The sequence below is a fragment of the Streptomyces sp. ISL-36 genome (assembly GCF_018614205.1).
In the GTDB taxonomy this organism is placed as follows: Bacteria; Actinomycetota; Actinomycetes; order Streptomycetales; family Streptomycetaceae; genus Streptomyces.
This window is the reverse complement of sequence record NZ_JAGGOS010000011.1, coordinates 1-57,671: the sequence shown is the minus strand read 5'-3', so window position 1 is coordinate 57,671 and position 57,671 is coordinate 1. Positions and strand designations below refer to the sequence as shown.

The 57,671-nt window shown below is 70.1% G+C and carries 49 protein-coding genes and 2 tRNA genes (1 of these 51 running past the window's edge); 19 read left to right on the top strand and 32 right to left on the bottom strand.

Features of this window, described 5'->3' with window-relative positions; translation table 11 throughout:
• Nucleotides 1–82, bottom strand: the 5' portion of a protein-coding gene (gene rfbH, locus J7E93_RS02230) for a lipopolysaccharide biosynthesis protein RfbH (protein ID WP_215065505.1). The gene continues 1,220 nt to the left of window position 1, outside the view; 82 of the gene's 1,302 nt are visible here — the first part of the coding sequence; the start codon lies at nucleotides 80–82; its stop codon lies off the left edge, out of view.
• An 83-nt stretch (nucleotides 83–165) separates the two neighbouring features.
• Nucleotides 166–1,089 carry an NAD(P)-dependent oxidoreductase gene (locus J7E93_RS02225; RefSeq protein WP_215065504.1) on the bottom strand — a complete coding sequence of 308 codons (924 nt, stop codon included), beginning with the start codon at nucleotides 1,087–1,089 and terminating at the stop codon, nucleotides 166–168.
• Between the two features lie 142 nt (nucleotides 1,090–1,231).
• Here J7E93_RS02225 and J7E93_RS02220 point away from each other — a divergent pair, with 142 nt between their 5' ends.
• Nucleotides 1,232–2,449: a hydrolase gene (locus J7E93_RS02220; protein WP_285440863.1), complete on the top strand. Its 1,218-nt coding sequence runs from the start codon at nucleotides 1,232–1,234 to the stop codon at nucleotides 2,447–2,449.
• A 102-nt stretch (nucleotides 2,450–2,551) separates the two neighbouring features.
• On the opposite strand, the gene soxR is transcribed toward J7E93_RS02220, so the two are convergent.
• From soxR to J7E93_RS02190, 6 genes are all read right to left on the bottom strand, one after another.
• Nucleotides 2,552–3,139: a redox-sensitive transcriptional activator SoxR gene (gene soxR, locus J7E93_RS02215; protein WP_215065503.1), complete on the bottom strand. Its 588-nt coding sequence runs from the start codon at nucleotides 3,137–3,139 to the stop codon at nucleotides 2,552–2,554.
• A gap of 1 nt (nucleotide 3,140) precedes the next feature.
• Nucleotides 3,141–3,773: a DsbA family oxidoreductase gene (locus J7E93_RS02210; protein ID WP_215065502.1), complete on the bottom strand. Its 633-nt coding sequence runs from the start codon at nucleotides 3,771–3,773 to the stop codon at nucleotides 3,141–3,143.
• 228 nt (nucleotides 3,774–4,001) lie between these two features.
• Nucleotides 4,002–4,610: a hypothetical protein gene (locus J7E93_RS02205; protein WP_215065501.1), complete on the bottom strand. Its 609-nt coding sequence runs from the start codon at nucleotides 4,608–4,610 to the stop codon at nucleotides 4,002–4,004.
• A gap of 237 nt (nucleotides 4,611–4,847) precedes the next feature.
• Nucleotides 4,848–5,813 (bottom strand): dTDP-glucose 4,6-dehydratase, encoded by a 966-nt coding sequence (gene rfbB / locus J7E93_RS02200; RefSeq protein WP_215065500.1) that lies wholly within the window; start codon nucleotides 5,811–5,813, stop codon nucleotides 4,848–4,850.
• 53 nt (nucleotides 5,814–5,866) lie between these two features.
• On the bottom strand, nucleotides 5,867–6,928 hold the full coding sequence (locus J7E93_RS02195; protein WP_215065499.1) for a glucose-1-phosphate thymidylyltransferase: 1,062 nt from the start codon (nucleotides 6,926–6,928) through the stop codon (nucleotides 5,867–5,869).
• Nucleotides 6,929–7,349: 421 nt separating this feature from the next.
• The gene (locus tag J7E93_RS02190) at nucleotides 7,350–9,026 is read right to left on the bottom strand and encodes an MDR family MFS transporter (RefSeq protein WP_215065498.1); all 1,677 of its coding nucleotides are present in this window, start codon (nucleotides 9,024–9,026) and stop codon (nucleotides 7,350–7,352) included.
• A gap of 348 nt (nucleotides 9,027–9,374) precedes the next feature.
• On the opposite strand from J7E93_RS02190, the gene J7E93_RS02185 reads away from it, so the two are divergent.
• The 5 genes from J7E93_RS02185 (at nucleotide 9,375) to J7E93_RS02165 (ending at nucleotide 15,612) form a co-directional block, all read left to right on the top strand.
• Nucleotides 9,375–10,523, top strand: coding sequence for a glycosyltransferase (locus J7E93_RS02185; RefSeq protein WP_215065497.1), 1,149 nt, complete (start codon nucleotides 9,375–9,377; stop codon nucleotides 10,521–10,523).
• A gap of 134 nt (nucleotides 10,524–10,657) precedes the next feature.
• The gene (locus J7E93_RS02180; protein ID WP_215065494.1) at nucleotides 10,658–10,831 is read left to right on the top strand and encodes a hypothetical protein; all 174 of its coding nucleotides are present in this window, start codon (nucleotides 10,658–10,660) and stop codon (nucleotides 10,829–10,831) included.
• Nucleotides 10,832–10,859: 28 nt separating this feature from the next.
• Nucleotides 10,860–13,337 (top strand): TOMM precursor leader peptide-binding protein, encoded by a 2,478-nt coding sequence (locus J7E93_RS02175; protein ID WP_308367587.1) that lies wholly within the window; start codon nucleotides 10,860–10,862, stop codon nucleotides 13,335–13,337.
• Nucleotides 13,338–13,626: 289 nt separating this feature from the next.
• Entirely contained in the window at nucleotides 13,627–14,832 is a 1,206-nt protein-coding gene (locus tag J7E93_RS02170) for a sensor histidine kinase (RefSeq protein WP_215065492.1), read from the top strand.
• A gap of 171 nt (nucleotides 14,833–15,003) precedes the next feature.
• Entirely contained in the window at nucleotides 15,004–15,612 is a 609-nt protein-coding gene (locus tag J7E93_RS02165) for a LuxR C-terminal-related transcriptional regulator (RefSeq protein ID WP_215065491.1), read from the top strand.
• Between the two features lie 169 nt (nucleotides 15,613–15,781).
• On the opposite strand, the gene J7E93_RS02160 is transcribed toward J7E93_RS02165, so the two are convergent.
• Both J7E93_RS02160 and J7E93_RS02155 read right to left on the bottom strand, forming a co-directional pair.
• The gene (locus J7E93_RS02160; RefSeq protein ID WP_215065490.1) at nucleotides 15,782–16,615 is read right to left on the bottom strand and encodes an AfsR/SARP family transcriptional regulator; all 834 of its coding nucleotides are present in this window, start codon (nucleotides 16,613–16,615) and stop codon (nucleotides 15,782–15,784) included.
• Between the two features lie 268 nt (nucleotides 16,616–16,883).
• Nucleotides 16,884–16,956, bottom strand: a tRNA-Ala gene (locus J7E93_RS02155).
• Nucleotides 16,957–17,085: 129 nt separating this feature from the next.
• Here J7E93_RS02155 and J7E93_RS02150 point away from each other — a divergent pair.
• A complete protein-coding gene (locus J7E93_RS02150; protein WP_158988547.1) occupies nucleotides 17,086–17,634 on the top strand; it encodes a DNA-binding protein in 549 nt (182 codons plus the stop codon).
• Nucleotides 17,635–17,677: 43 nt separating this feature from the next.
• The gene (locus tag J7E93_RS02145; protein ID WP_215065489.1) at nucleotides 17,678–18,985 is read left to right on the top strand and encodes a serine/threonine-protein kinase; all 1,308 of its coding nucleotides are present in this window, start codon (nucleotides 17,678–17,680) and stop codon (nucleotides 18,983–18,985) included.
• Nucleotides 18,986–19,003: 18 nt separating this feature from the next.
• Here J7E93_RS02145 and J7E93_RS02140 read toward each other — a convergent pair whose 3' ends face one another.
• From J7E93_RS02140 to dnaA, 12 genes are all read right to left on the bottom strand, one after another.
• Nucleotides 19,004–20,338, bottom strand: a complete 1,335-nt coding sequence (locus J7E93_RS02140) for a hypothetical protein (protein WP_251065927.1) — start codon at nucleotides 20,336–20,338, stop codon at nucleotides 19,004–19,006.
• 107 nt (nucleotides 20,339–20,445) lie between these two features.
• The gene (locus J7E93_RS02135; protein ID WP_374105350.1) at nucleotides 20,446–22,338 is read right to left on the bottom strand and encodes a VWA domain-containing protein; all 1,893 of its coding nucleotides are present in this window, start codon (nucleotides 22,336–22,338) and stop codon (nucleotides 20,446–20,448) included.
• Between the two features lie 270 nt (nucleotides 22,339–22,608).
• Nucleotides 22,609–22,743 (bottom strand): DLW-39 family protein, encoded by a 135-nt coding sequence (locus tag J7E93_RS02130; protein WP_003958712.1) that lies wholly within the window; start codon nucleotides 22,741–22,743, stop codon nucleotides 22,609–22,611.
• A gap of 136 nt (nucleotides 22,744–22,879) precedes the next feature.
• Nucleotides 22,880–22,953: transfer RNA gene (locus tag J7E93_RS02125), tRNA-Ile, on the bottom strand.
• A gap of 97 nt (nucleotides 22,954–23,050) precedes the next feature.
• On the bottom strand, nucleotides 23,051–23,647 hold the full coding sequence (locus tag J7E93_RS02120; protein ID WP_215065488.1) for a DUF3566 domain-containing protein: 597 nt from the start codon (nucleotides 23,645–23,647) through the stop codon (nucleotides 23,051–23,053).
• 105 nt (nucleotides 23,648–23,752) lie between these two features.
• On the bottom strand, nucleotides 23,753–26,368 hold the full coding sequence (gene gyrA / locus J7E93_RS02115) for a DNA gyrase subunit A (RefSeq protein ID WP_215065487.1): 2,616 nt from the start codon (nucleotides 26,366–26,368) through the stop codon (nucleotides 23,753–23,755).
• Nucleotides 26,369–26,409: 41 nt separating this feature from the next.
• Nucleotides 26,410–28,476 (bottom strand): DNA topoisomerase (ATP-hydrolyzing) subunit B, encoded by a 2,067-nt coding sequence (gene gyrB, locus J7E93_RS02110; protein WP_251065915.1) that lies wholly within the window; start codon nucleotides 28,474–28,476, stop codon nucleotides 26,410–26,412.
• Nucleotides 28,477–28,935: 459 nt separating this feature from the next.
• The gene (locus J7E93_RS02105) at nucleotides 28,936–29,484 is read right to left on the bottom strand and encodes a DUF721 domain-containing protein (RefSeq protein ID WP_215065485.1); all 549 of its coding nucleotides are present in this window, start codon (nucleotides 29,482–29,484) and stop codon (nucleotides 28,936–28,938) included.
• A gap of 22 nt (nucleotides 29,485–29,506) precedes the next feature.
• A complete protein-coding gene (gene recF / locus J7E93_RS02100) occupies nucleotides 29,507–30,628 on the bottom strand; it encodes a DNA replication/repair protein RecF (RefSeq protein WP_215065484.1) in 1,122 nt (373 codons plus the stop codon).
• Between the two features lie 54 nt (nucleotides 30,629–30,682).
• Nucleotides 30,683–31,561: a phosphogluconate dehydrogenase (NAD(+)-dependent, decarboxylating) gene (gene gnd, locus J7E93_RS02095; RefSeq protein WP_215065483.1), complete on the bottom strand. Its 879-nt coding sequence runs from the start codon at nucleotides 31,559–31,561 to the stop codon at nucleotides 30,683–30,685.
• A gap of 111 nt (nucleotides 31,562–31,672) precedes the next feature.
• Complete coding sequence (dnaN, locus tag J7E93_RS02090) at nucleotides 31,673–32,803, bottom strand: DNA polymerase III subunit beta (protein ID WP_215065482.1); 1,131 nt, start codon at nucleotides 32,801–32,803, stop codon at nucleotides 31,673–31,675.
• Nucleotides 32,804–33,631: 828 nt separating this feature from the next.
• The gene (dnaA, locus tag J7E93_RS02085; RefSeq protein WP_215065481.1) at nucleotides 33,632–35,419 is read right to left on the bottom strand and encodes a chromosomal replication initiator protein DnaA; all 1,788 of its coding nucleotides are present in this window, start codon (nucleotides 35,417–35,419) and stop codon (nucleotides 33,632–33,634) included.
• A 383-nt stretch (nucleotides 35,420–35,802) separates the two neighbouring features.
• On the opposite strand from dnaA, the gene rpmH reads away from it, so the two are divergent.
• The 9 genes from rpmH (at nucleotide 35,803) to J7E93_RS02040 (ending at nucleotide 42,550) form a co-directional block, all read left to right on the top strand.
• Nucleotides 35,803–35,940 (top strand): 50S ribosomal protein L34, encoded by a 138-nt coding sequence (rpmH, locus tag J7E93_RS02080; protein WP_015659252.1) that lies wholly within the window; start codon nucleotides 35,803–35,805, stop codon nucleotides 35,938–35,940.
• 21 nt (nucleotides 35,941–35,961) lie between these two features.
• Complete coding sequence (gene rnpA, locus J7E93_RS02075; RefSeq protein WP_215065480.1) at nucleotides 35,962–36,333, top strand: ribonuclease P protein component; 372 nt, start codon at nucleotides 35,962–35,964, stop codon at nucleotides 36,331–36,333.
• Entirely contained in the window at nucleotides 36,330–36,656 is a 327-nt protein-coding gene (gene yidD, locus J7E93_RS02070) for a membrane protein insertion efficiency factor YidD (RefSeq protein WP_215065479.1), read from the top strand. Before rnpA ends, yidD begins: the two co-directional genes overlap by 4 nt.
• A 3-nt stretch (nucleotides 36,657–36,659) precedes the next feature.
• Complete coding sequence (gene yidC / locus J7E93_RS02065) at nucleotides 36,660–37,970, top strand: membrane protein insertase YidC (RefSeq protein ID WP_215065478.1); 1,311 nt, start codon at nucleotides 36,660–36,662, stop codon at nucleotides 37,968–37,970.
• Nucleotides 37,971–37,983: 13 nt separating this feature from the next.
• The gene (locus J7E93_RS02060; RefSeq protein ID WP_215065477.1) at nucleotides 37,984–38,496 is read left to right on the top strand and encodes a R3H domain-containing nucleic acid-binding protein; all 513 of its coding nucleotides are present in this window, start codon (nucleotides 37,984–37,986) and stop codon (nucleotides 38,494–38,496) included.
• A gap of 115 nt (nucleotides 38,497–38,611) precedes the next feature.
• On the top strand, nucleotides 38,612–39,328 hold the full coding sequence (gene rsmG / locus J7E93_RS02055) for a 16S rRNA (guanine(527)-N(7))-methyltransferase RsmG (RefSeq protein ID WP_215065476.1): 717 nt from the start codon (nucleotides 38,612–38,614) through the stop codon (nucleotides 39,326–39,328).
• Between the two features lie 267 nt (nucleotides 39,329–39,595).
• The gene (locus J7E93_RS02050; protein ID WP_215065475.1) at nucleotides 39,596–40,672 is read left to right on the top strand and encodes a ParA family protein; all 1,077 of its coding nucleotides are present in this window, start codon (nucleotides 39,596–39,598) and stop codon (nucleotides 40,670–40,672) included.
• Nucleotides 40,669–41,775 (top strand): ParB/RepB/Spo0J family partition protein, encoded by a 1,107-nt coding sequence (locus tag J7E93_RS02045; RefSeq protein ID WP_215065474.1) that lies wholly within the window; start codon nucleotides 40,669–40,671, stop codon nucleotides 41,773–41,775. Before J7E93_RS02050 ends, J7E93_RS02045 begins: the two co-directional genes overlap by 4 nt.
• A gap of 157 nt (nucleotides 41,776–41,932) precedes the next feature.
• Complete coding sequence (locus J7E93_RS02040) at nucleotides 41,933–42,550, top strand: GNAT family N-acetyltransferase (RefSeq protein WP_215065473.1); 618 nt, start codon at nucleotides 41,933–41,935, stop codon at nucleotides 42,548–42,550.
• 89 nt (nucleotides 42,551–42,639) lie between these two features.
• Here J7E93_RS02040 and trxA read toward each other — a convergent pair whose 3' ends face one another.
• The 7 genes from trxA to J7E93_RS02005 form a co-directional block, all read right to left on the bottom strand.
• Nucleotides 42,640–42,984 (bottom strand): thioredoxin, encoded by a 345-nt coding sequence (trxA, locus tag J7E93_RS02035; RefSeq protein ID WP_308367573.1) that lies wholly within the window; start codon nucleotides 42,982–42,984, stop codon nucleotides 42,640–42,642.
• A 48-nt stretch (nucleotides 42,985–43,032) separates the two neighbouring features.
• Nucleotides 43,033–44,007 (bottom strand): thioredoxin-disulfide reductase, encoded by a 975-nt coding sequence (gene trxB / locus J7E93_RS02030; RefSeq protein ID WP_215065472.1) that lies wholly within the window; start codon nucleotides 44,005–44,007, stop codon nucleotides 43,033–43,035.
• Between the two features lie 127 nt (nucleotides 44,008–44,134).
• Nucleotides 44,135–45,052, bottom strand: a complete 918-nt coding sequence (locus J7E93_RS02025) for a zf-HC2 domain-containing protein (protein ID WP_215065471.1) — start codon at nucleotides 45,050–45,052, stop codon at nucleotides 44,135–44,137.
• A complete protein-coding gene (gene sigM / locus J7E93_RS02020) occupies nucleotides 45,049–45,753 on the bottom strand; it encodes an RNA polymerase sigma factor SigM (protein ID WP_215065470.1) in 705 nt (234 codons plus the stop codon). Before sigM ends, J7E93_RS02025 begins: the two co-directional genes overlap by 4 nt.
• Before the next feature lie 25 nt (nucleotides 45,754–45,778).
• On the bottom strand, nucleotides 45,779–47,485 hold the full coding sequence (locus J7E93_RS02015) for a protein kinase family protein (RefSeq protein WP_215065469.1): 1,707 nt from the start codon (nucleotides 47,483–47,485) through the stop codon (nucleotides 45,779–45,781).
• A 118-nt stretch (nucleotides 47,486–47,603) separates the two neighbouring features.
• Nucleotides 47,604–49,838, bottom strand: a complete 2,235-nt coding sequence (murJ, locus tag J7E93_RS02010; protein WP_215065468.1) for a murein biosynthesis integral membrane protein MurJ — start codon at nucleotides 49,836–49,838, stop codon at nucleotides 47,604–47,606.
• A 46-nt stretch (nucleotides 49,839–49,884) separates the two neighbouring features.
• The gene (locus J7E93_RS02005) at nucleotides 49,885–52,221 is read right to left on the bottom strand and encodes a DUF6049 family protein (protein ID WP_215065467.1); all 2,337 of its coding nucleotides are present in this window, start codon (nucleotides 52,219–52,221) and stop codon (nucleotides 49,885–49,887) included.
• 181 nt (nucleotides 52,222–52,402) lie between these two features.
• Between J7E93_RS02005 and J7E93_RS02000 the strand changes: the two genes are divergently transcribed.
• Entirely contained in the window at nucleotides 52,403–53,845 is a 1,443-nt protein-coding gene (locus J7E93_RS02000) for a CCA tRNA nucleotidyltransferase (protein WP_215065466.1), read from the top strand.
• 72 nt (nucleotides 53,846–53,917) lie between these two features.
• On the opposite strand, the gene J7E93_RS01995 is transcribed toward J7E93_RS02000, so the two are convergent.
• The 3 genes from J7E93_RS01995 to J7E93_RS01985 form a co-directional block, all read right to left on the bottom strand.
• A complete protein-coding gene (locus J7E93_RS01995) occupies nucleotides 53,918–55,177 on the bottom strand; it encodes an MFS transporter (protein ID WP_215065465.1) in 1,260 nt (419 codons plus the stop codon).
• Between the two features lie 76 nt (nucleotides 55,178–55,253).
• The gene (locus J7E93_RS01990) at nucleotides 55,254–56,336 is read right to left on the bottom strand and encodes an inositol-3-phosphate synthase (protein ID WP_215065464.1); all 1,083 of its coding nucleotides are present in this window, start codon (nucleotides 56,334–56,336) and stop codon (nucleotides 55,254–55,256) included.
• A 49-nt stretch (nucleotides 56,337–56,385) separates the two neighbouring features.
• Nucleotides 56,386–57,075, bottom strand: a complete 690-nt coding sequence (locus J7E93_RS01985; RefSeq protein WP_215065463.1) for a PadR family transcriptional regulator — start codon at nucleotides 57,073–57,075, stop codon at nucleotides 56,386–56,388.
• A 368-nt stretch (nucleotides 57,076–57,443) separates the two neighbouring features.
• Between J7E93_RS01985 and J7E93_RS01980 the strand changes: the two genes are divergently transcribed.
• The coding region (locus tag J7E93_RS01980; protein WP_215065462.1) for a hypothetical protein at nucleotides 57,444–57,671 on the top strand (228 nt) is incomplete at its 3' end.

Here is a 57,671-nt window from a genome sequence, read left to right as displayed (position 1 = left end):
CGCCCGGCACGAACTCACGGTCCTCCCTCGCCTGGTGGTACTCGCGCACCCTCTCCAGGATGTGCGTCTTCTCCGCATCCATCGGGATCGTTGCCTTTCGCCGGGCCGACAGGGCTGGGGGGCGCGGACGTGCCGCCTCGAACCCCGCCACCCTGGGCTCGCCCACTAGCCGGTCACTAGAGGCCCGGTGGAAGCCGTCGCCGCGGCCTCCCACAGCCCGCGCAACGACTCCTGCGGGCCGCGCACCGCGCGCCAGCCCAGCAGCCGCGCCACCTCGTCGGGATCGGCCGGCCGGGCACCCACCCCGGCCAGGCCGCCGGGCGGCGCCCACCCCGGGTCCGGGAGCCGCTCCTCCACGCGCGCGGGCACGCCGCTGATCCGGATCAGCGCGTCGAGGAGCTCCCGTACGTCGACGGGGTGACCGGTGCCCAGGTCGAGGGCCCGGCCCCGTACGTTCCGGGCCGTGGAGGGGTCGGCCGCCGCGACCACCGCATCGGCCGCGTCCCGTACGTCCAGGAACTCACGGCGCTCGCGTACGGCGAGCGTCGTCACGGTCACCGCCTCACCCGTACGCGCGGCACGGGCGAGCTGCGCGCCGACGCGCCCCAGGAAACTTCCCTCGGGGGTGCCGGGGCCCAGCAGGTTCGGCAGCCGCAGCACCGTTCCGCCCGCCGCCAGGACGCGGGCGGCGGCGGCCGCCTTGATCCGTCCGTAGGCGGTCGCCGCCGTGTGTTCGTGCACGCTGCCGAGCTGGACGAAGCAGGGCGCCGCGGCCCCCAGCGCTGTCAGAACGCGGGACACGGCGGCCTCGTTGGCGGCCGCCATCTCCGCCTCGTTCACGCCCCACACCGCGCCGGCGGCGTTGACCACCGTGTCGGGCGCCACCGCGGCCAGCTCGGCGGCGAGCCGTCCCGGCTCCGCGCGCACCAGGTCGACGGCGCGCGTGACCACGCCCGGCGCTCCTCGGTCGCGCCGTGCCCAGCCGTGGACCTCCCAGCCCCGGGCCAGGAACGCGGCACACACATGGCGGCCGACGAAACCGCTGCCGCCGAGGACGAGGACGCGCGGCGCGGACGTGGAGCGGGACATGAGGGGGCCTCCTGGAGAGCTGCTGCCTGGTGCTGCCGGGCCCGGCAGCCTTCCAGGGCGGCCTGTAGTCCGGCTCGAGCGGCGCGCGTGAGGCTGGCGCCCAGCACCAGCCAGAGGCACTGTCACGAGGAGCAGACCAAGGATGCCGACACAGCAGACGTCCCCGCCCACGTCCCCGCCCACGTCTCCCCAGACCTCACCCCGGACCGCACCCCGGATCTCCCCGCGGATGTCCGGCCAGGGGGCCTCCCGTATCGACTCCGCCGCCCTCGTCGTCGCCGCGGCCGATGTCGCGAAGATCGCCGCGGAGCACGCGCAGGCCGCCGAGCGCGACCGCCGACTCGCCCCGGAGGTCGTGCGGTTCATGCTGGACGCCGGATTCGCCCGCCACTTCGTGCCCCGCCGGCACGGCGGCGACGCCGGAACCTTCGAGGAGATCGTCCGGGCCGTCTCCGTGGTCGGAGAGGGCTGCACCTCGGCCGCCTGGGCCGCCTCGCTGACCGCCTCCCTCGGCCGGATGGCGGCGTACCTCCCCGAGGCCGGTCAGCGGCGGATCTGGGCGGGCGGCCCGGACGCCCTGATCGTGGGCGCGCTCATGCCCTTCGGCCGGGCCCGCCGCGAGGAGGGCGGCTGGCGGATCAACGGCACCTGGCCCTACGTCAGCGTCGTCGATCACGCCGACTGGGCGCTGGTGTGCGCGATGACCACGGAGGAGCGGCCCGTGGCCCGCTTCTTCGCCGTACCGCGCGGCAGCTGGCGCACCGAGGACACATGGTCGTCGGTCGGCATGCGCGGCACCGGCAGCAACACCCTTCATGTCGAGGACGTCTTCGTGGCGGACGAGCTGACCTTCACCCGGGACGCGATCGCCACGGGCGTCGCCGACAACGCCGAGGCGCCCTGCCACCGGGTGCCACTCAAGGCCGTCAACGGCCTGTGTTTCGCCGCCCCCGTACTGGGCGCCGCCCGTGCCGCGCTGGCGGCCTGGCGCGAGGGGACCGCGCCCCGCCACACCTCGGCTTCGGGCGGTCTGGAGAGCGCGGCGGCCGTGGTCCTCGGCCGGGCGGCGGGCGAGGCGGACACGGCGGCGCTGCTACTGGAGTCGGCGGCCCGCACGGCGGACACCGGTCGGGTCACCGACCTGGAGGTGGCCCGCAACAGCCGGGACTGCGCCCTCGCCGCCGAGCTGGCCACGGCCGCCGTCGACCGGCTCTTCGCCTCCGCGGGCACGCGGGCCCACCAGGAGACGGCGCCGCTCCAGCGCCACTGGCGGGACGCCCACTCGGCCGCCGGCCATGTCGTTCTCGGCTTCGCGGGCGCCGCCGAGGCGTACGCCCGCGAACTCCAGCGCGAGAAGTAAGCGCGAGAAGTAAAGGAGCCGTACGAAAGCCGGGGCGTACGGAGCGGGGGCAGGCCTCCGCTCCGTACGCCCCGGTCGTCGTACGCGCCCGGCCCGTACGTCTCAGTCCGTCGGATCCGTCGCGCCACCCTGGCACGACGTGCTCACGCCTCCGCACGGATCAGCCACAGGAGCGGTCGCCTCCGCCGCGGGGGCGTTCCGCGTCCGGCCGCGTGCCGCCGCGCCCGTCGGCTCGCGCAGCAGGCGGCGCGGCCCGGGGCCCTCCTCGCCGAGCTCGTCGTACGGATTGGTCAGCGGGCAGTCCCGCACCGACAGGCAACCGCAGCCGATGCAGTCCTCCAGGCCGTCGCGGAGTGCGAGCAGCTGCTCGATCCGCTCGTTGAGGTCCGCGCGCCAGCGCTGCGAGAGCCGGGCCCAGTCCTCCCGGGTGGGAGTGCGCTCCTCCGGCAGCTCCGCCAGCGCGTCACGGACGGTGCTCAACGGGATGCCCATGCGCTGCGCCACCCGGATCACCGAGATGCGGCGCAGCGTGTCCCGGGTGTAGCGCCGCTGGTTGCCGGGCGTCCGGCGGCTCTTGATGAGCCCCTTGGACTCGTAGAAATGCAGGGCCGTGACCGCGACGCCGCTGCGCGCCGACAGCTGTCCGACGGTGAGTTCGGTGACGTGGTACGCGGGTCGGGCGACGGTCATGTCAGCCGGCCTCCACCAGGGCCCGGTGGAACTGGTCGACGGAGGGCACCCCGGTGGCGACGCGTACGCCGTCGACGAAGACGGTCGGCACGCCGGTGACCCCACGGCGGGCGGCGGCCCGCTCGTCCTCGCGGACGTCCTCCCCGTAGGCGTCGCTCGCGAGCACCGCCTCGACGGCGTCGGCGTCGAGGCCCGCGCCGGTCGCAGTGCGCATCAGGACGCCGTGGTCGGCCACGTTCTGCTGTTCCGTCAGATAGGTACGGAAGAGTTCGCTCTTCATCCGGTGCGCGAGGCCGCTGTCGGCGGCGAGATGCACCAGGCGCTGGGCGTCGAAGGAGTTCACGGGGCGTACGCCGGTGAGCCGGATGTCCAGGCCCTCGGCCTCGCCCAGGACGCGGATCTTCTCGAACAGCTCGACGGTCTCGCCGGGTTGGAGACCGAGCTTCTCCCGCATCATCTCGCCGAGCGTAGCACCGGGCGTCCGGGGCTGATCGGGACGGAGTTCGAAGCTGCGCCAGACGACGTCGACGTCGTCACGGCCGCTTTCACCGAGGCGTTCGATCGCCTTGTCGAGCCGCGCCTTGCCGATGTAGCACCACGGGCACATGATGTCGGACCAGATCTCGATCTTCACTGACGCTCTCTCCCCACTTCCGGATCTTCCTCTCCAGGCTGCAACCTCGACCGCGCTAGAGGTCAAGCGCGACCGCGCCGGCCGGCCCCGCGGAAGGGGACCGACCGGCGCGGTGCGCGCGAGACGACTGCCGGACGTCTGCCGAACGTCTGCCGAACGTCCGCTGAACGTCCGCTGAACGTCCGCTGGTCGACTGCTGGTCGACTACGGGAATCGCTTACGAATCGCTTACTTGACCAGCGTCTTGGTCAGCGCGATCGGCTGGTCGGGCCAGCAGGCGAGCTGGGCCTCGCCGTCCCAGTTCGGGGAGAGGAAGGTCCAGGTGAAGCCCGGGTCGTCGTGGGACGTGCCGCCGAAGGCCGTCTCCAGGGTAGTCCGGGTGGAGGGGGCCTTCAGCTTGATGGTGATCTTCGGCAGGTCGAAGGGGGTGTTGGCGGCGTACGGGCCCGCGGCGCGCAGCACGGCCTTGGTGCCGTCGATCTGCAGCTCGGGGGTGCCCGCGGCGCCGCCGTCGGCGACCTCGTAGGACACGACCTTGGCGCCGGCCGGCAGCTTGAACTGCAGCGCGACGTTCTTGACCTCCTTGTTGTAGGCGGGGTTCGGGGTGATCGGGGCCGGGTCGAGCGTGACGTCGAAGGTCGCGCCGGGCCGGACGGTGGCCGGGGCCACGCCGTCGACGTACGTGCTGTACGCGAGGCCGGTGACGGTGCCGACGCGGCAGTCGAAGTAGGTCTTCACCGGGGCGGCCTGGGCACCGGAGGTGGTCGCCATCACACCGGCCAAGGCCAGCGGGACGGCTATGGCGGCGGTACGGGCACGGCTACGGAGTGCGGACATGACGATTCCGTTCTGTGAGAAAGGGTGAGGAACGATGACGAAGTGATCACCGGATCACCGGATCACCAGCTCGGCCGGAGGGCCGAACAGGTGGGGAAGGCACGTGACGAAGGCACGCGGCGCACGCCCGTGGCGAACGCACGGGGCGAACGCACGTGGTGGCACGCGGGCATTGGAACGCCGGCGGTGATCAGGTGGTGAAGGGTGGTGCCGGGCGCGACCCCGGTCGGCCGAAGGTCAGGAGGCCGAGGTACGCCAGAAGTCGGGGTGGTCGCGGTACCAGTCCACGACCGACCCCAGCCCGCTCTCGATCGACCAGCGGGGCGCGTAGCCCAGCTCCTCGCGGATCTTGGAATCGTCGATCGCGTAGCGGAAGTCGTGCCCGAGCCGGTCCTCGACATGGCGCACCATGTCCCAGTCCGCGCCCAGAAGGTCCAGCAGGCGGGCGGTCATCTCGCGGTTGCTCATACCGCTGCCGCCGCCGATGTTGTAGATCTCGCCCGCCCGGCCCTTGGTGAGCACCAGGTGCAGCGCCCGGCAGTGGTCGTCCACATGCAGCCACTCGCGTACGTTGCGGCCGTCGCCGTACAGCGGGACCTGCCTGCCCGTCAGCAGCCGGGTGACGAAGTTCGGGATGAGCTTCTCCGGGTGCTGGCGCGGGCCGTAGTTGTTGGAGCAGCGAGTGATGCGGACGTCGAGCCCGTGCGTACGGTGGTAGGCGCGGGCGACCAGGTCGCTGGAGGCCTTGGACGCCGCATAGGGCGAGTTGGGCAGCAGCGGGCTCTGCTCGGTCCAGGTGCCGCTCTCCACCGAGCCGTACACCTCGTCCGTGGAGACGTGCAGGACCCGGTCCACCCCGGCGTGCAGAGCGGCGTCGAGCAGCTGCTGGGTGCCCATGACGTTCGTACGGACGAACTCGCCGGGGCCGGTGAGGGAGCGGTCCACGTGGGACTCCGCGGCGAAGTGCACGACCGCGTCGTGGCCGGGAACGATCCGGTCCAGGAGGTCGCGGTCGCAGATGTCGCCGTGGACGAAGTCGAGCCGCTCGTGGTGGTCGGGCAGGTTGTCGCGGCGCCCCGCGTAGGTGAGCCGGTCGACGACCGTGACGCGGACGTCGGCGGACTCCGGGTAGCTGCCGGCGAGGATCTCGCGGACGTAGTGCGAGCCGATGAAGCCGGCTGCACCGGTGACCAGGATCCTCATGCCGCCACTCGCACCACCACTCGCACCACTCGCACCACTGCTCACACCGCCGCTCACGCCGCCACCTCCGCCTGCGTATGGTCTCCGATGATCAGCCGCCGTCCGGCCGCCTCGCCGGTGCGCACGGCGGCCGAGCGGCCGATGAGCGAGCCGGAGAGTCCGCGCACGCCCTGGATCGACACCCCGTCGAGCACGATGGAGTCGCGGATCCCCGCGTCCTCCAGCACGCAGTCACGGCCTAGGGCGGTGTACGGGCCGAGCTCGCTGCCGCGCACGACGCTTCCGGCGCCGACGATGAGCGGTCCGACCAGATGCGAACGTTCCACGACCGCCCCGGCCTCGACGACCACGGTCCCTTCGACGGTACTGGCCGCGTCGACCTCGCCGTGTACGCCGTGGGGGAGCCGGTCCAGGAGCACCCGATTGCAGTCGAGCAGGTCGTCGGGGCTGCCGGTGTCCTTCCAGTAGCCGGCGTACTCGTCGGCGAGGACCCGGTCGCCGCGCTCCACGAGGTACTGGATCGCGTCGGTGATCTCCAGTTCGCCGCGGGCGCTGGGCTCGATCGCCCGGACGGCGTCGTGGACGGCGGCGGTGAAGAAGTACACGCCGATCACGGCGAGGTCGCTGCGCGGCTGCTGGGGTTTCTCGACCAGTGCGCGGACCCTGCCCGTGTCGTCGACCTCGGCGACACCGTAGGCGCGCGGGTCGGCCACCTTGGTGAGCAGCAGCCGGGCGGCGGGGCGTTCCTCCCGGAACGCGCGGGCGGACTCGGCGATGCCCTCGGCGAGGATGTTGTCGCCCAGGTACATCACGAAGTCCTCGTCGCCGAGGAAGTCCTCGGCGATGGAGACGCAGTGGGCGAGGCCGAGCGGCGCCTCCTGCTGGAGGTAGGTCACGTCGAGGCCGAAGGCGGATCCGTCCCCGACGACCGCGCGGACCTCGTCGGCACGGTCGCCGACGACGACGGCGACGTCCTCGACACCGATGGCACGGACGTTCTCCAGGCAGTGCACGAGGATCGGCTTGTTGGCGACGGGCACCAGTTGTTTGGGCATGGAATAGGTGAAGGGACGCAACCTGGTCCCCATCCCTCCGGACAGAATCAGCGCCTTCATGGCAACCCTTCACTCCCACCTTCGCCCCGGGCCTTGGTTACGGGCTCGATTCTGGAAAACCCACCTAGAGACCGGGTCCACTCCTGCTGGACTCGGTGCTCGCAGCCACATGGAACCCACGGACCACGGCTCACGGACCACGGCTCACGGACCACGGCTCACGGACCACGGCCCAGAGTGCCGGAACGTGAGGAAGGGGGCCGGCGAGAGGCCGGCCCCCTTCGGGGACGCGTACACGGGGGAATGAAGCACGCGTCCGTACGGGGGCGTGCCCGACCGCCGTACGAAACGGCGGGCGGCACGCGGATGCGCCACCTGCTTCGGGATCGAGATCGATCCCGGGGTCAGGCGCGAGGGAGACCAGGGCTCCGGACCGGAAGGCTCCAGGGCCCCGGGCCCCAGGCCCGGCGCGTGGGGGAGGTCAGTTCTTGGCCGCGGGCTGCTTCCCTGTCTCCTTGGCGCCGCCCGGCGCCCCGGCGGCCGGCTCACGGCGCTTCTCCTTCGGCACGGCCGCCAGCACCAGGGCGATCAGCAGCATCACCCCGCTGACCACGAAGACCGTCTGCATCGCCTCGGCCATGCCCTCCAGGAAGGGCTTCGCCAGCCTCGGGTCGGCGTGGTCGAGGAAGGTGCTGTTGTCCAGCGGCACGTCGCCGTCCCGGGCGCCCAGCAGCACCTTGTTCGCGGCCTGCCCGGTCACGGACGGGTCGTTGACGGCCGCCGTGTACTCCGGGTCGGAGGCCGCGCCACGGTAGGCGGCGGCCACCTTCTCGCCGACCGCGCCGAAGAACATCGACAGGAAGACGGCGATGCCCGCCGTACCGCCGATCTGACGGAAGAAGGTGAACGAACCCATGCCCGCACCCATGTACTGCGGCGCGACACCCGTCTGGATCGCGATCAGCATGACCTGCCAGCACAGGCCGATGCCGAAGCCCATCACACCGGCGGCAATGCCGGTCTGCCACAGCGAGGTGTCGGCGGTCAGCAGGCCGAACCAGAACGTCGCGACGACCATCAGGACCAGGCCGGTGAGCAGCACCGCCTTGTAGCGGCCCGATTTCGTGACGTACGGGCCGGCGATCCGGCCCGCGGCGACGATGCCCAGCGTCTGCGGCAGCATCATCAGACCCGCCTGGGTGGGCGACAGGCCCTTGACCATCTGCAGGTACAGCGGCAGGACGGAGAGCGCACCGAACACGGCCGCTCCGACGAGGACGTTCACACCGTTGTAGACGGAGAAGAGCGGGTTGCGGAACATCGGCGTCGGCAGCAGCGCCGCGTCGGCCGCCCGCTTCTGCGCCAGCAGGAAGAGGACCAGGCCGACCGCTCCGAGCCCGAACAGGACGAGCGTTCCGGCGTCGGTCCAGCCCCACGCGGGGCCCTGCTCGACGGCGAAGAGCAGCGGCAACAAGCAGGCGATCAGTGCGAGCAGCCCCGCGATGTCGAACTTGTGCTGCGCGCGGCCCGGCTGGACGCGCACCAGCGCGGCGATGATCAGCGCCGCGGCCACACCGATCGGCACGTTGATGAAGAAGGCCCACCGCCAGCCGGACGCGCCGAGGAAGCTGTCGAGTCCGGCGAAGAAGCCGCCCGCGACCGGGCCGACGACCGCCGAGACACCGAAGACCGCGCCGAACCAGGCCTGGTAACGGCTGCGCTCGGCGAGCGGCACCAGGTCGGTGAGGATCGCGAAGGCCAGGCTCATCAGGCCGCCGGCGCCGATGCCCTGGACACCGCGGAAGACCGCGAGCGTGGTCATGGACTGGGCGAGGCCGCACAGCACGGAGCCGAGGACGAAGATGCCGACGGCGGTGCAGTAGACCGGGCGGCGACCGTAGATGTCGGAGAGCTTGCCGTACAGCGCCGTCGTGATCACCGAGGTGATCATGTACGAGGTGTTCGCCCAGGCCTGCTCCGAGAGGCCGTTGAGGTCGTCGGCGATGGTACGCAGGGCCGCGGAGATGATCGTCTGGTCGAGGGCGGCCATGAACAGGCCGAGCAGCAGCCCCGTCATGATCAGCCGGATTCTGCGCCTGTCGACCGCGTCGGCACCGGAATCGGGCGTGGCGGAGCCCGGCTTCGCTGTGTCTGTCATCGGGAGTTTCTTCCTTCGGAATCGGAAGGGACGTCGGGAATCGGGGTCGGGCCGCTGCGTCCGGACCAGGATGAAACCTCTAGTGCACTGGAGGTCAAGCGGGATTGTGCGAGGCCCCGCTCGCGCCCGGCTCAAGAGCCCCTCGCGCACCCGCCTCCCCCCGCGTACCGCCGCCCTCCCGCCCTCACCTCGCGCACCACGCGCACCCGCGCACCCGCGCACCCGCGCACCCGCGCACCGCCGCCTACCGCCACCTCCTCTCACTCCCCTCACTCCCCTCACTCCCCTTACGCCGCTTCCAGCAGGGCTCCAGGGCCGCTCGACCCCCGCTCCCTAGCGTCCGCGGCCATGAGATTCCTTTTTGTGTCCGGAGGAAGCGCGGGGGCGGTCTTCCCCATCACCCCGCTGGCGTTGGCGGCGCGCAACGCCGGCCACGAGGTGATCGTCGGGGCCACGGAGAACGTGATGCCGCTGGTCGCCGCGACAGGTCTGCCCGGCGCCCCGATCACGTCCCGCACGATGTTCGACTTCATGCAGCGCGACCGGCACGGCAATCCGCTGGAGATCCCCAAGGATCCTCACGAGCGGAACCTGTTCAACGGCCGCGGCATGGCCCGCCTCGCCCTCGGCAGCATGGAGGGTCTCGTTCCGCTGGTCGAGCGCTGGCAGCCGGACGTCCTGGTCGCCGGGGCGCTCTCGTACGCCGCACCCCTGGTGGCCCACCGCTTCGGCCTGCCCTGGGTGCGCCACGCGCTCAACATGGGCGAGCCGTCCATCATCGACCTGTCCGCCGCGGCCGAACTGGCGCCGGAACTGGAGGAGATGGGCCTGTCCGGGATCCCCGACCCGGACATGTACGTGGAGATCTGCCCGCCGGGCGCCCGGCGTCCCGACGCGGGGCCCGCCCAGTTCATGCGGTACGTGCCGTTCAACACGCAGCGGGCCCTGGAGCCCTGGATGTACGCGAAGGGCGACCGACCGCGCGTGCTGGTCTCGGCGGGCAGCCGGGTCACCGCCGACTACGAGGCCGACGCCCTCTCCGCCCTGGTGGAGAAGGTCGCCGGACTCGACGTGGAGCTGCTCATCGCGGCGCCGCAGGAGATGGCGGACGCCCTGGGCGACCTGCCGGACAACGTACGGGCCGGCTGGCTTCCGCTCGACGTCGTCCTGCGCACCTGCGACCTGCTGGTCCACCGGGCCGGCGGCAACACGATGCTGCACGCGATCGTGTGCGGCGTCCCGCAGCTGGTGATCCCCGCCATGCCGAAGCAGGTCGGGATGTCCGCCCGGCTGGCGGAGTACGGTGCCGCGATCATGCTGACGGCCGGTCAGGACGACTCTCCGGAGAACGTGGCCAAGGCGTGCCGGGAGCTGCTCGAGGACCCGGCGTACAAGGCCAGGACCGACGAGCTGAGCAGGGAGATCGCGGGTCTGCCCGCGCCCCACGACGTGACGGTGGCGATCACCGAAATGGTGCGGGCCCGGGCGAGGGTGTGAATCCGTCACATCGAATTGGTGAGGCGAACACTGGTCCGCGATCATCGGGTGTTCACACAATCCAGCCAAGGCGCTGCGTCACGGCACCTTCAGCCGTATCCGTATCTCTTGGAACGCTCCTGGAAGGAACCCCCATGAACCACGTCCTCGCCGAGAACCCCTCCTGGGCCGCCGTCCTCACCCCGGACACGGCGCAGGCCTCGGCCACGCTGACGATCGAGGACCTGGACACGGTCCCCTCCGACTCGGTGGCGCTGTTCACCCTCTGCGTCCTGGCCCCCGAGCCGGCCGAGGCCGTCGCTGCCTGACACGACGGTGGGCGAACAGGGGGGACCGGTGGCCGGGGGCGGCGGACCGCGGATCGGCTGGCGCAGCCATCTGCGGAGTCTCGTCGTGACGGGCGAGGCGGTGTATCTGGTCTCCGGCCGGGGCGTCCGCGCCGTGCGCGGTGCCCCGGCCGAGGCGCTGGCCCCCCTGCTCGACGGCACGCGCACCCCCGACGAGGTACTGCGCGAGGCCGCCGCCCCCGCCCCGGCGCCCGACGCCTCCTCCCCGTACGTCCCTTCCGCGGACGTCCCTTCCCCGTACGTCCCTTCCCCGTACGCCCCTTCCGCGGGTGCCCCGTCCGCGCACGCCCCCTCCCCGGCGCCCCCTTCACCTGAGCCCCCCACCCCGGAGGCGCTGCGCCGGGCGCTCGCCGAACTCTGGTCAGCGGGCCTGCTGCGCGCCTACCCGGCGCCACGCCCGGCTCCGGCTCCGGCTCCAACCTCGGCCCCGGCCCCGGCCCCGGTACAGACGCCCCACACCGCCACCCCCACCCCCCACGACCCTTCCGCCGAGGCCTTCTGGGACCTGGCCGGGACCGCCCCGCCCACCGGGGCGGCCGTACGGCTCCTCGTCCTCAACGGCCCGGTCTCGCGCGAGGAGGCGCGGGCCGCCTGCGCCGCTTCCGGACTCGACGTCGCGCCGCCCGACGCGGAGGCGGAGGACGCCGACGTCACCCTGGTGCTCTGCGCCGACTACCTGGACCCCCGCCTCGCCGAGGTCGACGCACGGCAGCGCGCCGCCGGCCGCCCCTGGCTCCTCGCCGGCCCCGGCGGTCCCGAGGCCTGGACCGGCCCCGTCCTGCGCCCCGGCGACGGTCCCTGCTGGCACTGCCTCGCCGAGCGGCTCCGCCTCCAGCGCGGCTCCGAGGCGCCCCTGCACCGCGCGCTGGGCAGTACGGATCCGGTCGCCCGGCCCGAGGCCTCACTCGCCGCGAACCGTGCGGCCGGCCTGCACACCGCCGTTCTGGAGACCGCCAAGTGGCTGGCCGGCGTGCCCGGTCCGACCCGCGACGCCATCCACACCCTCGACGCCCTCACTCTCGACTCCGCCCGGCACCCGGTGACCCGCCGCCCCCAGTGCCCTTCCTGCGGCGACCCGGACCTGGTCGCCGCACAGATCCGCGCCCCGTTCGTACCCGAGCCCCGCCCCAAGGCGGCGGACGGCGGCAACGGCCACCGCGCCCTGTCGCCCCGCGGGATGCTGGAGCGCTACGGCCATCTGGTGGGCCCGGTCACCGGCGTCGTACGCGAGGTGCGCCGCGACCCGCGCAGCCCCGCCTTCACCCACAGCTACCTCTCCGGTCACAACCTGGCGATGCGCGCGCCGACCCTGGCCGGGCACAGCGCCGGGCTGCGCGCCCTCAGCGGCGGCAAGGGCCTCACCTCCGAGGAGGCGAGGGTCAGCGCCCTGTGCGAGGCCGTCGAGCGCTACAGCGGCTCCCGGCACGGCGACGAGCCCGTCGTCCACGACAGCTTCCGGGCGCTCGGCCCCGCCGCCGTCCACCCGGACACGGTCCGGCTCTACGACCCCCGGCAGCTGCGAGACCGGAAGACCTGGAACGCCTCGGGCTCCCCCTTCCAGTACGTCGGCCGTCCCTTCGACGAGGAAGCCCCCCTCGACTGGACCCCGGTGTGGTCCCTGAGCGAGGGTGTCCAGCGGCTGCTGCCCACCTCGCTCCTCTACTTCGACGCCGACCCCGCGGCCCCGCTGCGCGCCGACTCCAACGGCAACGCCGCCGGTTCCAGTCGCGAAGACGCCTTCGTCCAGGGCTTCCTGGAACTGGTCGAGCGCGACGCGGTCGCGCTGTGGTGGTACAACCGCACCCTCGCACCGGCCTTCGACCTGGACGCCTTCGCCGCCTCCGGCGACACCTGGATCGAGCCACTGCGCGCGGGCTACCGCTCCCTCGGCCGCGAGGTCTGGGCGCTGGATCTGACCTCCGACTTCGGCATCCCGGTGGTGGCCGCCCTGTCCCGGCGCACCGACGGGCCGCCGGAGGACGTGCTGTTCGGCTTCGGCGCCCACCTCGACCCGCGGATCGCGGTGCGCCGCGCGCTCACCGAGATGGGGCAGCTGCTGCCGGCGGTCGTCGACGCCCGCCCGGACGGCTCCGGTTACACCGTGGACGACCCGCAGGCCCTCTCCTGGTGGCGCACCGCCACCGTCACCGGCCAGCCCCACCTGCTGCCCGACCCGGAGCACGCCCCGAGCCACCCGGGCAGCTGGACGTACACGCCGCGCGCGGATCTCTCCGAGGACGTGGCGGCGCTCACCGCGCTCGCCCGCGCGCGGGGTCTGGAGGTGCTCGTCCTGGACCAGACCCGACCGGACATCGGCCTTCCGGTCGTGAAGGTGATCGTGCCCGGCATGCGCCAGTTCTGGCCACGTTTCGCGCCGGGCCGTCTCTTCGACGTGCCGGTCGCGCTCGGCCGACTCACCGAGCCCACTCCGTACGAACGCCTCAACCCCCTGCCGCTGTTCGTCTGACCGCCGCCCACCGGCCGACGACACACCCCGCACCCCCGGGCGACGAACCCCCACCCGACCGGCCGGCACCGCCCCGCCGCCCACCGGCCGTCACCATCCCGCCACCCACCGGACGCCCGCCGGGAACCCGCCCCGCGTCAGGCGCCGTTCATCAAGGTCGATGCCGACCGGAAGCCGTGCGGAAGCCGACCGAAAGCGACCGGAAGCCGACAGGACATCCCGCTGGCTCGGCCCGGCATTGATACCTTCCGGTATGTTTTTACCCTCCACAGAGAAGTCGTCACGCCTGATGAACTCACGTGAACAGCAGTTCGACGAGCTGGACAGCACTGCCGTGAACCTCTCTCACGAGGACTCCGACGTGCCGGCCCCGCGACTGGCGCACACCGTCCTGCTGGCCGCGATGGCCGGCTATTCCCTGGTCACAGCGGTGAACATCCTGGGAGCCGGGCTGTCCCCCGCCGAGAGCTGCGTCGGATTCACCGCCCTCCTCGTGGTGTTCGGCCTCCAGGTCGCACACTCCCGGCCACAGGCCCGCCAGTGCCCGTACTGGCGCCGCGTGACCACTCTGACCCTGCAGGCCGTCTTCTGTTTCGTACCGCTCGCGCTGTTTCACATGGCGTGGGGAGCGATGGGCGGCTTCCTGGCCGGTTCCGTACTCCTTCTGCTCCCCGGCCGGGCGGCCTGGCCGCTCTACGGAACGATCGGCCTCTCCCTGTTCGCCTACTCGGCGGCCGCCGGCCACTCCCTGCTCGACAGCGTGTACACGATGGAGGCCACGCTCGTCACCGGACTCGTGGTCTTCGGACTGAGCAGCCTGACCGGTCTGGTGACCCGGCTGCACGCACACCGCGCCGACCTGGCCCGGCTGGCGGTCGCCGGCGAGCGGCTCCGCTTCTCCCGGGACCTGCACGACCTGCTCGGCTACAACCTGTCCGCGATCACCCTCAAGACCGAGCTGGTCCGCCGACTGGTGCCGAACATGCCCGACCGGGCCAAGGACGAGACCGACTCGATCCTCGCCCTCTCCCGCCAGTCACTGGCCGACGTGCGCAAGGTCGCCACCGGATACCGCGACATGTCACTGCGCGCGGAGGCGGACGCCACCCGCTCGATGCTGGAGGCGGCGGGCATAGAGGTGGAGTCGGCCATCGACATAGGGCCGCTGCCCTCCCAGGTCGACACGGTGCTCGCCACCGTGCTCCGCGAGGGAGTGACCAACGCACTGCGGCACAGCCGCGTCCACCACTGCACCATCCGGTGCTGGGAGAAGGACGGCGTGGTCACACTCAGCCTCGGCAACGACGGCGTGGACCCCGAGGGCGCGGACCGCGCGACGACGGCGGACGACCCGGGCGGCAGCGGCCTGGGCAACCTCACCCACCGGCTGACTCGTGTCGGCGGCAGTCTCACCACCGAACTGAGCGATAACGGATGGTTCCGGATGACCGCCCGGGCCCCGGTGCACCCGCACGTCTGCGCCGCGGCCCGGTGATCCCGACCGGACCCCCGCCGCCCCCGCCGCCCGTGCTGCCCGCGCCGCCCGAGCCGCCCGCGTCCAAATAAGTCGCGCCTGTACACGCTGCATACGTATAACCGGAGGAAGCACTCAGAAATCGAAAAAGTGTACTGTGAAGATGGTCAAGATGCGGGGGGATTCACCACAGTGATACGCATATTGCTGGCTGAGGACATGGAGATGGTCCGGGGGGCGCTCGTGGCGCTGCTGGGCCTGGAGGACGACCTCGAAGTGGTCGCGGAGGTCGAGCGCGGAGACGAGATCCTTCCCGAGGCCCTGAAGGTCCGGCCCGACGTGGCGATCATCGACATCGGCCTTCCCGGCATCGACGGCATCAAGGCGGCCGCCCTCCTCGCCGAGGAACTCCCGGGCTGCCGCACCCTCATCCTGACGAGCCTGAGCCGCCCCGGTGTGCTGCGCCGGGCGCTGGACGCCAAGGTGGCGGGCTTCCTGCCGAAGGACGCCTCGCCCCAGGACCTCGCTGAGGCGGTACGCCGGATCGCGGCGGGCCACCGGGCCATCGACCCCCAACTGGCTCTGGCCGCCTGGGACAGCGCCGAAAGCCCGCTCACCGAACGGGAGATGGAGGTGCTCCGTCTCACCGCCGAGGGCGACGAGGCGCCGGAGATCGCCGCCCGGCTGCACCTCTCCACCGGGACCGTGCGGAACTATCTGACCTCGGTCGTCACCAAGCTCAACGCCCGCAACCGGGTCGACGCGGTACGTATCGCGCACGAGTCCGGCTGGCTGGTCTGACGGACCCGCCGACCAACCGCCGACCAACCGCCGACCGAACTGCCGACCAAACCATCGGCCGAACCGCCAGCCAACCGCCGACCGAATCTCCGACAGAGCCCGGGCCGAGCCCCGGGGCCGGAACGCCCCCGAGCTCGCCCCGAGCTCGCCTGAGCCCGTCCCGGGCGCCTCAGCCTCCGGCCCGCAGCAGCTCGAGCCCGGCGTGCCGGGGTTCCAGCTCCGGCTCACCGGAGAGCACCGCCCGGTGCAACCGCTGCAGACGGTGCGAGGGCTCCACCCCGAGCTCCTCGATGAGCGTCCTGCGCAGCTCCTGGAACACCTCCAGCGCCCGCCAGACACCGCCCGACCGGTACAGCGCGGTCATCAGCTGGGCGGCCAGGTTCTCGTTCATCGGGTGCCGGGCGACCAGCATCCGCAGCTCGGCCAGGAGCGAGGCGTGCCGCCCGAGCAGCAGATCCGCCTCGATGCGCTGCTCGAGAACCCGGGTGCGCTGCTCCTCCATGCCGAGGACCTCCACCCCCAGGACCCGGCCGACCGGTACGTCCACCAGCGCCGTCCCGCGCCAAAGCCCGAGCGCCCGCTCCAGCATCGCGGACGCCGCCCGCGCGTCGCCGGCCTCCAGCGCGACCGAGCCACGGGCCGCAAGCGACTGGAACTCGCGCAGATCGCTGTCCTCCGGGCGGACGGCGAGCCGGTAGCCGCCGAAGCAGGTGGTGAGCACGGCCTTGGCGTCCCCGCCCAGGTCAGGGGCGGCGCCAGGCCGTCCGGCGCGCAGCGCCGCGGTCACCTTCCGGCGCAGATGGAGGATGTACGTCTGCAGTGTGGTCGCCGCACTCTTGGGGATCGCGTCACCCCAGATCTCCTCCATCAGCGTCGGCACGGTCACCACTCGTTCCGCTCTGATGGCCAGCAGCGCGAGCAATTGGCGCGGCTTTCCCGCACTGGGCACGATCGACTGTCCGTTCAGACGGACGGCGAGCGGTCCGAGAATCCCAACATCCATGACACTCCCCCAAAGCGATTCGGCGTGAAGGACTGACCCGCGGTGTCGGTACCGACGATTGCACGCCTGTTCCAAGCCACCCAGTGCCACGTTCATGGAGTGGAAGGTGAGCAGCTCACTCGAGCGGAACCCGAGGTTCGACCAAGGGACGACCGAGCGCCGGCCCAGGGACAGCCCAGGGACAGCCGAGGCAGCCGAGGGCTAAATGCCACGGAACCACCAAAAAGCCCCTCCACCTGCGTCGCAGCAGGTGAAGGGGCTGATCCGGTGGAGCCTAGGGGAGTCGAACCCCTGACATCTGCCATGCAAAGACAGCGCTCTACCAACTGAGCTAAGGCCCCGGAACGAGAACAGAGTACCGGGTCACCCCCTCCATCCCGCAAAAGGATTGGGACTCCCGGTCCGCGACCACGCTCCGTAAGATGCTGACCGAGGTTCGCAGTGGCGAACCGCAGGGATGGGGAGAAGTAATGGATGCAGCGCAGCAGGAAGCCACGGCAAGAGCCAGGGAGCTTCAGCGCAGTTGGTACGGAGAGCCGCTGGGGGCGCTCTTCCGCCGGCTGATCGACGATCTCGGGCTGAATCAGGCCAGGCTCGCGGCCGTGCTCGGACTGTCGGCACCCATGCTTTCCCAGCTGATGAGCGGCCAGCGGGCCAAGATCGGCAACCCGGCGGTCGTCCAGCGTGTCCAGGCCCTCCAGGAGCTCGCGAGCCAGGTCGCCGACGGCAGCGTCAGTGCGGCCGAGGCCACGGACCGGATGGACGAGATCAAGAAGTCCCAGGGTGGCTCCGTGCTGACCGGCACCAGTCAGACGACCAACAGCTCGGGCGCGCCGACCGTGCGCCGGGTGGTCCGCGAGATCCAGTCGCTGCTCCGCTCGGTCGCGGCGGCCGGTGACATCATCGACGCGGCGGACTCGCTCGCCCCGGCCCACCCGGAGCTGGCAGAGTTCCTCCGGGTGTACGGCGCCGGGCGCACCGGGGACGCGGTCGCCCACTACGAGTCGCACCAGAACTGACGCAGAGCAGCAGCAGGGCACGACGGGGAGCGGGCGCAGCGTAATGGGTGAGATCTTCGCGGGTCGGTACGAGCTGATCGACCCGATCGGCCGCGGCGGGGTCGGAGCGGTCTGGCGCGCCTGGGACCACCGCCGCCGCCGCTATGTGGCGGCCAAGGTGCTCCAGCAGAGCGACGCCCACACGCTGCTCCGCTTCGTCCGGGAGCAGGCGCTCAGGATCGACCACCCCCATGTCCTCGCCCCGGCCAGCTGGGCCGCCGACGACGACAAGGTGCTGTTCACCATGGATCTGGTGGCCGGCGGTTCCCTGGCGCACGTCATCGGCGACTACGGCCCGCTGCCGCCGCGCTTCGTCTGCACGCTGCTCGATCAGCTGCTCTCCGGTCTGGCCGCGGTGCACGCGGAGGGGGTCGTGCACCGCGACATCAAGCCGGCGAACATCCTGCTCGACGTCACCGGAACCGGGCGGCCGCATCTGCGGCTGTCCGATTTCGGCATCTCCATGCGCAAGGGCGAACCCCGCCTGACCGAGACCAACTACGTGGTGGGGACGCCCGGTTACTTCGCGCCCGAGCAGATGATGGGCGCGGAACCCGACTTCCCGGCCGACCTCTTCGCGGTCGGCCTGGTCGCGCTCTATCTGCTCCAGGGCCAGAAGCCGGACTCCCGCGCCCTGATCGAGCACTTCATGGCGCACGGGACTCCGGGAGCCCCCCAGGACATCCCCGAGCCGCTGTGGCAGGTCATCGCCGGTCTGCTGCAGCCCGACCCGCAGGCCCGTTTCAGAACGGCGACCGGCGTGCGCAAGGCCCTCACCTCGGCGGTCGAGATGCTTCCCGAGGCCGGCCCGAACGAGGAGCCGGTCGAGGTCTTCGACCAGATCGGCCCCCTGCCCGCCGGCTTCGGCCCCAACGGCCCCGAGACCCCGTCCCAGACGACTCCCGCGCCCGCGCCCGCCCCCACGCCCCTGCCGAGCGCCTCCGAGACGGGCAGCTTCCACCTGCCCCCGCCTCCCCAGCAGCAGCCGGCCCAGCAGCCGCAACAGCCGGCCCAGCCGGTCCAGCCGGTCCAGCCGGTCCAGCCGGTCCACGAGCAGCCCACCCTTCCGCCACAGCCGGTCAGCGCCCACGCCGCCCCCTCCCTCGCCTACGCCCCCACGGCCGCGGTGCCGTACGAGCAAGCCTCTACTCATCCATACACCGCTCACGCCCCGCAGGTTCCCGCCCCGGCCTCCCCGGCGGTGCGGCGTCCCGCAACGCGGCCGGGACCGCCCCCGAAGGTGGCGGTCCCGGTCCTGTTCGTCGCGCTGATCTGTTTCGCGGTCGGCATCTGGGCCCTCACCCAGACCTGACGGCCCTCGCCGGTCCGGCTACCAGGCCGTCGGCGGCCCGAACTGCGGCGGCCCGTCCGACCGCCCGTCCTGCCGCCCGTCCTGTGATGCCCCTGCCACGCGCCGCCGTGCCACGACCGTCCACACACCGAGCACGAGGATCAGCACGGTCCCGGCACCGATCCCGGCCGCCGCGACCAGCCGCATGCCGTCGCTCTTCCCCGCCTCGGCCCCGCTCTGACCGCTGGCCGCCGCGTCCCGATCGTCCTCGGTGACCGTGAACGGCCCGGCATCCCCGTCGTACGCGGGCCCCGCCTTCGCCGTACCGGTGACGTTCACCCGCAGCGTCAGCGGCACCGGCTTGTCCCCGTACGCCTTGGCGATCTCGGGGCTGAGCGTGGCCGACAGGTAGTACCAGCCCGCGAAGCGCAGGGCGTTCGTGTTGCTGTCGGAGGAGTAGCGGTTCTGGAAGGCGACGGGCCGGTGCGCGTCCAGCGCGAGCGTCGCCGGGTCACCGTCGTAGCTGACGGTGTCCTCGTCGACGTGTCCCCGGGCCGGGTTGTCGAGGGAGAGCACGAGCGCATTGCCGACGTACGTGTCGCCGGCGGCGCTCGATCCCAGCTCCGCGCTGGCGAAGATCTGCTGACCCCAGTCCACCGGCACCCGGTAGAAGAGGGTCTGCCCGGGCTTGATGTCGTCGCGCCACTCGCCCTGCCGCAGCGAGGTGGCGTCGTGGAAGCCGGCCCCGCCCTGCCGCTTCTGCGGACCGCCACCGGGCGGCTGGGGCGAGGAGGAGGGCCAGTTGTCGGGCAGCTCGGTGGGTCCGGTCTGCTTCACGCCCGGCTCGGCGAGGTGGCGGATCTCCAACGCCCAGTCGTCGGGCGTGGAGACGGCCTTGGAGGTCCGCTCGACCAGCACGTAGTAGGCGCCCGCCTGCTGACAGGTGGAGCTGTCGGGCTTGATCGTGCGGTGGGCGTACGCGGCGATGGGGCGGGTGAATCCGGCGGAACCGAAGAGCGCGTCCTGGTAGTCGCACTGCGTGCCGGAGCCGTCCTGCAGGCTCACCTTGATGCCGTCGCCGTACTCGGCCTTGCCGCCCGGTTTCGGCACGGCGACCACCGAGACGTAGGCGTTCTGCTTCGCGTCGAGATCGACCCGGTAGTAGAGCTTGCCGTCCTTCTTGATGGCGTCGCGGTAGGTCCGGCCTGCCTTCAACTGCTCGGCGTCCAGGCTGGAGGCGGCGCCCTTGACCTGCTCGGCCGCTTCGTCGAACGTGTACGGGCTCTCGCCGGCCGCCCAGGCCTGGCCCGGCAGCGCCGCGGCCAGGCACACCGCGGCGGCCAGCGCCCGGGTCGCCCGGACGATCCCGGCCATCCGGACCGCGCCGGTCGCCCGGACCGCGCCGGTCGCCCGGACCGCGCCGGTCGTCCGGATCCTCCCCCGCCGCGTCCTCACGCGCTGCGTCCTCAGGCGCTGCGTCTTCACGCGCTTCTCCTCGTCGTCTCCGTCGCCGCCCTGCCGCGTACCCGCAGCAGCACGATCACCGCTGCCGCGATCAGGACGACCGCGCCACCCGCCACCCCGGCGGCCACAGTGCCGCTCCATCCTGCCCCGCCCGTCCCGCTGCTGTCTGCGCGCCCGGTCGATTCGCCCTGCTTGTCCAACTTCCCGTCCAAGGCGGCCGCGTTGTGCTCCGGTCCGGCCAGCGCCTCACCCAGGACCGCCACCCGCAGCACCACGGCGATCTGCGGGTTCTCGGCGATCTCCGCGGCCTCGGCACCGAGCGTGACGGCGAGGTAGAAGCCGCCCGGCGCATGCACCGGGACGACGTTGGGGTTGCTCTCGTACCGGTTGGTCCAGGCGATCGGCACCGTACCCATCTTCAGTGCCGTGGGGCGGCCGTTGTAGCTGGTCCGCGAGGAGAACTCGCCCGTGCCACCGCCGACCGGGTGCCGGGCGGGCGTGTACACCTGGGTGGCTCCGTACGAGGTCACCGACGACGCCCCGTCGACCGTGGGCTCGTTGGCGAACTCGACGTCGTAGCGCAACTGCTGTCCCCAGCCGACCGGGACGCGGTACCAGAGGGTCTGCGCCGGCAGCAGCCGGTCGCGCCACACGCCCTCCCCGATCTCCCGCGCGTCGTTGAAGCCGGTCCCGCCCCGCACGTCCTTCGGATCGCCGGTGGGCAGGACGGCGTCCTTGCCGCCCGCGCCGTACTCCGGCTCCGACTGCGCCGGGGTGGTGCCGGCCGGCAGCGGCTTCTCCACGCCGAGGACGAGTTCCAGCGGCCAGCGGGACGCGTCCGACTCCGGCTTGCTCGTCCGCTCCACCACGAACCAGTACCGGTCCGCCTCGTCACAGGTGGACCATCGCTTCTCGGTGGGCACGCGCGCGATGGTGGAGGTCAACGGCGCGGCGCCCTCGTCCTGGTGGAAGATCTGGCTGTCGGTCGTGCAGGTGCCCTCGCTGCCCGTGCCCGAGGCGTGGACGAGGCTCGTGGTCAGCTTGTCGACGGTGTCCACCGTCGACCCGGGCTGCGGCACCGCGGTCGCCGCGAAGTTCACCGTGGACCGGTCGTCGAGATCGGCCGCGTAGTACCGCTTCTCACCGGGCCCGATCGTGTCCAGGTACTGCCCGGGTACGAGGCCGGGCGCCCGGTCGCTCGTCGCGGTGCCCTCGACGCGCTCGCCCCGCAGCCGGTAGCCGTCCGCCGAGAGCTGCGAGGCCCGTTGGAGCTGCCGGGCCAGCGCGTCGGCGTCGGGCGCGTCGTAGTAACGGCCGTTGCCCGCCTCGGCGATGCACTCCAGCTGCTGCCGCGCCGCTCCCTTCACCTGGAAGCCGACCGTGTCGATCCGCAGCCCGATCCCGTCCTTGGCGAGTTCGGCGGCCACCTCACAGGGCTCGGGAGTGCCGCAGGAGTCCTCACCGTCGGAGATCAGCAGGATCGTGCGCGTCCCGATCGCCCCGCCGACGGGCTCGGAAAGGTCGTGGGCGGCCTTCTGGAGCGACAGCCCGATGGGAGTGTCGCCGGTGGGCCGCAGGCCCGCCACGGCGGCCTTGAGGCCCGCCCGGTCCAGCGGCTCGACGGGCTTGACGAGCCGGGTGTCGGTGCAGCCACGGGGACGGTCGGCCCCGTAGACCCGCAGCCCGGTGGGGTGCCGGTCGGGCAGACCGTCCACGACGGTGCCCACGGCGGCGCGGGCCGCTTCCATCCTCGTACGCCCCGAGCCGTCGTCGTCGGCCATGGAGCCGGACGAGTCGAGCACCATCACCAGGCTGCTGCCGCCGGACATCTCCGGCTCGTCCACGGCGGGCCCGGCGGCGCCCGCTGCCTGCGCCGGCGTGCACAGCAGGCCGCACAACGCTCCCGCCACCCACGCTCCCGCCACCCGCGCCCCGGCCACTCGACCCGGCGCCGTTCGCCCCGGCGCCGTTCGCCCCGTCGCCGTTCGTCGTGCTCTCACCCGGCTGTCCCCCTTGACCGCGATCACTCAACTTTGCTCTAGCAACGTAGTGATTTGCGGTGGTGAACTCAAGGAGAGGCGTGTCACGGTCCTGAAACAGCGGGCACAAGCTGCCGTGAACAGGGTGAAGCCCCGGCCGCTCACGAGCGGCCGGGGCTTCATCCACACACAGTCTGCGTCTCAGACACCCGAACCTGCGGGCACGGAGTCGGTCGCCTCCGTCCACAGATCCTGCTCGGCGCGATCCGCCTGGATCTGGCGGTACACGAGGAGCCCGCCGATGGCGGCCAGTGCGACCAGGAGAAGCTTCTTCACCGCGCGACCTCGTCTTTCGTTGACGTAGGAGACTTCTGACGCCCACTCTACACACCGACCGATACCGATCGGTGACCTGCTCCGGGGTAAAAGCGATCGGCCCGGACGGAGAATCCGTCCGGGCCGATCGTCGCTGTGGGGCTAACAGGATTTGAACCTGTGGCCTCATCCTTATCAGGGATGCGCTCTAACCAACTGAGCTATAGCCCCGCCGCGCTCTGCGGTGTATCTCCCGCGCGCTGACTCCTGAAGATTAGCGCACGTGGGGGCCAGTCCCAAAATCGGTTCCCTCCGGCCCCCACACCGCTCATTCGTCCTCGGCGAGCGTCAGCTCCACACCGCCCACGAAACCGGCGGACAGGTTGTAGATGAACGCGCCCAGCGTCGCCAGCGCGGTCATCAGGACCACGTCGATGACCGCGATGACCGACGTGAACATGAGCACGCGCGGCAGCGAGAGGAACGACTGCAGATCGAAGCCGTTGGACTCGTTCGAGCCCGTGGCCTCGCTGATCGTGCCGCCGACGGTCGAGAAGACGCCCATGGCGTCCATGACCATCCACAGCACCGACGCGGCCACCACCGTGCAGATGCCCAGCGCGATGGAGAGCAGGAAGCTCACCTTCATCACCGACCACGGGTCGGCCTTGGCCACCCGCAGTCGTGCCTTGCGCGTCCGGGGCGTGGTGCGTGCCCCCGTCCGCGGCCGGCGTACCGCGCCGGCGCTCTGGCCGCCCGGGTTCGGGCCCATGTTCTGACCGCCCGCGCCGGCGGCCGGCGCCTGAGCGCCGTACGCCTGCGGAGGGTGGTACGGCCCGCCCGGCTGCTGCCCACCGGCTCGCTCGCCCGGCAGTGGCCCGTTGTACCCCTCGTACGAGGGCTTGGGCCCCCGAGTGTCCGTCACCGCAACCCCCTGGGAGTCCGTGGCCGAGCCACGGGCGCCGTCAGCTCCAGCACCAGCAGAAGCTCCGGCAGCCGCCGATCCGGCGCCCGTGGCTCCACTCACGCTCTACTCCTCGTGCTCCCCGGCCGAGGGCTCGTTGCCCTCGGCTGCCTCGACCGCGGTTGCGGCCTCGATGCCTTCGACGATCTCTGCCTCGGTATCGACCGCGTCGACCTCTTCGGCCTCGCTGCCCGCCTCGGCGTTCCGTGCGATACCGACGACGGCATCGCGCTTGCCCAGGTTGATCAGCTGGACGCCCATGGTGTCACGGCCGGTCTCCCTGACTTCGTTGACTCGCGTACGGATCACACCACCGGACAGCGTGATGGCGAGGATCTCGTCCGTCTCCTCGACCACCAGCGCGCCCACGAGCGAGCCGCGGTCCTCCACGATCTTGGCGGCCTTGATACCGAGGCCACCGCGACCCTGGACGCGGTACTCGTCGACGTTGGTCCGCTTCGCGTACCCACCGTCGGTGGCGGTGAAGACGAACGTACCCGGCCTGACGACATTCATCGAGAGCAGCTCGTCGCCCTCGCGGAAACTCATCCCCTTGACGCCGGACGTCGCTCGTCCCATCGGACGCAGTGCGTCGTCCGTCGCGGTGAACCGGATCGACTGCGCCTTCTTGCTGATGAGCAGCAGATCGTCGTCCGCCGACACCAGCTCGGCGCCGATCAGCTCGTCGTCGCTCCCGTCCTCCGTCTCCCGGAGGTTGATCGCGATGACACCGCCCGAACGCGGCGAGTCGTAGTCCTTCAGCGCGGTCTTCTTCACCAGACCGCCCTTGGTGGCGAGCACCAGGTAGGGCGCGGCCTCGTAGTCGCGGATCGCCAGGATCTCGGCGATCTGCTCGTCCGGCTGGAAGGCCAGCAGGTTGGCCACGTGCTGGCCGCGTGCGTCCCGGCCGGCGTCCGGCAGCTCGTACGCCTTGGCCCGGTAGACCCGTCCCTTGTTGGTGAAGAAGAGGAGCCAGTGGTGGGTCGTGGACACGAAGAAGTGGTCGACGATGTCGTCCTGCTTCAGCTTCGTGCCGCGCACACCCTTGCCGCCGCGCTTCTGCGAGCGGTAGTCCTCGGTCTTCGTACGCTTCACATAGCCGCCACGCGTGATGGTGACGACGATGTCCTCCTCGGCGATCAGGTCCTCGATGGACATGTCACCGTCGAAGGGCACCAGCTTGGAGCGGCGGTCGTCGCCGAACTTCTCGACGATCAGCGCCAGCTCCTCGCTGACGATGGTGCGCTGACGCTCCTCGGAGGCGAGGATCGCGTTGTACTCGTTGATCTTCGCCTGCAGCTCGTCGTGCTCGGCGACGATCTTCTGGCGCTCCAGCGCGGCGAGCCGGCGCAGCTGCATCTCGAGGATGGCGTTGGCCTGGATCTCGTCGATCTCCAGCAGGCCCATCAGGCCCTCGCGCGCGATCTCGACGGTCTGGCTGCGCCGGATGAGGGCGATGACCTCGTCGATCGCGTCCAGCGCCTTGAGCAGACCGCGCAGGATGTGCGCGCGCTCCTCCGCCTTGCGCAGGCGGAAGCGGGTACGCCGGACGATGACCTCGATCTGGTGCGTCACCCAGTGGCGGATGAAGGCGTCCAGCGAGAGCGTGCGCGGCACACCGTCGACGAGCGCCAGCATGTTCGCGCCGAAGTTCGTCTGCAGGTCGGTGTGCTTGTACAGGTTGTTGAGGACGACCTTGGCGACGGCGTCGCGCTTGAGCACGATGACGAGCCGCTGACCGGTACGGGACGAGGTCTCGTCGCGGACGTCGGCGATGCCGCCGATCTTGCCGTCCTTGACCAGGTCGGCGATCTTCTGCGCGAGGTTGTCCGGGTTGGTCTGGTAGGGAAGCTCCGTGACCACCAGGCACTGGCGGTTCTGGATCTCCTCGACCTCGACGACCGCACGCATCGTGATCGAGCCACGGCCGGTGCGGTACGCCTCCTCGATGCCCTTGCGGCCCACGACCAGCGCGCCGGTCGGGAAGTCCGGGCCCTTGATCCGCTCGATGAGCGCGTCGAGCAGCTCCTCGTGGGTGGCCTCGGGGTGCTCCAGCGCCCACTGGGCACCGGCCGCCACCTCGCGCAGGTTGTGCGGCGGGATGTTGGTCGCCATACCGACCGCGATACCGGCGCTGCCGTTGACCAGCAGGTTCGGGAAGCGGGCCGGGAGAACCGTCGGCTCCTGGTTGCGGCCGTCGTAGTTGTCCTGGAAGTCGACGGTCTCCTCGTCGATGTCCCGGAGCATCTCCATCGACTGCGGCATCATCTTGCACTCGGTGTACCGCATGGCGGCGGCCGGGTCGTTGCCCGGGGAACCGAAGTTGCCGTTGGAGTCCACCAGCGGCATCCGCATCGACCACGGCTGGGCCAGGCGGACCAGCGCGTCGTAGATGGAGGAGTCGCCGTGCGGGTGGTACGTACCCATGACGTCACCGACGACGCGGGCGCACTTGTAGAAGCCCTTCTCGGGCCGGTAGCCGCCGTCGTACATCGCGTACAGCACACGCCGGTGGACGGGCTTCAGACCGTCCCGTACGTCGGGCAGCGCGCGGGACACGATGACGGACATCGCGTAGTCGAGGTACGAGCGCTGCATCTCGGTCTCGAGCCCGACGGGCTCGATCCGCAGAATCGGCTCTTCCTCTGTGGCTTCGGTGGTCGGGGTGTTCTCGTCGGCCATTGCTGGTCGTCAGTCCTTTCGTACGGTCAGCTGAGACCGACTCAGATGTCGAGGAAGCGAACGTCCTTGGCGTTGCGCTGGATGAAGGAGCGCCGGGCCTCGACGTCCTCGCCCATCAGCACCGAGAACAGGTCGTCCGCCTGGGCCGCGTCGTCCAGGGTCACCTGGCCGAGGACACGGTGGTCCACGTCCATGGTGGTGATGCGCAGCTCCTCGGCGTTCATCTCGCCCAGACCCTTGAAGCGCTGGATCGAGTCCTCGCGGATCCGCTTGCCGTTCTGCTTGCCCAGCTCGACGAGCGCGTCGCGCTCACGGTCCGAGTACGCGTACTCGAAGTCGTCCCGGCCCCACTTGATCTTGTAGAGCGGCGGGCGGGAGAGGTAGACGTGACCGGCCTCGACCAGCGGACGCATGAAGCGGAAGAGGAAGGTCAGCAGCAGGGTGTTGATGTGCTGGCCGTCGACGTCGGCGTCCGCCATCAGAATGATCTTGTGATAGCGGAGCTTCTCGATGTCGAAGTCCTCGTGGACTCCGGTGCCGAAGGCCGAGATCAGCGCCTGGACCTCGGTGTTCTGCAGGATCTTGTCGATCCGCGCCTTCTCGACGTTCAGGATCTTGCCGCGGATCGGCAGGATGGCCTGGTACATCGGGTTGCGGCCGGACTTGGCCGAGCCGCCGGCGGAGTCACCCTCGACGATGAAGATCTCGCACATGGCGGGGTCGTTCGACTGGCAGTCGGACAGCTTGCCCGGCAGCGAGGCGCTCTCCAGGAGGCCCTTGCGACGGGTCAGGTCGCGTGCCTTGCGGGCCGCCACGCGCGCGGTGGCCGCCTGGATCGACTTACGGATGATGTCCGTGGCCTCGGTCGGGTTCCGGTCGAACCAGTCGTTGAGGTGCTCGTGCACGACCTTCTGCACGAAGGTCTTGGCCTCCGTGTTGCCCAGCTTGGTCTTGGTCTGGCCCTCGAACTGCGGCTCGCCCAGCTTGACCGAGATGATCGCGGTCAGACCCTCGCGGATGTCCTCACCGGTGAGGTTGTCGTCCTTCTCGCGCAGCAGCTTCTTCTCGCGCGCGTACCGGTTGACCAGGCCCGTGAGAGCGGCGCGGAAGCCCTCTTCGTGCGTACCGCCCTCGTGGGTGTGGATCGTGTTGGCGAAGGAGTAGACACCCTCGGTGTACTGCGAGTTCCACTGCATCGCGATCTCGACCGAGAGCATGCGCTCCTTGTCCTCGGCCTCGACGTCGATGACGGTGGGGTGAATCAGCTCGCCCTTGCGGGAGTTGAGGTACTTCACGAAGTCGACGATGCCGCCCTCGTAGTGGTACTTCACCGTCCTTGCCGGCTGCTCCTCCGCCGCCTCGGCGTCGGGGTCGTCGGCGCCGACCGTGGCCTTCGCGGACTCGCGCTCGTCGGTGAGCGTGATCGTCAGGCCCTTGTTGAGGAAGGCCATCTCCTGGAAGCGGCGCGAGAGCGTCTCGAAGGAGTACTCGGTCGTCTCGAAGATGTCCGGGTCGGACCAGAACGTGACCGAGGTGCCGGTCTCGTCGGTCTCCTCGTGCTGCGCGAGGGGCGCGGTGGGGACGCCCATCTTGTAGTCCTGCGTCCAGCGGTAGCCGTCGGTCTTGACCTCCACCGAGACCTTGGTGGAGAGGGCGTTGACGACGGAGACGCCGACGCCGTGCAGACCGCCGGAGACCGCGTAGCCGCCGCCGCCGAACTTGCCGCCCGCGTGGAGGACCGTCAGCACGACCTCGACGGCCGGCTTGCCCTCGGACGGGACGATGCCGACGGGGATGCCGCGGCCGTTGTCGACCACGCGGACGCCGCCGTCGGCCAGGATCGTCACATGGATGGTGTCCGCGTGACCGGCCAGGGCTTCGTCGACCGAGTTGTCGACGACCTCCTGCACCATGTGGTGCAGACCACGCTCACCGGTCGAGCCGATGTACATGCCGGGTCGCTTGCGGACCGCGTCCAGACCCTCGAGGACGGTGATCGCGGTGGCGTCGTACGACGCAGCGTTGGCGGACGGAGTGTTCTCGTTGGGGTTGCCGGAATCGGCCACGAAGCGCCCTTTCTGGCACAGCACAGGCCGTTCTCCGGGCATACGGGAGCGGCTGCGTCGTTCGACTTGTTCCGCGCGGTGGCGGGATTGTCTACCAGTCTACCGGTAGCGCTGACACGAATGGGGGTTTGCCGGTACCTGAGTCCGCATGTGCCGCCCTGGGCGGGCGCGAGACGACTCCCCATATCCGGGGAGGGGCTCCAGAGGGCTCTGACGGCCACCCAGCGCTTCGAGGTGTGACCCCTTGTGGCAATCCCTCCCAGGATGGTTGTGGGCAATCGTTCCGCAGGGCGGAACGGGTGGGCACAACCCACGGACGCGCCGCCCGCGCCAGGGCCCGCACCCCGGGCGCCCCGGGCCGCTCACGCCGTACGCCCCCGGTACACCGGCCCCGCGCAAGGCCCCGCGCAAGCCCGGTGCCCCACCGCCTGGCCCCAGTCACCCGGCCGGTCACCTGGCGGTCACCCGGCCCGGCCACGTGGCCCCGGTCCGCCCGGCGCCCTAGCCGTACGTGTCGCCGGGCCCCACCGACCCCGGCGCCCTGAGCGGCCCGTACCCCCGCCGCGGCCCGGCCGAAGGCCCCAGCACCTTGATGATCCGCACGGTCCCCTGCCCCAGGTCCTCGTTCAGCCGCGCCACCAGCCTCGGCGCGAGCAGCCGCAGCTGCGTCGCCCACGCCGTGGAGTCGCACTGCACGGTGAGCACCCGCGCCTCCGGGTCCTCCTCGTACTTCAGCGGCACGCAGTGCTTCGCCAGGTCCTCGCCCACGATCTGCGGCCAGCGCCCCATGACCCCGCCCACCGCGGCCGGCGTCTCCCAGCCGCGCTCGGTGATGAGCCGGTTGATCGCGGCGCCCAGCGCCAGCGGGTCACGGCCGTCCGCCCCCGACCCGGACCGCAGGCCACCGCCCCGCCGGGCCTGCTTCTTCTGCTGGGCGGCGGCGCCCCGCGCCTTCGCCTGCTCCTTGGCGGCGCGCAGCGCGACCCGCGCCAGGTCGACGCCGGACGGCTCGGGCGGAGCCTTCGGGCTCGGGGTCTCGTTCTCGCTCACAGCCTCACAGCCTCACAAACCCTCACAGCTTCTCCACCGAACCCCCGGCGACCCCGTACCGAACCCCCGCAAGCACCCCCGGCACGTCGTCGACCACCGCGGCGGTCACCAGCACCTGCTCGCCGGGAGCCACCAGCTCCGCCAGCCGCTCCCGGCGACGGGCGTCCAGCTCGGCGAAGACGTCGTCGAGGACCAGCACCGGCTCGTTCCCCTCCGCCCGCAGCAGGTCGTAGGCGGCCAGCCGCAGCGCCAGCGCGAACGACCAGGACTCCCCGTGGCTCGCGTACCCCTTCGCCGGCAGGTCGCCGAGCTTGAGCAGCAGCTCGTCCCGGTGCGGCCCGACCAGCGTGACGCCCCGTTCGATCTCCTGCTTGCGTACGTCCGCCAGCGCGGCGATCAGCTGCTCGTACAGCTCCTCCCGCGTGTGCCCGGGACCCGGCGCCGAGGGCCGGTACTCCAGCAGAATCGGTCCGCCGCCCGGCGCCAGCTGCTCGTACGCCTTGTCGGCCAGCGGCTGCAGCACACCGATCAGATCCAGCCGCTGGGCGAGAAGCTCGGCGCCCGTCCGTGCCAGGTGCTGGTCCCACACGTCGAGCGTCGACAGGTCCATGCCCCGGCCGCCGTGCCGGCGCGCCATCGCGGCGGACTTCAGAAGCGTGTTGCGCTGCTTCAGCACCCGCTCGTAGTCGGAGCGCACGCCCGCCATGCGCGGCGCGCGCGCCGTGATCAGTTCGTCGAGGAAGCGCCGGCGCTCCCCGGGATCGCCCTTCACCAGGGACAGATCCTCAGGCGCGAACAGCACGGTCCGTACGATTCCCAGCACGTCACGTGGTCTGACCTGCGAGGACCTATTGATACGGGCCCGGTTCGCGCGTCCCGGATTGAGCTCCAGCTCGATCAGCTGGGAGCGTTCGCCCTGGGTGACGGCGGCGCGGATGATCGCCCGGTCCGCCCCCATCCGTACGAGCGGCGCGTCCGAGGCGACGCGATGACTGCCGAGGGTGGCGAGGTAGCCGACGGCCTCGACGAGGTTCGTCTTGCCCTGGCCGTTCGCGCCCACGAAAGCCGTGACGCCCGGGTCGAGCGGGACCTCGACCCGGGCGTAGGAGCGGAAGTCGGCCAGCGACAGATGCGTGACATGCATGGTGTGCGCCGACCTTCCCCCGGCTGCTGTGCACCGGAGTGCACAGCCTGTGGATTACTTCTTGGACTCGACCGCGTGGCCACCGAACTGGTTGCGCAGCGCGGCGATCATCTTCATCTGCGGGGAGTCGTCCTGACGGGACGCGAACCGCGCGAACAGCGACGCGGTGATCGCGGGCAGCGGCACGGCGTTGTCGATCGCGGCCTCCACGGTCCACCGGCCCTCGCCGGAGTCCTGCGCGAAGCCGCGGAGCCTCTCCAGGTGCTCGTCCTCGTCCAGGGCGTTGACCGCCAGGTCGAGCAGCCAGGAACGGATGACGGTGCCCTCCTGCCAGGAGCGGAAGACCTCGCGCACGTCGGTGACGGAGTCGACCTTCTCCAGGAGCTCCCAGCCCTCGGCGTACGCCTGCATCATCGCGTACTCGATGCCGTTGTGGACCATCTTCGCGAAGTGGCCGGCGCCGACCTTGCCCGCGTGGACGGAGCCGAACTCGCCCTCGGGCTTGAGGGCGTCGAAGATCGGCTGGACCTTCGCCACGTTCTCGGCGTCGCCGCCGTACATCAGCGCGTAGCCGTTCTCCAGGCCCCACACACCGCCGGAGACGCCGCAGTCGACGAACCCGATGCCCTTGGCGGCGAGCTCCTCGGCGTGCTTCTCGTCGTCGGTCCAGCGGGAGTTCCCGCCGTCCACGACGATGTCACCAGGGGAGAGCAGTTCGGCCAGCTCGTCGACGGTGGACTGGGTCGCGGCACCGGCCGGGACCATGACCCACACGACGCGCGGACCCTTGAGCTTGCCCACAAGCTCTTCCAGGCTGTGGACATCGGCGAGGTCCGGGTTGCGGTCGTATCCGATGACGGTGTGGCCTGCGCGGCGGATGCGCTCACGCATGTTGCCGCCCATCTTGCCGAGACCGACGAGACCGAGCTCCATCAGAGATTCCTTAAGCGTCGTGTGCGGTTCGTACCCGCGTCCGAGCCTACGCCCGGACGCGGGTGCACACCTGTGGGGTCAGCCGCTCAGTCGACGACCGTCCCGCCGGGGTCAGCCGCTGAGGCGCACCGGCATGATCAGGTACTTGTACGCCTCGTCCGCCTCCGCGTCCACGGCCGGCTTGCCGCTCAGCAGCGCCGGCTTGGTGGAGGTGGTGAAGGAGAGCTGGGCGACCGGGGAGTCGATCGCGCTCAGACCGTCGAGCAGGAAGGTCGGGTTGAAGGCGATCGAGATGTCGTCGCCCTCCAGCTGCGCGTCCACACGCTCCACAGCCTGTGCATCGTCGCTGGAGCCGGCCTCCAGGATCAGCACGCCCTGCTCGAAGCTGAGCCGGACCGGGGTGTTGCGCTCGGCGACCAGGGCCACACGCTTGACGGCCTCGACGAAGGGGCCGGTCTCGATCACCGCGACCGAGTTGAACTCGGTGGGGAAGAGCGTCCGGTACTTCGGCAGGTCGCCTTCGAGCAGCCGGGTGGTGGTGCGGCGGCCCGCGCCCTCGAAACCGATCAGGCCCTCGCCCTTGCCGGAGCCCGAGAGCGCCAGGGTGACGGTGTCGCCGCTGGTCAGCGCCTTGGCGGTGTCCAGGAGGGTCTTCGCGGGCACCAGGGCGACGGCGGAGGCGTCCGGGGACTCCGGCTTCCACAGGAACTCGCGGACCGCGAAGCGGTAGCGGTCGGTGGAGGCCAGGGTGACCGTGTCGCCCTCGATCTCGATGCGCACACCGGTGAGCACGGGCAGCGTGTCGTCACGGCCCGCGGCGATGGCGACCTGGGCGGCGGCGGAGGCGAAGATCTCGCCGGGCACGGTGCCGGTCGCGGTCGGCATCTCCGGCAGGGCCGGGTACTCCTCCACAGGCAGGGTGTGGAGGGTGAAGCGGGAGGAGCCGCAGACCACGGTCGCCCGTACACCGTCTGTGGAAATCTCCACCGGCCGGTTGGGGAGGGCGCGGCAGATGTCGGCGAGCAGGCGGCCGGAGACCAGGACCGTGCCGTCCTCCTCGACCTCCGCCTCGACGGAGACGCGGGCGGAGACCTCGTAGTCGAAGCTCGAGAAGCTCAGCGCGCCGTCCTCGGCCTTCAGCAGAAGGCCCGCGAGTACGGGCGCCGGCGGACGGGCCGGAAGGCTGCGGGCCACCCAGGCCACCGCCTCCGCGAGTACATCGCGCTCCACCCGGATCTTCACCGGAACCGCCTCCTGCTGTTGCTGGCTCTTCGTCGACTGCGGGAACCAGTCTGACGTACGCCGCCGACACTCGGTGCGGCTCGGGGTCAAGTCGCGACAAGAGGCTGCCGAGGCTCCGGCGCCGAGTTGTGCACAGGCCCCACTTCGAAGCGGATTCCGGGCTAACTCTATGTGGGAGTAGTAGTAGGGCCTGTGGAAACGGTGGATAACGTCGTATGCGCAGGTCAGCGCAGGTTTTTTGTCCACTGCCCCTGTGGGTGGAGCCCGTGGACAACCGGGGCGTTCTGTGGACGCCCAAAAGTTCTGCACACCCGGTACACAGGCCACGGGGAGTTCTCCCCAGCGATGTCCCCAGCTTTACCCACGTTCCCCACAGCCCAATCGTCTCCCTTGGTGTGACCGCTTTCACTCGACGCGGTGAGCGGGGGTGTCTCGTTGCCGAACAGTGGACAGCGGTGTGGAGAAGCTGTGGGCAACCGAGCGCCGCCTGTGGGTTGGCGGTGGACAACGGTGACGAGCCCCTGTGGACGAAATTTTCGTCCACAGGCTGTGGATCAAGGTTGCCAACAAATCCACACCCCTCTGAGCTGGGGTGATGACCCCCTGGCCGGTCGGCCTGTGGAAGCGATCCGGATAACTCGGCAGTCCCCACCCTGTGGACGGAAGATCATCCCTCAATCTGTGGAGAACCCGCCACCCGTCCTTCGTATTCGAACACCGCGACCGCGCACAGGCGTGTGGAAAGGGGCCGGCGACGCGGCGGAGTACGACGAAGGGCGCCCCGGGAGGTGTCCCGGAGCGCCCTACGGAGGGTGCGGAGCGGCTCTCTCAGCCGTTCTTGATGCGGTTGGTGAGCTCGGTGACCTGGTTGTAGATGGAGCGCCGCTCGGCCATCAGCGCGCGGATCTTGCGGTCCGCGTGCATCACGGTCGTATGGTCGCGGCCGCCGAACTGCGCCCCGATCTTCGGCAGCGACAGGTCCGTGAGCTCCCGGCACAGGTACATGGCGATCTGGCGGGCGGTCACCAGCACTCGGCTGCGTGAGGATCCGCAGAGGTCCTCCACCGTCAGCCCGAAGTAGTCGGCCGTGGCCGCCATGATCGCGCTCGCGGTGATCTCCGGCGCCGCGTCCTCGCCGCCCGGGATCAGGTCCTTGAGCACGATCTCGGTGAGCCCCAGGTCCACCGGCTGCCGGTTGAGGCTCGCGAAGGCGGTGACGCGGATCAGCGCGCCCTCCAGCTCACGGATGTTCCGCGAGATGCGGGAGGCGATGAACTCCAGCACCTCCGGCGGGGCGTTGAGCTGCTCCTGGACGGCCTTCTTGCGGAGGATCGCGATCCGCGTCTCCAGCTCCGGCGGCTGCACATCGGTGGTCAGGCCCCACTCGAAGCGGTTGCGCAGCCGGTCCTCCAGAGTCATCAGCTGCTTGGGCGGCCGGTCCGAGGAGAGCACGATCTGCTTGTTCGCGTTGTGCAGCGTGTTGAAGGTGTGGAAGAACTCCTCCTGCGTCGACTCCTTGCTCGCGAGGAACTGGATGTCGTCGACCAGAAGGATGTCCACATCGCGGTAGCGCTTACGGAAGGTGTCACCCTTGCCGTCGCGGATCGAGTTGATGAACTCGTTGGTGAACTCCTCCGAGCTCACGTACCGCACCCGGGTGCCGGGGTAGAGGCTGCGCGCGTAGTGCCCGATGGCGTGCAGCAGGTGCGTCTTGCCGAGGCCCGACTCCCCGTAGATGAAGAGCGGGTTGTACGCCTTCGCGGGCGCCTCGGCCACCGCGACGGCGGCCGCGTGCGCGAATCGGTTCGAGGATCCGATGACGAAGGTGTCGAAGAGGTACTTCGGGTTGAGGCGTGCGTGCTGCTCGCCCGGGGCGCCGGACGTGCCCTGTCCGGAGGACGAGCCGGGACGGCCCACTCCGGGGCCGCCGCCCACGGGGCCCGGTACGGGCCCGCCCGGACGCTGCCCCTGGCCCGCTCCGCGACCCTGCGGGTCGGGCAGCTCGGCCCGCTCCTGCCGCTGCGGCTGGTCGTAGGCCGGCGGGCGCTCGTCGTACCGCGGCTGCTGGGACTGCTGCTGCCGGGGACCCGCGTACGGGTCGCGCTCCTGGTAGCCGCCGAGCCGCGGCTGCTGCCAGGAGAGGTCCTCCTGGGTGCGCGGCCAGGAGCCCGGGTCGGGGCGCTGCTGCTGGTAGTCCGGGTAGGCGGGGCGTGCGGTGGGCAGCCCGTCGTCGGCCATCGGCCGGTGGCCGTAGCCGTCGTACTTCTCGTAGGACTCCGCCGGCGGGCGCTCGTCGTAGCGCGGCTGCTGCTGGACCGGCGGGGCGGGCGGGCTCGGCTCGCCCACGGAGTCGTCGACGGTGATCGCGATCCGGATCGGGCGGCCGCACTCGCGGCTCAGGGTCTCGCTGATCAGCGGCGCCAAGCGCCCCTCGAGGACCCGCTTGCCCCACTCGTTGGGAACGGCGAGGAGCGCGGTGTCGGCCACCAGTGCGAGAGGCTGGCAGCGCTCGATCCACTGCTTGTCCTTGGGCTCGATGCCCTGCTGGCCTTCTCCGAGGAGCTGCTCCAGCACGCGTGGCCACACTGCGGCAAGATCGGCAGGTACGTCAGCCACAGGGCACGCTTCCTCGCAGGTCCCACGAATGTGTGGTTCTCGGGACGGTAGGTCGAAGTCCGTGAGGACAGGTAAGGACAGAACGGAAAAAGAAGTCGGGAGTCCAGCCACGGTAGTCGCGGCGGCTGACCTCGTTCAAGTTGTTGTCCACAGCCTGTGCACAATGGGACCCCGGTGATCGGCCGGTTTGACCGGATGGCGTAGCCGCGCGTACCGTAACCAGGTCGAGTTGTCGATGGCTGCTGCCGCCTGCCTCCGATGGGCAAAGATCACGGTCTGTGATCGTGAAGCGGTGCACTCGGGCGTATTGCGAGCTACTCGTGGGCGCACGGTGACAGCCAGGCGATGTCCCGCCATCAACGAATCATTTCTGGAGCCCCCGAGTGAGCAAGCGCACCTTCCAGCCGAACAACCGTCGTCGCGCCAAGACCCACGGCTTCCGCCTGCGGATGCGCACGCGTGCCGGTCGCGCCATCCTGGCGAACCGTCGTGCCAAGGGTCGCGCGAGCCTGTCCGCCTGATCCGCTTAAACAGGTCATGACGTGCTGCCTACCGAGAATCGGCTGAGGCGGCGCGAGGACTTCGCAACCGCGGTACGCCGAGGTCGCCGGGCCGGTCGCCCGCTCCTCGTCGTCCATCTGAGCAGCGGTGCAACGGACCCGCACGCGCCTGGGGAGAGCGCTCCCCCGACGCGTGCGGGTTTCGTCGTGAGCAAGGCCGTGGGCGGTGCGGTCGTACGCAACCAGGTCAAGCGACGCCTGCGCCATCTCGTCCGCGAACGGCTCTCCGAGCTGCCCCCCGGTAGCCTGGTGGTCGTACGGGCGTTGCCCGGAGCCGGCGACGCCGATCACGCACAGCTGGCCCGAGACCTGGACGCCGCGCTTCAGCGGCTCCTGGGAGGGGGCACGCGATGAAGTACCCGCTGCTGGCTCTCATCAAGCTGTACCAGTGGACGATCAGCCCGCTCCTCGGGCCCGTCTGCCGGTACTACCCGTCGTGTTCCCACTACGGATTCACGGCCATCGACCGGCATGGCGCGATCAAGGGCACAGCCCTGACCGCCTGGCGCATCCTGCGGTGCAATCCGTGGTCGCCCGGCGGCGTGGACCACGTGCCTGCGCGCAAGCGCCCCCGTTGGCACGAAATGCTGCGGAACGCGCTGCGCGGCGACAAGGGCGGGTCCACCGCCGAGACGAGCCCGGCCGCAGAGACCTCGCCCAATGCTCAAGGAGCCTGATTAGTGGACACGATTGCCAGTTTTTTCAGCTTCATCACCTGGCCCGTTTCCTGGGTCATCGTCCAGTTCCACAAGCTGTACGGGGCGATCTTCGGCCCTGACACGGGCTGGGCCTGGGGCCTGTCGATCGTGTCCCTGGTGGTGCTGATCCGGATCTGTCTGATCCCGCTGTTCGTCAAGCAGATCAAGTCGACCCGGAACATGCAGGCGCTCCAGCCGAAGATGAAGGCGATCCAGGAGCGCTTCAAGAGCGACAAGCAGCGTCAGTCCGAAGAGATGATGAAGCTGTACAAGGAGACGGGTACCAACCCGCTCTCCTCGTGCCTGCCCATCCTGGCGCAGTCCCCGTTCTTCTTCGCCCTGTACCACGTGCTCTCCAACATCGCCCAGGGCGACGAGATCGGCGTCATCAACCAGTCGCTGCTCGAGAGCGCGCGACAGGCGCACATCTTCGGCGCCCCGCTGGCCGCGACCTTCACCGACAGCGCTCAGGAAGTCGCCGCTCTCGACGCCTCGCTGGTCTCGGTCCGCATCGTCACCGCGATCATGATCGTCATGATGTCGGCCTCGCAGTTCTTCACCCAGCGCCAGCTGATGATGAAGAACGTCGACCTCTCGGTGAAGACCCCGTACATGCAGCAGCAGAAGATGCTCATGTACATCTTCCCGTTGATCTTCGCGGTCATGGGTATCAACTTCCCCGTCGGTGTCCTCGTCTACTGGCTGACCACGAACGTGTGGACCATGGGCCAGCAGATGTACGTGATCAACCAGAACCCGACCCCGGGCAGCAAGGCGCAGGACTCCTACCTCCAGCGCCTGCTGAAGAGCGTCACGCAGCACGGTGAGGTCCGCGGCCGTCGCCGCAAGAACATCGTCAAGGTGATCGTCGCCAAGGGCAGCGACCGCAACGAGAACGAGCGCCGCTTCTTCGCGGGCCTGGCCAAGGCCGGGTTCGCGGCTCAGGCCGACGGCACGGTGATCAAGAGCGACACCGTCACCGTCGAGGCCGAGGGTGGCGCCGCCGCCAAGCGTCAGCAGCCCAAGCGCCAGACGAAGGCCAAGCGCCAGGCCGCCGCGGGCCAGTCCACGGCGAAGAGCGCCGAGGACGGCGTCGACTCCACCGACTCCGGCGAGCCCACCACGTCGCTGGAGAAGAAGCCGCAGGACGCGGCTCAGGACACGGCCAAGGACTCGGCGCAGGGCGACAAGCCCGCACGGCCGAGCCGGGCCAACTCCGGAGCCTCCCGTCAGGCCAAGTCCGGTCAGCGCAAGGGCCAGCAGCGCCCCAAGCACCCGTCGTCCAAGAAGTAGAAGGAGTCGATCCGTGACGGAAGGCACCACCTCCGCCGCCGCCGAGGGTGGCGACACCCTGACCCGCCTCGAGCAGGAGGGTGAGATTGCGGCCGACTACCTCGAAGGTCTGCTCGACATCGCCGACCTCGATGGCGACATCGACATGGACGTCGAGGCGGACCGGGCCGCGGTCTCGATCATCAGTGACTCGAGCAGCCGTGACCTTCAGAAGCTCGTGGGTCGCGACGGCGAGGTGCTGGAGGCGCTCCAGGAGCTGACCCGTCTGGCTGTGCACCGGGAGACCCGTGACCGCAGTCGGCTCATGCTCGACATCGCCGGGTTCCGCGCCAAGAAGCGTGAGGAGCTCGCCGAGATCGGCGCCAAGGCCGCGTCCGAGGTGAAGTCCACCGGTGAGCCGGTCAAGCTGGACCCGATGACGCCGTTCGAGCGCAAGGTCGTGCACGACGCGGTCGCGGCCGCGGGTCTGCGCAGCGAGTCCGAGGGCGAGGAGCCGCAGCGCTTCGTCGTCGTTCTCCCTGCCTGAGCAATTTCGCAGTGTCGGCCCCGTCTGCTCGCAGGCGGGGCCGATCTTGTCAGCCTGATACTCAGCCACCACAGTGCGCTCGCACCTATGCGTGCGGTGCGGAAGGACGGTTCCCGTGACGGAGGCAGCGGAGCTCCCCCCTGCGCCCGAACAGGCGCGGACGGTATTCGGTGAGTATTTCCCGGAGGCTGTCCGGTACGCGGAGCTCCTCGCGGACGCGGGCGTCAAGCGTGGCCTGATCGGCCCGCGTGAGGTGCCCCGGCTGTGGGAGCGGCACCTGTTGAACTGTGCGGTGCTCTCCGAGGTGGTCCCCGAGGGCGTCACCGTGTGCGATGTCGGCTCGGGCGCCGGCCTGCCCGGTATCCCGCTGGCCCTGGTGCGGCCCGACCTGAAGATCACGCTCCTGGAACCGCTGCTCCGCCGTACGAACTTCCTTCAGGAGGTCGTGGAGCTGCTCGGGCTCGACCATGTGACCGTGGTCCGAGGCCGTGCCGAGGAGGTGCTCGGGACGCTCCCGCCTGTCCACGTGGTGACGGCGCGTGCCGTGGCCCCGCTGGACCGGCTGGCCGGCTGGGGTGTCCCGCTGCTGCGTCCGTACGGAGAGATGCTGGCCCTCAAGGGCGACACCGCCGAGGAGGAGATCGACGGCGCCCGTGCCGCGCTCTCCAAGCTCGGTGTGGTGGAAACCACGGTGCTTCAGGTCGGCGAAGGCATCGTGGACCCGTTGGCGACCGTCGTACGGGTGGAGGTCGGCGAGAGCCCCGGTGGTGTGAGGTTCGCCGCCAAGCGAGCCAAGGCCGCCCGCCCCAGCAGGACCCGCCGTCGTCGCTGAGGCGTCAACGCGGCGCAACTGATCCGTACAAGCTGCCATACGTACGTATTGCGGAGTGTCGAGCGGTCCTGGGTCGACGGCGAGTGCATCGTGTTTCACGTGAAACGTCGCTCACTGCTGCAGGGGATCATCAGCCGCGGCCGCGCGGCTGCCACGCCCCGGGACCGCAAACCGCCCGTGAAGCCCCCCACGAGGGTGACGGGGTTGTCCACCGAGGTGGATTCGTCCACAGAACCACGGACCTCGCTGGTTCACGACCCCGAAAGCATGGCAGGCTCTGTGCATCGCGAGCCTGAAGCCGAGGAGAGTGAATCCTTGCGGTCCGACGCCAACATCGCGGGACCGATGACCGATCCGGTCCCCGGTCCCCGAACCGAATCGGTGGGGGAGGATGTTTCACGTGAAACACCGCCCCCCATGGACGACACCCCCATTGGTCGTGCAGCCCAGCTGGCAGTAGAGGCGCTGGGGCGTGCCGGCGAGGGTCTTCCTCGGCCCACCCAGACACGCATCATGGTCGTCGCCAACCAGAAGGGTGGAGTGGGGAAGACCACCACGACGGTCAACCTTGCCGCTTCTCTGGCGCTGCATGGCGCCAGGGTCCTGGTCATCGACCTCGACCCGCAGGGCAATGCCTCGACCGCCCTGGGGATCGACCACCACGCCGAAGTCCCCTCGATCTATGACGTTCTGGTGGAGAGCAAGCCGCTCTCCGACGTGGTCCAGCCCGTACAGGACGTCGAAGGTCTCTTCTGCGCCCCGGCCACCATCGATCTCGCCGGTGCGGAGATCGAGCTGGTGTCGCTGGTGGCGCGGGAGAGCCGACTGCAGCGTGCGATCCAGGCGTACGAGCAGCCGCTGGACTACATCCTGATCGACTGCCCGCCGTCGCTGGGCCTGCTGACGGTCAACGCCCTGGTGGCTGGGGCCGAGGTGCTGATCCCGATCCAGTGCGAGTACTACGCGCTGGAGGGCCTGGGGCAGCTCCTGCGGAACGTCGAGCTGGTGCGCGGACACCTCAACCCCACGCTGCATGTCTCGACGATCCTGCTCACCATGTACGACGGCCGGACGAGGCTCGCCTCTCAGGTGGCCGACGAGGTGCGCACCCACTTCGGCAAGGAGGTGCTGCGGACGAGCATCCCGCGATCCGTGCGCATCTCGGAGGCGCCGAGCTACGGGCAGACCGTCCTCACCTACGACCCGGGCTCCAGTGGTTCACTGTCGTACCTCGAAGCGGCTCGCGAGATCGCGCTGCGCGGCGTGGGCATCCACTACGACCCGCAGCACGCCCGAGTGGGCCACCAGAACAGCCAGCAGAACATGTCGGAGGGGATCCAGTGAGCGAGCGACGTAGGGGATTGGGGCGTGGGCTCGGTGCGCTGATCCCGGCTGCTCCCCAGGAGCGACAGCTGCCGGCTGTCGGTATGGGGGCGGGCTCCGCCTCTCCGGGAGCCATCCCGGGAGTCTCGTCGGATCGCGGGGTGGCCGCCGCCAAGGTGGCGACTCTTCCGCAGAGCCCGCAATCTCCCGATTCCGTGGTGCCGGTGGTCGAGACCGAGCCGATCGCGGAGCCCGAGTCCCCTGCGGGGGCCCACTTCGCCGAGCTGCCGTTGGACTTCATCACGCCCAACCCGCGGCAGCCGCGTGAGGTCTTCGACGAGGACGCGCTGGCGGAGCTGATCACCTCTATCAAGGAGGTCGGCCTGCTCCAGCCCGTCGTCGTACGGCAGCTGGGCACCGAGCGCTACGAGCTCATCATGGGTGAGCGCCGGTGGAGGGCCTGCCGTGAGGCCGGCCTGGAGCGCATTCCCGCCATCGTCCGCGCCACGGACGACGAGAAGCTTCTGCTGGACGCCCTGCTGGAGAACCTCCACCGGGCCCAGCTGAACCCGCTGGAAGAAGCCGCGGCCTACGACCAGCTGCTCAAGGACTTCAACTGCACCCACGACCAGCTGGCCGACCGCATCGGGCGCTCGCGCCCGCAGGTCTCCAACACGCTGCGTCTGCTGCGGCTCTCCCCGCCGGTCCAGCGGCGGGTCGCCGCCGGAGTCCTCTCGGCCGGTCATGCCCGAGCTCTGCTCTCCGTGGACGACCCGGAGACGCAGGACAAGCTGGCGTACCGGATCGTGGCCGAGGGGCTCTCGGTGCGTGCGGTCGAGGAGATCGTGACGCTGATGGGCTCGGAGCCCACGTCCACGACCAAGCCGAAGGGCCCGAGGGCGGGAGGGCGGGTGTCGCCGGCGCTGACGGACCTCGCCTCGCGGCTCTCGGACCGTTTCGAGACGCGGGTGAAGGTCGACCTGGGACAGAAGAAGGGCAAGATCGTCGTCGAGTTCGCCTCGATGGAGGATCTGGACCGGATTCTCTCGACCTTGGCTCCCGGCGAGGGACGGGTCATGGACCAGAGCAACTCCGAGCAGAGCGAGGCGGACCGCGAGGGCTGATCCCCCTTCGCGTCGCCCAGGGCGGGCCGTGCTCCGGTGAAAACTGGAACACCGTCCGCCCTTTGCCTGCGCGCGGTATCGCCCTGATCGCCCCATGGATACGATTCTGGGAGGGCGTATCCGTGCTGCGATGGCCAATGGGAAGCGAGGAACAGCCGTGGGGCGTCGGCTCGTACCGCTCACTCTGGACAACCTTCCGGACCTCCCCAAGCGGTGTCGCTCGTGCGTCTTCTGGGAGCTCGACCCCGTCAGCGGTGAGGCTGCGGTGAAAGCGGGCCGACCGGAGCTGGAGAAGGAAGCGTGGATCTCCGCCGTGCTGTTGGAGTGGGGTTCCTGCGGTCGCGTCGTCTATGTGGACGAGGTTCCCGTGGGCTTCGTCCTCTACGCGCCCCCGGCGTATGTGCCACGGTCCACGGCGTTTCCCACGAGCCCGGTCTCCGCGGACGCGGTGCAGTTGATGACGGCCTGGATCATGCCGGGCTATCAGGGCCAGGGGCTTGGCCGGACGATGGTGCAGACCGTGGCCAAGGATCTTCTGCGGCGGGGGTTCAGGGCGATCGAGGCCTTCGGCGATGCGCGGTGGAAGGAACCTGCCTGTGTGTTGCCGGCGGACCATCTTCTGGCGGTGGGCTTCAAGACCGTACGGCCCCATCCCGCGCATCCGCGACTGAGGTTGGAGCTCAGGACGACGCTCTCCTGGAAGGAGGACGTCGAGCTCGCCCTGGACCGGCTCCTGGGAGCCGTCCAGAAGGAACCGGCGTTGCGGCCCCTGTAAGCCACATGGTTAGCCGCACGCGCTGTGAGTGCGACAACGGCCCGCCCCCGAAGGGACGGGCCGTTCATGTTTCACGTGAAACAGAGGCGTCAGGCCTTGGTGGCCTCGTCGGAGACGAAGCCCGCGAGGTCGCGGAGGATCGCGGCCTTCGGCTTGGCACCGACGATGGTCTTCACGACCTCGCCGTTCTGGTAGACGTTCAGCGTCGGGATCGACATGACGCCGTACTTGGCAGCCGTGGCCGGATTCTCGTCGATGTTGAGCTTCACGATCTCGATCTCACCGTGCTCGGCGGCGATGGCCTCCAGCGACGGGGCGATCTGACGGCACGGTCCGCACCAGGCGGCCCAGAAGTCCACCAGGACGGGCTTGTCGCTCTTGAGGACCTCGTCCTCGAAGGAAGCGTCGGTCACGTTCTTCAGGGCGCCGGCCACGGCGACCTCCTTAACTTCGCGGGGTGTGGAGTGGGGAAAGCCTGTGGGTCAGACCGCGGGGGTCTTCTCCGGCTCGGCGAGCTTGTCGCTGTCGGCGAGCGCGGCCAGGAAGCGCTCGGCGTCGAGCGCGGAGGAGCAGCCCGTGCCGGCGGCGGTGATCGCCTGGCGGTAGGTGTGGTCGACGACGTCACCGGCTCCGAAGACGCCGGAGAGGTTCGTCCGCGTCGACGGGGCGTCGACCTTGAGGTAACCCTCCTCGTCCAGCTCCAGCTGGCCCTTGAAGAGCTCCGTCCGCGGGTCGTGACCGACAGCGATGAAGAGACCGGTCACCGGCAGCTCGCTGGTCTCGCCGGTCTTGGTGTTCCGCAGCGTCAGACCGGAGAGCTTCTGGTCACCGTGGATCTCGGCGACCTCGCTGTCCCAGGCGAACTTGATCTTCGGGTCGGCGAAGGCGCGCTCCTGCATCGCCTTGGAGGCGCGCAGGGTGTCACGGCGGTGGACGATGGTGACGGACTTGGCGAAGCGGGAGAGGAACGTGGCCTCCTCCATCGCCGTGTCGCCGCCGCCGACGACGGCGATGTCCTGGTCCTTGAAGAAGAACCCGTCGCAGGTGGCGCACCAGGAGACACCGCGGCCGGAGAGGGCGTCCTCGTTCGGAAGACCGAGCTTGCGGTGCTGGGAGCCGGTCGTGACGATGACGGCCTTCGCGCGGTGCACGGTGCCGGCGGTGTCCGTGACGGTCTTGATGTCGCCCGTGAGGTCCACGGCGACCACGTCGTCCGGGACCAGCTCGGCACCGAAGCGCTCGGCCTGGGCGCGCATGTTGTCCATCAGGTCCGGGCCCATGATGCCGTCACGGAAGCCGGGGAAGTTCTCCACGTCGGTCGTGTTCATCAGGGCGCCACCAGCGGTGACAGCTCCTTCGAAGACCAGCGGCTTCAGCGACGCACGCGCCGTGTAGAGCGCAGCGGTGTAACCCGCGGGCCCGGAGCCGATGATGATCACGTTACGGACGTCGCTCACGGGTTTCTTCCTCGTCTCTGCAGACTGCCTACTGCCTACGGGGCGATCGGGTCGGTGACTCTCACCCCACCCAACGGATCCTACGGGGCTTGCATTCCCGAGTCCGCCGCGCGGCACGGCGTCGAGGTCAGGACCGAGGGTAGGACTGCGTGAGCATTACCTCAGCCTTGCCCTTCCCGCCCTTGTCCACGCAGGACGCGTCCAGTACATAGGCCTGCACCCGCGAGCCGTCGGCGGGGTGGGGGAGGACGAGGAGATAGGCCGCCGTTCCCTGGTACTCCCCCTTCTGGAAGGCGAGCACCGCGTCGGTGCGGCCCGTGCCCGCCGAGACGCAGCTCGGCGGCGACTCGGCCGTCCCACGCTTAGGGGTGTCACCACCCTCGGCGGACATCGACTCGGGGCTCGTCCCCTTGGACGACCTGAAGGTGTCCCCCTGATGCAGGAGCTCGCGGACCCGGGCTTCGACCGGCATCCCGTCGAAGTGGCTCGGCGAGGCCGAGCGGGCGGCCGTGTCGGTCTTCGTGTCGCCGGAGTCGCCGCCGAGGGTCTGTACGCCCCCCTGGGCGAAGAAGAGGCTCATGCCCAGAGCTGCGGCTCCGAAGACCGCGCCGAGCGCTGCGACCCGGCGGCGGCGGGCACGGCGAGGCCGGCCAGGGCCGGTGGCGGCGCGAGGGCTTCCGGCGGGGCGATCCACTGCGGGGGAGGGCGATGGAGAGAGGGACGGCTCGGCGCGGGCGCTCGTCGTTTCACGTGAAACATGGGCGCCGACATCCGGTGTGGTGGCGTTGAGCAGCGCTTCGGCAGCCAGGGCGGCGTCGATACGGCCGGCGATCTCGGCGGGCATCCGAGGCGGGCCGGGGAGCGTCCCCAGCAGCCCGCGGATCTCCTCCAGGGAGGTGCGTACATCGGCACAGAGGGAGCAGCCCTCGATGTGCTGACGCACGGCCGCGGTACGGGACGGTGAGAGCAGCCCCTCGGTGAGGTCGGAGATCTCCGAGACGTCCGGGTGCTGTGTCGTGTCGGCCATGCCGGTCGTGGAACTCACGCGCGCCCACCTCCGCCCTTCACAGCAGCCGGGCCATTCGGTCCGGTATTCGATGACCCCGACACCGGTGGGACGGATGTCCCCGGCGTCCGGTTCCTTCCCCGGTCAGGGCCTTCGTTACCCACTGTGTCGGCGCGCAGATGAGTGAGCATCGGAAGGAGCCTCGCCCGGCCCCGCGCGCAGCGGCTCTTCACGGTTCCGGTGGGCACATCGAGGATCCGGGCGGCTTCCGCCACCGGGTAGCCCTGCATGTCGACGAGGACGAGCGCCGCACGCTGTTCCTTGGGGAGGGTGGCGAGGGCGGCCAGCAGCTCACGGTGGAGGTCCTGCCGCTCGGCGGGAGCCTCGGCCGACTCCGCGGGCTCGAGGAGCTGCTCGAAGCGTTCGGTGTCGTCGAGCGGCGAGGTCTTGCGGGAAGCCGTCTTGCGGGCCCGGTCGAGACAGGCGTTGACCGTGATGCGGTGGAGCCAGGTCGTGACGGCCGACTGGCCGCGGAAGGTGTGCGCGGCACGGAAGGCCGAGACGAGGGCGTCCTGGACGGCGTCAGCGGCCTCCTCGCGGTCCCCCAGCGTCCGCAGCGCCACCGCCCACAGTCGATCGCGGTGGCGCCGTACGAGCTCACCGAAGGCGTGGGGATCGCCGGCGACATGCCTCGCCAGCAGTTCCTGGTCGCTGATGTCGTCGCCTTTGACGTCGTCCAACGGTGAGCCCCCTCCCCTGGTGTCGTCAGCTGGTGATCTTGATGTCCGAGATCTTGCCGCGGTAGCCGCCCGCGCTGCTAGGCAGCTCGGTCAGCCAGACGAGAACGTAGCGCGTCTTCACCGGCTTGACCGGGGCGAGCGGAACATGTGTTCCGGACCCCGCGGCCAGGGTGGTGAAGTCGCCGGGCGACGAGGGCTGGGTCGAGGCGCCCTCGGGCGCCGTCCGCAGCTGGACCGAGGTGGAGCCTTCGAACGTGACCTCCACCTTGCCCACCTGCTGGACCGTGCCGAGGTCCAGGACGATGCCCACGCCTTCCTTCAGCCTGCCGAAGTTCGGATAGCCGTAGTAGTTGGAGGTCTGCCACGACGTGGAGGGGTCGCCGTCGTAGGCGTTCCCTATCTCCGAGGGTGTTTCCGCACCGTCGCCGAGCGGGTCGAAGTCGTCCGCCCCGACGATCACGACCGGCTTGCCCGAGGACGGTTCCTTCTTGTCCTCGGTGTCCTGCGGCTGCGTGTTCTGCGGAGTCTCGGTCCCCTTGTTCTGGTCGAGCAGCCGGTCCGCCACCTGCCAGCTGCCAAGTCCGAGCGCCGCGATGAGCAGCGCCGAGACGGCCCACTTCAGGACCTTGCCGGTGCGGCTCTCCAGCGGCGCCGGAGGCGGTGCCGGCGACTGGAGGACCGTGACGCCCGGCCGCTGCTGCGGCCGACCGTAGGTGCCCTGCTGATACGTGGTGCGCTGGTACTCGGGCGGGGCCGGGAACTCCGGCTCCGGCGGGCGGATGCGGGGCATCGCCGCCACGGCCTTGGCGAGCTCGTCCGGGGTGGTGCAGGGCGGCTCCTGGCGCGAGGCGGTCGCCCCGTCGTTCACGAGGGCACGCATGGCGATCTCGGACAGACCGCGATGGACCCCCGCCCTCACCTGGTCGGGAGGGAGCAGCCCCACGCCCTTGGGAAGTCCGGAGAGCCCGTATGCATCGCTGTCGTAGGGCCAGCGCTGGGTCAGCGCCGCGTACAGCAGGGCGCCGATCGCCTCGGTGTCGGTCCGCTGCGGGCGCTCGGCGCTGATGCCGCGCAGAGCAGCGTTCACGGCGAGGCCGCGGATCCGGTACTGGCCGGTGGAGCTGCGCAGCACGGCGCTCGGCGTCAGTCGCAGGTGGGCGAGGCCTTCGCGATGAGCGGCGGCCATGGCCTGGGAGACCTGGCTGACGAGCTGGTAGGCGTCGTGCGGCTCCAGCGGGCCCGCTGCGAGCAGCGCGGTCAGCTCGGTGGAGTCGGGAAGCCACTCGTGCACCACGTACACGAGGTCGTTCTCCTCGACCGCGTCGAGGACCTGGACGAAGCGGGGGTCGCCGAGCAGCGCCGAGGAACGGGCTGCGGCGAGAACCGAACGGGCCCGGGGGTGGTCGGCCGGCAGGAGATGAACGCCGACCGCGCGACGCAGCTTCTCGTCGACGGCACGCCAACTGCTGAAACCGTCCAGACGAGTGACGCACTCCTCGAGTCGGTAGCGCCTGGCCAGTTTGTGCCCGCTGTGCAGTTCGGGTGTCTCGATGGAGGGCTGTTCGCCGTTCTGCCGGTCGCCGGCCTTGTTGTCTGCGTCCTCGGCGGACTTCTCCGCCGTGTCCTGCGCTTTCGCCACCCCGTCGGTCGCGGCCTTGTCCGCCTTGGCGGTCAGCGGGTCGTCACCGCTGTTGTCGGCCACGTCGACGGCAGCCGTGCTACGTTCCGCCACCGTCGTTCCTGCCTCCCCATCCGTTGCGCCACATCCAACAGCCATGCCAATTGTGCCCACAGTCGGCCGCTATGCACGACACGCGGCCACCGACGATGGTTGTGCGGGGAGCGGCTTCCTACCGTCCCAGGCGTCCACGGACCATACCCACCATGGAGTTCAGCTCCTCGATCCGCATGCGCTTGGCCGCCACGAAGAACACGCCGAGAAGGACGATTCCGCCCACCAGCAGGGCCACGAGGGAGCCGAGAGCGCCTTCACCGAGGGTCTTGAGGAGTCCGAATCCCACCGCGCCGGCGACGATCGCGGCGGGCAGCGAGGCCAGGCAGAGGCGGGCGTAGGTCCGCATGACATGGGCGCCGTCCAGGTCGCCGCCCAGCCGGTTGCGCAGGCGGCGCCAGGCGACGCCGACACCGACCACGTACGCCAGTCCGTACGAGCCGGCCATGCCGACGACGGCCCATCGGGCGGGCAGTACGAAGTAACAGGCGGCCGAGGCAGCCGCGTTGACAGCGGCGACGATGACTGTGTTGTAGAAGGGCGTCCGGGTGTCCTCGTAGGCGTAGAAGCCACGCAGGACGACGTACTGGACCGAGTACGGGATCAGGCCCAGGCCGAAGGCCATCAGGATGAAGCCCATGCCCTGGGCCGCCTGGATGCCGCTGGAGGCGTAGAGCAGGGTGCACATCGGGACGCCGAGTGCCAGGAACGCGAAGGCGACCGGGACGATCGCGACGGCCGAGTTCCGCAGGCCGTGCGAGATGTCGTCGCGGACGGCGCCGGGGTCGTTGTCGTGGGCCGCGCGGGAGATGCGGGGCAGCAGCGCCGCCATGACCGAGACGGTGATGATGGCCTGCGGCATGCCCCAGATCAGCTGGGCGTTGGAGTACGCGAGGAAACCGGCACCGTCCTTGCCGGACTCCTCACCGGCCGCCGTGGCGAGCTGGGTCACGACCAGCACGCCCGCCTGGTTGGCCAGGACGAACAGCACGGTCCACTTGGCGAGTTTGACCGTCTTGCCGAGCCCGTGGCCCTTCCAGTCGAACCGGGGGCGGAAGCGGAAGCCCGTCTCACGGAGGTAGGGAATCATCGCCAGCGCCTGGACGACCAGGCCGAGCAGGGTGCCGATGCCGAGGAGCCGGATGCCCTCGTCCGGGATGGTCTGCACACCCATGTGGGACTCGGCGGAGGTGCCGTAGACCCAGATGAACAGGCCGAACGTGACGATCATGACGATGTTGTTGAGGACCGGGGTCCACATCATCGCGCCGAACTTGCCCCGGGCGTTGAGGATCTGACCCATCACCACATGCACACCCATGAAGAAGATGGTGGGCAGGCAGTAGCGGGCGAAGGTGACGGCGACGCTGTTGGCCGCGGCGTCGTCGGCGATGGTGTTCGACATCAGCCGGATCAGCAACGGGGCCGCGAAGACGGCGATGGCCACGATCGCGCCGAGGGCCACCATGACCAGGGTCAGCAATCGGTTGGCGTACGCCTCGCCGCCGTCCTCGTCGTTCTTCATCGAGCGGACCAGCTGCGGCACGAAGACCGAGTTGAGCCCGCCGCCCACCGTGAGGATGTAGATCATCGTCGGGAGGGTGTACGCGACGGTGAAGGTGTCGCCGAGGAGTGCGGCGCCGAGCGCGCCGGTGATGAAGAGGCTGCGGACGAAGCCGGTGAGCCGGGAGACCAGGGTGCCGGCCGCCATCACCGCGCTCGACTTCAGCAGCCCGGAGGCGCGGCCTGATTTCTTCGGGGCGGGTGTGGGCATCGGATCGGGCTCCGGAGCGGGCGAGGGCACCTGGCCCGGGGTCTGCTGGTCCCGGTACAGGTGGGCGAAGGCGTCCGGCTCCGGCTGCTCGTCGCCGGCCCGGGTCACCAGGTCGTCGACTCCGGTGAACTGGACCGTGCGCGCGTCGTCGCCGTAGGGCAGGTGGCGGGAGGGCCCGTCCGGCTCCGGCGCGGGCGTCTGCGCCCAGACCCGCGGGTCCGGCGCGTGCTGGGGCGCCGCGGGCTGCTGGTAGAGCGGCGGTGGCTCCTGGTAGGTGCCCGGAGGGGGCGGGGGGTGCGCGGCGCGGTCGTAGAGCGCCTCGCCCACCGGATCCTGCGCGGACAGATCCTGTGCCCGAAAGGGATCGTGCGTGTAGGCATCCTGGACATAGGGGTCCTGGGCGTACTGATCCGGGGCGTACTGATCCTGCGCGTACTGGTTCTGGGCGTACGGGTCCGAGGTGGGTTGCTGCGGCGGTGGAACCGGCGCCTGGCCGGGTCCCGGGGTCGCCGCGGGCGTTCCGGACGGCTCGGTGCCGCCCACGCCCTGGCCGCGGTCACCGTCGTACGGCGCGTTCATGGTTACCCCACCTCATCGTCCGGCGGCCGACCGGCCACGACATCGCTCAACGGTCCACTTTCTCACCCGGGCCCGACGGGTCGCCGCTTTCGTGACCGGTGTCCGGTGTCGGGTCACTCGGCTGCTCGGGATCCTCGTCCTCCGCGGCCTCGTCATCGGCGTCCTCGGCCGCTTCGGCCTCGGCGTCCTCCTCGGCCTCGGCCTCGGCGTTTCTGGCGGCCGCACGCTTGCGCTGGGTGTACATCCGCGCGCCCGCGAGGACGAGCAGCAGCACACCGCCCGCGAGGACCAGCATCACGGTCGGGGTGATCTCGGAGACCTTCACGGTGAAGGCCATCGGCTGCCCGTACGGTGTGCCGTCCTCGGTGAAGAGCTGGGCCGTCATCGGCACCGGTCCGTTGGCGTTGGCCGAGGCGGTGAACTTCACGGACTGGCTGTGCCCGGCGCTGATCCGGACCGGCAGCTCGGCGACGGCATCGCCGCCGTTGAGCTTCAGTCGCGTCTTGTTTCCGGAGGTCAGCCGCAGCACCAGGTGATCCACACCCTGCAGCAGCTTGTTCTGCACGGTGACCGGGATGGTCGCGCTGCGGCCGGAGAGCATGAGGTCCGACTTCTCGATCAGGCGGACCTCTTCGGTGAGGCCCCGGAGATAGTCGAGCACCTCGATCCGGTACAGCGAGGCGGAGGGGGCCTGACCGCGCCAGGACGTGGACATCTCACGGCTGATCGCGTTTCCGAACGGAGTCACCACACGGTCCGGCTGGGACAGGATGACCTTGAAGTCGTCGAGCTCCTCGCGGGTGTCCTTCATGTCACGGAAGGCCTGGACCGGTAGCTCCTGCTTGCGCAGCGCCTGCGGATAGCGGGAGGCGCCGGGCACCGCGGTGGCCGCGTCCGGGTCGGGCTTCACCGCGGCGGCCGCGATCAGGTCGAGCGGCTGCGTCCAGCGCTGCGCCGACAGGTCGCGCAGCGCGGTCGCCATGGTCTGTGCCTGGGCCGTCGTGGGCATCCGCTGCGGTGCCACGACGATGCTGCGCTGCTGTTCCGGCTGTTCCAGAGTGACGGCGAGCGACTGGGCGAGGAACTCCTGGACGGCGACGGTCGAGTTCCCGGTGCGGACCATGTCGCCCTCGAAGGCCGTCGACAGGTACGCGTCGCTGACGACGGCGGTGGTGCCACCGCCGACGGGACGCGCTGCCGTGGGCGTGTACGGGAGGTCGTCACGGAAGCTGTCGCTGCGGGCGATCACCTTGTGCGCGCCCGCCGAGGTCGCGACATCCATGATCGACGGATCGACGGCACCGTCGACGGGCCAGGAGAAGTCGGTGGACGGCTGCACGTGGAGGATGGTCTCCACGGTGGTCGCGGCCAGTTCCGTCGCGGGCTGGAGGTGGCTCAGCGATCCGGGGACATCCTTGCCCCGGTGCGCGAGCGAGGCGATGTCCGGGTCGGCGAACGGCAGGGCGACGACCTTGCGCCCCACGACCGCCTTCTCCAGTGAGTCCAGCCACCGCTTGGCGACGGCCTGGTTCTTCCCCGGCACGGTCTCCGTTCCGCTCTTGACCTGGTAGCTCCTGGTCATGGCATCGACCGTGGCCAGCAGGTCCGGATCGATCACCCAGGTGACGGGGAGCTCCCGGCCGAGCGTGACCATGTGGTCAAGGCGCCCGCCGGGTGCGAGCTCGCCGGCCAGCTCGTCGTTCTCGAAGACCGGCGTCTGCTGGTCGTCCGTGCCGGTCTGCGCGGAGACATGGGCCGAGGAGATCAGCGGCCAGAGGTAGGTGAGCTGGGTCTTCTTCTCCGTGGCCTCGGGCTGGTAGGGCAGGAAGGTCCGCTCGATCCCGAGGACGCGCTCCCCGGGCTGAGCGGTGGTCTGTCCCGACAGGGAGACGCCCAGCTGGTAGACACCCGCATCGTCGAGCCCGAGCTTGGAGACAGGCAGGGAGAGGGTGAATTCCTTGCTGAGCCCGGCGGCCAGTCGCGGGATCTTGACCGCGAAGGTGCCGCCGAGCGGCGCCGGGTCGCTGCCCGCCCGGAAGCCGGTACGCCCCGAGACCTGCTCGATCTGGCTCCGGCTGGTCATCCTGGGGCCGACCCTGACGTCCACCCTGGCATCGGTGACGGTCTGCTTGCCCTGGTTCGTGACGGTCCCGGAGACGGTCAGGGTGTCGCCCTCAAGGGGAGCGCTCGGCGTGAGCGTGTCGAGAGACACATCGACGGTTCTTGATCCGGTGGGTGCCTCCGCGGCGGATGCCACGGTGGCCACCGGCATCTGCAGGAGTCCGGCCAGCAGGGGCGCCCCGGCGAGAAGAGACGCCGTGCGCCGCAGCCAGCGGCGGGCAGGTGAGGGAACGGTCCCCTGGATGTCTGCCGCCTCGGCCACGCGTTCGCCCGTCCTCGTCGTATCAGTGGTGTCGGTGGTTCCCGGTTGCTGTGTCCACGCATGGTAACGAGGCACGCTGTGGCCAAGTGCCGGGGACTGCTCCAGCTGATCGGAGCGGGCCGGCCGGGCTGCCGGAAATCGAGGACGCTGCCGGGAGCCGGGGCACGTACCCTTTTCTGTTGTGCCGAACGCCAACGAAGACACCCCGACTGCACTGAGCCAGGTGCAACGCCGCGCGGTCAGCGAGCTGCTGCGTGTGTCCCCTGTCGCCGACGACCTTGCCGTCCGATTCCAGGAGGCAGGGTTCAGCCTCGCGCTGGTCGGCGGCTCGGTACGGGATGCGTTGCTCGGTCGGCTCGGCAACGACCTCGACTTCACGACCGATGCCCGACCCGAGGACGTACTCAAGATCGTCCGCCCCTGGGCCGACGCCGTCTGGGAGGTCGGGATCGCCTTCGGTACGGTCGGCTGCCAGAAGAGCGGCTACCAGATCGAGGTGACGACCTACCGGTCCGAGGCGTACGACCGCACCTCGCGCAAGCCCGAGGTCTCCTACGGCGACTCCATCGAGGAGGACCTCGTCCGGCGAGACTTCTCCGTCAACGCCATGGCGGTAGCGCTCCCCGAGAAGGACTTCATCGACCCGCACGGAGGTCTCGACGACCTCGCCGCCCGCGTCCTGCGCACCCCCGGAACTCCGGAGGAGTCCTTCTCCGACGACCCGCTGCGCATGATGCGTGCCGCGCGCTTCGCCGCACAGCTCGACTTCGAGGTGGCCCCCGAGGTCGTCACGGCGATGACGGAGATGGCCGGCCGTCTGGAGATCGTCTCCGCCGAGCGGATCCGTGACGAGCTCAACAAGCTTCTGATCTCCGCCCACCCCCGCGAGGGTCTCGGCCTGCTCGTCGACACCGGACTGGCCGCGCATGTGCTGCCCGAGCTGCCGGCGCTGCGACTCGAGAGCGACGAGCACCACCGGCACAAGGATGTCTACGAGCACTCCCTCACCGTGCTGGACCAGGCGATCGACCTCGAGGAGGACGGACCGGACCTGGTGCTCCGGCTGGCGGCCCTCCTGCACGACATCGGAAAGCCGCGCACCCGCCGCTTCGAGAAGGACGGCCGGGTCTCCTTCCACCACCACGAGGTGGTCGGCGCGAAGATGACCAAAAAGCGCATGACGGCACTGAAGTACTCGAACGAGATGATCAAGGATGTCTCGCGCCTGGTGGAGCTGCACCTCCGCTTCCACGGATACGGGACCGGCGAGTGGACCGACTCGGCGGTGCGCCGCTATGTCCGCGACGCCGGCCCCCTGCTCTCGCGGCTGCACAAGCTGACCCGGTCGGACTGCACGACGCGGAACAAGCGCAAGGCCGGTGCGCTCTCGCGCGCCTATGACGGGCTGGAGGAGCGGATCGCGCAGCTCCAGGAGCAGGAGGAGCTGGACGCGATCCGCCCGGACCTGGACGGCAACCAGATCCAGGAGATCCTCGGCATCCGGCCCGGTCCCGCTGTGGGGCAGGCATACAAGTTCCTGCTCGAGCTGCGACTGGAGAACGGGCCGATGGAGCAGGAAGCGGCCGTCGCAGCGCTCAAGGAGTGGTGGGCGGCTCAGAACTGAGGGGAGGCGTCGATGTTTCACGTGAAACATCGACGCAGCCATACCGCCAGGGGTGATGTTTCACGTGAAACATCACCCCTTCTGCCGTGAACGGGCCAGCGCGAACGAGACCACGGCGTAGAGAACCGCGACCATCACGACGAGCGGGACGGACCGGCCGTCCGGTGGCAGCATCAGTGCCGCCACCCCGGCCGCACCGACGAAGGCGACGTTGAAGAGCACGTCGTAGAGCGAGAACACCCGACCGCGGTAGGCGTCGTCCACCGACGTCTGGACCACCGTGTCCGTCGCGATCTTGGACCCCTGGGTGATGGCCCCCAGGAGGAAGGCGGCGACCAGAAGAGGGGCCTGGGCGAAGGGCAGCCCCAGCGCGGGCACCAGAACAGCGGCGGTTGCCGCGCACACGGCCATCCAGCCGAGGGCGCCGAATCGACCGATCGTCCAGGGCGAGATCACGGCGGCCGTGAAGAAGCCGGCCCCCGAGATCCCGACGGCCAGCCCCAGCAGCGCCAGCCCTTCCGACTCCGTGGAGCTCCACGTGTAGCGGCAGAGCATCAGTACGGTCACCGTCAGGGCTCCGTAGCAGAAGCGCATCAGGCTCATCGCGGCCAGTGCGCGGGCGGCCGCCCGGCGCTCGGCCAGATGGCGCACGCCTCCCACGAGGCCGCGGGCCGTCGAGGCCAGCGCGGCGCCCAGTCGCGGCTGGACCATGTCGGCATCCGGGCCGAGGAGCTCACGGGACATCCGCAAGGAGGCGAGGGCGGAGCAGAGATAGAGGAGAGCGCTGAGTACGACCACCGCGGCGTCGGAGTCGGCGGAGAGCAGCCGCACCCCGAAGGCCAACCCGCCGCCGCAGGTGGCTGCCAGGGTGCCCGCGGTCGGCGACAGGGAGTTGGCGACGACCAGTCGCTCGGCGTCGACGACCCGGGGCAGTGAGGCGGACAGACCGGCGAGGACGAAACGATTGACGGCCGTGACGGAGAGAGCCGAGACGTAGAACAGCCAGTCCGGAACGGAGGCCAGCATCAGCGCCGCGGTGCCGCAGGCGAGGAGAGCCCGCAGCAGGTTCCCGTAGAAGAAGACCTGGCGTCGTCGCCAGCGGTCCAGGAGAACGCCGGCGAAGGGGCCGACGAGCGAGTACGGGAGCAGCAGCACCGCCATGGCGGACGCGATGGCGGCGGGGGAGGTCTCCTTCTCGGGAGAGAAGACGACGTACGTGGCCAGCGCCACCTGGTAGGCCCCGTCGGCGCCCTGGGAGAGCAGGCGGACGGCGAGCAGGCGGCGGAAGTTCGTCAGGCGCAGGAGTACGCGCAGATCACGTACGACGGACATGGCAGCAAGACTCACATACGAAGAGGGCCCCCGGGCAACAGCCGGGGGCCCTCGTTCGACAAGCGGGATCGGCGCTTTAGCGCTCGACCTCACCCTTGATGAACTTCTCGACGTTGGCGAACGCCTCGTCGTCGAAGTACTGCACCGGCGGGGACTTCATGAAGTACGAGGACGCGGAGAGGATCGGGCCGCCGATGCCACGGTCCTTGGCGATCTTCGCGGCGCGCAGGGCGTCGATGATGACACCAGCCGAGTTCGGGGAGTCCCAGACCTCGAGCTTGTACTCCAGGTTCAGCGGAACGTCACCGAAGGCGCGACCCTCGAGGCGGACGTACGCCCACTTGCGGTCGTCGAGCCACGCCACGTAGTCCGACGGGCCGATGTGGACGTTCTTCTCGCCCATGTCGCGGTCGGGGATCTGCGAGGTGACGGCCTGGGTCTTCGAGATCTTCTTCGACTCGAGGCGGTCGCGCTCCAGCATGTTCTTGAAGTCCATGTTGCCGCCGACATTGAGCTGCATGGTGCGCTCAAGACGGACACCGCGGTCCTCGAACAGCTTCGCCATCACGCGGTGCGTGATGGTGGCGCCGACCTGGGACTTGATGTCGTCACCGACGATCGGGACACCGGCCTCGGTGAACTTGTCCGCCCACTCCTTGGTGCCGGCGATGAAGACCGGGAGCGCGTTGACGAACGCGACCTTGGCGTCGATGGCGCACTGGGCGTAGAACTTCGCCGCGTCCTCGGAGCCCACGGGCAGGTAGCAGACGAGCACGTCGACCTGCTTGTCCTTGAGGACCTGGACGACGTCGACCGGAGTCTCGGCGGACTCCTCGATGGTCATGCGGTAGTACTTGCCGAGCCCGTCGAGGGTGTGGCCACGCTGCACCGTGACGCCCTTGCTCGGGACGTCGCAGATCTTGATGGTGTTGTTCTCGCTGGCGCCGATCGCGTCGGAGAGATCGAGGCCGACCTTCTTCGCATCGACGTCGAAGGCGGCGACGAACTCGACGTCACCGACGTGGTAGTCGCCGAACTGGACGTGCATCAGGCCGGGCACCTTGGACGCCGGGTCGGCGTCCTTGTAGTACTCGACGCCCTGCACCAGCGAGGCGGCGCAGTTGCCCACGCCGACGATGGCTACGCGAACCGAACCCATTTCCGGTTGCTCCCTGTGTGATCGTGGAAGCCCTGCGAGGTGCAGGGTTTCACTTGGCGGTGTCGTCGGACGGATCCGGCCGGGTACTGCCCCCGTGCCGGGGCAGGCCGCCCGTTTCTCCAGAATCGTTGTCCTGCTGAGCGGTGCCCTCGGGGGCGTCGGGACCGGATCGCTGATCCCGTCCCGCCCGCTCGCTCTCGATGAGCTCGTTCAGCCAGCGCACTTCGCGCTCCACGGACTCCATTCCGTGGCGCTGCAGCTCAAGCGTGTAGTCGTCGAGGCGCTCGCGCGTACGGGCCAGAGAGGCGCGCATCTTCTCCAGACGCTCCTCCAGCCGACTGCGGCGGCCTTCCAGTACGCGCATCCGCACCTCACGTTCGGTCTGGCCGAAGAAGGCGAAGCGGGCCGCGAAGTGTTCGTCCTCCCAGGCATCCGGACCGGTGTGGGAGAGGAGCTCCTCGAAGTGCTCCTTACCTTCCGCCGTCAACCGATAGACGATCTTGGCGCGGCGTCCTGCGAGTGAAGCGGCGAGAGCGTCCTCGGGGGCGCTGCCCGGCTCTTCGATCAACCAGCCGCTCGCGACCAGCGTCTTGAGGCAGGGGTAGAGGGTCCCGTAGCTGAAGGCCCGGAAGATCCCCAGCGAAGTGTTGAGCCGCTTCCGCAGCTCGTACCCGTGCATCGGGGCTTCGCGGAGCAGGCCGAGGACGGCGAATTCAAGGATTCCGGAGCGCCTGCTCATCCGTCGCCTCCTCCACCCTCGGGGTCCTTATGCCGTACTGATGTATCGACTCGATACATCCTGACGATAGAACGGCCGCCCTGCTGCGACAAGTGGGACTGCAGTGACCGGCGTCACATCGTCAATTCATAGCGATCGACTTGCCTGATTTGGGGTGAACTTCGTCCCTACGTGGGTTTTGGCCGTGCGTAGTCTGGGCGCCATGCAGACCACCGGGAACCGAGCGACGCCACAGAGCGTCAGTGCTGCGGGTGACCGGCTGCGGTACGGAGAGGCCTCCCATGGGGCTCGTCCGTACGCATTTCGGGGGGACCGGAACTCAACTGCCGCTTCCAGGCGTACACGCCTGCCCGAGGAGTAGTCGTTCGATGAGCGAGCACCGTCGCAAGATGCCGCAGTCGCAGCCGCCGAGTGGCGGCCGCGCGGCGGCCAGGCGCGCCGCCCAGCAGCCCATGGGCCGCAGGTCGGCCGAGGCCCGGGATGTCAGTACGGGGTCCACTTCCTCCGGTTACGGAGAGGAGCGACCCTACGGCGGTCGGGCCGAGGCCCGGCGTGCCGCGCAGCGCGGAGGGGGCCGCCGACGCGCCCCCGACGGC

Bases quoted from the DNA above. Each gene is read 5' to 3' on its own strand.
- J7E93_RS02225 (WP_215065504.1), bottom strand. From the start codon at position 1,089: ATGTCCCGCTCCACGTCCGCGCCGCGCGTCCTCGTCCTCGGCGGCAGC.
- J7E93_RS02220 (WP_285440863.1), top strand. From the start codon at position 1,232: ATGCCGACACAGCAGACGTCCCCGCCCACGTCCCCGCCCACGTCTCCC.
- soxR (WP_215065503.1), bottom strand. From the start codon at position 3,139: ATGACCGTCGCCCGACCCGCGTACCACGTCACCGAACTCACCGTCGGA.
- J7E93_RS02205 (WP_215065501.1), bottom strand. From the start codon at position 4,610: ATGTCCGCACTCCGTAGCCGTGCCCGTACCGCCGCCATAGCCGTCCCG.
- rfbB (WP_215065500.1), bottom strand. From the start codon at position 5,813: ATGAGGATCCTGGTCACCGGTGCAGCCGGCTTCATCGGCTCGCACTAC.
- J7E93_RS02195 (WP_215065499.1), bottom strand. From the start codon at position 6,928: ATGAAGGCGCTGATTCTGTCCGGAGGGATGGGGACCAGGTTGCGTCCC.
- J7E93_RS02190 (WP_215065498.1), bottom strand. From the start codon at position 9,026: ATGACAGACACAGCGAAGCCGGGCTCCGCCACGCCCGATTCCGGTGCC.
- J7E93_RS02185 (WP_215065497.1), top strand. From the start codon at position 9,375: ATGAGATTCCTTTTTGTGTCCGGAGGAAGCGCGGGGGCGGTCTTCCCC.
- J7E93_RS02180 (WP_215065494.1), top strand. From the start codon at position 10,658: ATGAACCACGTCCTCGCCGAGAACCCCTCCTGGGCCGCCGTCCTCACC.
- J7E93_RS02170 (WP_215065492.1), top strand. From the start codon at position 13,627: ATGAACTCACGTGAACAGCAGTTCGACGAGCTGGACAGCACTGCCGTG.
- J7E93_RS02160 (WP_215065490.1), bottom strand. From the start codon at position 16,615: ATGGATGTTGGGATTCTCGGACCGCTCGCCGTCCGTCTGAACGGACAG.
- J7E93_RS02150 (WP_158988547.1), top strand. From the start codon at position 17,086: ATGGATGCAGCGCAGCAGGAAGCCACGGCAAGAGCCAGGGAGCTTCAG.
- J7E93_RS02145 (WP_215065489.1), top strand. From the start codon at position 17,678: ATGGGTGAGATCTTCGCGGGTCGGTACGAGCTGATCGACCCGATCGGC.
- J7E93_RS02140 (WP_251065927.1), bottom strand. From the start codon at position 20,338: ATGGCCGGGATCGTCCGGGCGACCCGGGCGCTGGCCGCCGCGGTGTGC.
- gyrA (WP_215065487.1), bottom strand. From the start codon at position 26,368: ATGGCCGACGAGAACACCCCGACCACCGAAGCCACAGAGGAAGAGCCG.
- gyrB (WP_251065915.1), bottom strand. From the start codon at position 28,476: ATGCCCGGAGAACGGCCTGTGCTGTGCCAGAAAGGGCGCTTCGTGGCC.
- recF (WP_215065484.1), bottom strand. From the start codon at position 30,628: ATGCATGTCACGCATCTGTCGCTGGCCGACTTCCGCTCCTACGCCCGG.
- gnd (WP_215065483.1), bottom strand. From the start codon at position 31,561: ATGGAGCTCGGTCTCGTCGGTCTCGGCAAGATGGGCGGCAACATGCGT.
- yidD (WP_215065479.1), top strand. From the start codon at position 36,330: ATGAAGTACCCGCTGCTGGCTCTCATCAAGCTGTACCAGTGGACGATC.
- J7E93_RS02050 (WP_215065475.1), top strand. From the start codon at position 39,596: ATGGCAGGCTCTGTGCATCGCGAGCCTGAAGCCGAGGAGAGTGAATCC.
- murJ (WP_215065468.1), bottom strand. From the start codon at position 49,838: ATGAACGCGCCGTACGACGGTGACCGCGGCCAGGGCGTGGGCGGCACC.
- J7E93_RS01995 (WP_215065465.1), bottom strand. From the start codon at position 55,177: ATGTCCGTCGTACGTGATCTGCGCGTACTCCTGCGCCTGACGAACTTC.
- J7E93_RS01990 (WP_215065464.1), bottom strand. From the start codon at position 56,336: ATGGGTTCGGTTCGCGTAGCCATCGTCGGCGTGGGCAACTGCGCCGCC.
- J7E93_RS01985 (WP_215065463.1), bottom strand. From the start codon at position 57,075: ATGAGCAGGCGCTCCGGAATCCTTGAATTCGCCGTCCTCGGCCTGCTC.